Consider the following 56,234-nt stretch of genomic DNA (forward strand, 5'->3'; position numbering starts at 1 on the left):
CGATGCCGGGGATAAATAATTGGCATATGACAATCAAGTGCACACTATTGAGTTCTCAAAGACCAGACACCACCCGTACCAGCCAAAGCCTTCCGAACAGCAACCTGTCTATGCTAGCACATGTTCTGCGCTTGCTGCGCATTATTTTGAACCGAACCGCTCTGCGGCCCGGCTCCGTTGCGCTGACAAGGGAATACATTACGCAGATCCTGGCCACCCCGCAATAACGGCCCGTATCCCGGGCGTGTCTCCGCATGATTCCGCGGATTCACCTCTGCGACACCTCCGCGCCACCCTGGCCCGATATGGGCCCCACAGGGCCCATATTCGCCTATTCGGCTCGATAGGGCACGTATCCCGGGCGCGCCGCTTCCCTGGGGTCGCCGCAATGCCCTCCACCCCCTCCCCTACTCCCCCTGCTTAGATGGAGGGCGTGACTGAGCAGAGCGCAACGACTACCCCTCCCTCCCCCTCCGATTTCGGTTTCGCCGTCGAGCATCGACTCGAAGAGGGCGGTGCCCTCGGCAGCGACGGCCGCCCCCTCGGGCGGGCGGGCACGATCCGCACTCCACACGGTGAGATTCAGACCCCCGCCTTCATTCCCGTGGGCACCAAGGCAACCGTGAAGGCGCTGCTGCCAGAGACCGTCGGAGAGCTAGGCGGCCAGGCAGTGCTCGCCAACGCCTACCACCTTTTCTTGCAGCCGGGCAGCGACATCGTCGACGAGGCCGGCGGCTTCGGCAAGTTCATGAACTGGCACGGCCCCACCTTCACCGACTCAGGGGGGTTCCAGGTGATGTCGCTCGGCGTCGGCTTCAAGAAGGTCATCTCGATGACCGAGGGGCTGCACCAGAACGACGACGTCATCGCGAAGAACAAGGAGCGTCTCGCGCACGTCGATGAAGACGGCGTCACCTTCAAATCGTTCCTCAACGGCGACCGCCATCGCTTCACCCCCGAGGTGTCAATGCAGATCCAGCACCAGCTGGGCGCCGACATCATCTTCGCCTTCGACGAGTGCACCACGCTGTTCAACACCCGCGCCTACCAAGAAGACTCCGTCGACCGCACCGCACGCTGGGCCGTGCGCTGCCTCGACGAGCATGCCCGCCAGACGGCAGAGCGCTCTCACCGCCCCTACCAGGCTCTCTTCGGAGTGGTGCAGGGCGCCCAGTATGAAGACCTGCGTCGCAAAGCGGCCCGCGGCCTTGCCGAGATGCGCGGCGCAGAAGCCGAGGAGCAGGAGTTCGACGGCTTCGGTATCGGCGGCGCCCTCGAGAAGGCCGAGCTCGGCACCATCTGCGGCTGGGTGAGCGATGAACTGCCCGAGCACAAGCCCCGCCACCTGCTCGGCATCTCAGAACCCGATGACCTCTTCGCCGGTATTGCCGCCGGAGCTGACACTTTCGACTGTGTCGCCCCGTCACGGCAGGCCCGCGGCGGCACCATGTATTCCAGCAGGGGGCGGATCAACGCAAAGGCTGCCACCCAGCGTCGTCGTTTCGAAGCACTCGACCCCGAGTGCGACTGCTACACCTGTGAGAACTACACCGCCGCCTACCTGCACCACCTCTTCAAGGCGAAGGAAATGCTGTCGTCGACACTGGCCACCATCCACAACGAACGCTTCATAGTGCGGCTTGTGGATCAGATCCGCGCCTCGATTATCGACGGCACCTTCGTCGAGTTCCGTGAGGAGGTGCTCGGCCGCCAGTACGGGGCTGAGTTCGCTCGCGAGGCCGCAGCCCGCTACGGTTCCTGATCGCGGATCAGGAAGCAACCGATCCCGACGCGGTGCGCTCCTCAGCGGCGCGCACCGCGCGGATCACGCGCGTCGTCATCGGCAACAGCACCACCTCGGCGAGCACCTTCACCACGTAGCCGAGCACCACGTACATCACGAAGTCGACGCCCGTGATGATGCCCGCGAACGCAATCGTGCAGAAGAGCAGCGTGTCGACAAGCTGCCCTGCGACAGTCGAGGCGATGAGGCGCGTACGCAAAAAACGACCAGAGGTGCGGCGCCGCATCCGATCCAGCACCCAGGCGTTCAGCAACTGGCCGGCAAGAAACGCGACGAGGCTCGCCGCCACAATGCGCGGCACAAACCCGAGCACCGCCGCAAAGGCCTCCTGGTTCTCCCAACCCGCCGCAGGCGGTGACACCTGCACCGCCAGGATCGTGAGCGACGCCACGAGCGCCAGACCGAACGCTGTGAGAATCGCACGCCGCGAAGCCTTCAAGCCATACACCTCAGCGAGCACATCACCCAGAATGTACGCCAGCGGGAACAAGAACACCCCGCCGTCGAAAACCAGCGGCAGCGAAAACTCGCCGAACGGGATCGCACCGAACGCGATCGGCTTCACCGCGACCACATTCGAGATCAGCAAAATGCCGACAAACATTGCCGAGATCGTTGCGTACCGCCCACCCGACGAAGCCGCACGGGCCCCCGGAGTGAGGTACTTCGAGGCATCGTCGGATTCCTCCACGCTGTTCATGCGCCGCGTCTCACTCATCGATCAAGCCCACTCCGAGCATTCCCCGGATCATGTCCATATTCAGCTTCGCCGCAACCCGCGCACCGTTGCCCGCCGCAATAATCAGCTGCTGTGGCCCCGGCGGCACGATGTCGCCCACCGCATACACGCCGCGCACCGAAGTCTCGCCGCGGTCGTCAACCACCACGAGCCCCCAGTCGTCACGCGCCACATCGAGCTCGCCCATGAACTCGACAGGGGCATGCCAGCGCGGGCGCACGAAACCACCGACGCGCGGAATCACCTCTCCATCAGCCAGGCGCACCCCCGTCATCTCGGCCTTCTCGCCCACAATGTCATCGATCGCGCGCCGCTCAACCCGCACCCCGATCGAGGCGAGCTGCGCCTCCTGCTCAGGCCGCACTGTGTCAGCACCGTTCGTGAACACGATCAAGTCAGAGCTGAAACGGCTGATCAGGAGCGCTCGGGCAAACAGATCGCTCGTCTCACCGATCAGCACCAGCGGCTTATCGGTCTTCTCGAAACCATCGCACTCGACACAACTGTGCAGCGCCGTGCCGTAGTAGGCGCGGATCATGGGCAGCGCGGGCAACTCTTCAGTGAGACCCGCAGCGATCAGCACGCGGCGCGCCACATAGTCGACATCGGCCGCACCCCTGATACCGGTGCCCCGCACCCGGAACCCGATGCCATCGGGGAAGCCCGCAGCGATCGCCTCCTCAGCGGAAAGCGGGATCACCTCCCGCGTCATCACCTGCGAGAAGATCGCGGTGGGATACGCCTCGAACTCCTCACGGCCGAGCCGTCGCAGTTCAAGCGGCGACGAACCATCGCGCGTCAGAAAACCATGCGACTGAAGTGTGGCCGAATGCCGCGGACGGTTGGAGTCGAGGATCGCAATGCGCCGATTCGCGCGCACCAGCTGCAACCCCGCCGAAAGCCCGGCAGGCCCGCCCCCGATAATCGCGACGCCAACCTTTGTCGGCTCGCCACCGGCGGGGCTCCCCTGATCCATCCGAAGCGCGGCCGACACAGCTACGCCCGTTCCGCGAGCAGGGCGTCGAGCCGACGCAGGCGGGCCAGCGACTCATCGCGGCCCAGCAGCTCGAACGATTCGAAAAGCGGTGGCGACACGCGACGGCCCGAGGCGGCGACGCGCAATGGCCCGAACGCAAGGCGCGGCTTCAAGCCGAGGCCATCAATGAGGGCAGCCTGCAGCGCCGCCTGGATGGGCTCCGTCTGCCAGTCGGCCTCGGGCACGGCATCGAGCGCGGCAATGCTCGCGGCAAGCACCTGGCGGGCATCTTCCTTCAGCGACTTCAGCGCGTCGTCTTCGTAGACCAGCGCGTCAGCCGAGGTGAACAGGAACGCCATGAGCCCCACCACGTCGGAGAGCACCGTGATGCGGCTCTGCACGAGCGGCACCGCGCGACGCACCACCTCGAGCTGCTGCTCATTCGGCTCAACGGGCAGCGCGCCCCCGGCAATCAGGTACGGCAGAATGCGCGACTCGAAATCGCTCTCCGAGAGCAAGCGGATGTGATCAGCGTTGATCGAGTCGGCCTTCTTCTGATCGAATCGGGCCGGATTCGGGTTAACGTCGACGACGTCGAACGCGGCCACCATCTCTTCGCGTGAGAACACGTCGCGATCCGGAGCCAATGACCAGCCCAACAGCGACAGATAGTTGAGCAACCCCTCGGGAATGAAGCCGCGCGAGCGGTGGTGCAGCAGATTCGACTCGGGATCACGCTTCGACAGCTTCTTGTTGCCCTCGCCCATCACATACGGCAGGTGGCCGAAACGCGGGATCGCCGGCTCCAGGCCGAGCTCGACCAGCGCGCTGTGCAGGGCGATCTGGCGGGGTGTCGACGACAGCAGATCTTCGCCGCGCAGCACGTGAGTGATGCCCATGAGCGCATCGTCGACAGGGTTGACGAGGGTGTACAGCGGGGCACCGTTGGGACGCACCACCACGAAATCGATCGTGGAGCCTGCGGGGAACGAAATGTCGCCACGCACCAGGTCGGTGAACGAAAGATCGGTGTCGGGCACGCGGAAACGCAGCGCGGGCTGACGGCCCTCAGCGCGGAACGCGGCGCGCTGCTCTGCGGTGAGGTCGCGGTCGAAGTTGTCGTAGCCGAGCTGCTTCGGGCGGCCCGCAGCCTCGTTACGGGCGTCGATCTCCTCGGCCGTGGAATAGCTCTCGTAGAGGTACCCAGCCTCGGTGAGACGCGCGATCACGTCCTGGTAGATGTCACCGCGCTGCGACTGACGGTAGGGGCCGTGCTCGCCGCCGGCGTCGATACCCTCGTCCCAGTCGAGCCCGAGCCAGCGCAGCGAGTCAAGGATCTGCGCGTAGCTCTCCTCGCTGTCGCGCGCCGCATCGGTGTCTTCAATACGGAAGACGAAGGTGCCGCCCGTGTGCCGGGCGTACGCCCAGTTGAAAAGGGCGGTACGCACCATGCCGACGTGCGGCGTGCCCGTCGGGGACGGGCAGAAGCGCACGCGCACGTCGCTGCCGGTTGCGGTGGAGAACTGGGAAACGCTGCTCGTAGACATCGTCACCTATTCTAGCGCCCGAGCGCCCGGATTCTCGTTCGGCACAACCCCCGAAACATGGGATGTGCCGGAGATACTGGATCTGCCTGAGATATGGCGATCCGCGCCACAAACTCCATATCTTCGGCAGATCCCATATTTGCGGTAGGCGGAAGCGATGCGGCAGGCAGAAACGCAGGCAGAAGCCGAGACGACTCAGCGACGCACCCACAGCATGGCGAGTGCCCCGAGCGCCAGCAGGCCGCCGGCTACGAGCGCCAGGAAGGAGAAGTCGCCGATCGCGAAAATGGGGCCGGACAGCGCCCCGGCCACCGCTCCGGCCGCGCTCATGATCGTGTCGGATCGACCCTGCCAGCGCGGCCGCACGGCCGACGGCGTGACTTCAGTGAGCAGCGCAGCCCCGGCGACGGTCACGGCACCCCACCCGAGGCCGAGCAGCACCAGCGCGATCTGCACGAGCGCGTGCGACGCCCCGGCGAAGTAGGCGAGGGTGACGGCGCCGAGCAGCAGCAGCCACCCGATCCCGATCACCTGCACGCGACCGATGCGCCCCGCGAGCAGCCCGAACACGGGCGACAGCGCATACATGCCGGCGATGTGCAGGCTGAGGGTGACGCCCACGAGCTGTGGGGTGCCCTCGTGATGCATCAGGTGCAGTGGCGTCATCGCCATGAGCGCCACCATGATGGCCTGCGCCATCGCGATCATGAAGACCGTGAGCACTCGCGGGCGGATCGACGCCGTGTCGGTGAGAGGTGCGGATCCGGATCCACCTGGCGACCCGTCGATCACGCCGGGCCCAACTGGCACGCTCGCCGTTTCGGGCGGCAACTGCCGAGCAGTGAGCAGCGGATCGGGGCGCAAGCCGAACCAGTTGACGAGCACCGCGAGAGCCTGCGCTACGAAGGGGAACACGAACACGCCTGCAAGCGGTGTCACTCCGAGGGCTTCACCGATGACCGCGCCTGGCCCCATCAGATTGGGGCCGACGACCGCGCCAACGGTGATCGCCCAGGCGACGAGCGACAGGTCGCGGGCACGGTTGCTCGGCAGTGCGAGATCAGTTGCCGCGAAGCGAGACATCAGCTGCACTGCACTGGCGACGCCGAGCATGGCGATGCCGATCGCGAGCAGCCACCACTGCTGCGCCACGGCTCCGAGGATCGCGACGACAGCGCCCAGCATCGCGACCGCGCTGCCGGCGACGAGCGCGCGGCGGCGGCCGTGCCGTGCGGCCACCCGCGCAAGCGGGATGCCTGCCGCGGCGGCTCCCGCGTTGAACATGGCGGATCCGAGGCCGGAGATCGCATCGTTGCCACTGACCTCGGCGAGCAGCAGCGCACCCACGGAAAGCGCCGCGCCCACGCCGAGGCCGCCGAGGATTGTTGCGGTGGCGAGCACGGCCACGGTGCGGCGTTGCAGCCGGCCGCCCCGGCGCAGCTCACCCGACTCGAGCACGGCGGTCGCGCCGCTCACGCGACGGGCTCCAGCCCCCAGCTCGAACCGTCGACGCTTGCGAGCAGACGCTTCGCGAGGCGCACCTGCGGGCTTTCGTTGGCGGTCGCCATCGAAACGATGCCGATGGTGCGGTAGCGGGGCGGATCGAGCCGCAGCGCGTGCGCATCATCTGGCAGGGTGCGCGCCGCAGCGAGTGCGAGCCCCGGCACGAGCGCGACGGCTCCGCCGGCGGCGGCCATCGCGAGCATGGCGGGCACATTGTCGGTCTCCTGGATGATGTCGGGCTCGAAGCCGGCCTCGCCTGCCGCGCTCAGCAGGTGGCCGCGGCACTTCTCGCAGCCGGCGATCCAGTGGTCCGAGGCGAACTCGCCGAGTTTCACGTCGGTGTCGCCGGGGGCGCGCTCGTCGGAGGCCACGAGCCGCACTTCTTCGCGCCACAGCGGCAGGAATGCGCTGCCCGCCGGGAGTTCTGCTGCGCCCTCGTAGTCGAAGATGAGCGCGCAGTCGACCTCGCCGTCACGCAGCATCGCGGTGGCGGCGGGCGGCTCAGCCTCGCGATACTGCAGAGCTACGTCGGGAGCTTCAACCGCGAGTTCGCGCATGAGCGCGGGCACGAGGGTAGCGCTCGCGCTCGGGAAGCCGACGAGGCGCAGGGTGCCCGCCCGCTCGCCCCGGAGATCGTCGATCGCGGCGAGGGCGGCGTCGATCTCGGCGACGACGGTGCGGCCATGGTCGGCGAGGATGCGCCCAGCTGTGGTGAGGCGGATCCCCCGCCCGCTGCGCTCGATCAGTGGCACGGCGAGCCGAGTTTCGACGCGTTTGATGCGCTGGCTGACAGCGGGCTGGCTGAGGCCGAGGCTCGCGGCGGCGGCGGTGAGCGAGCCTGTCGTAGCGAGGGCGTGCAGGATGCGCAGCTCGGTCGAGTCGATCGACCCGAGCGGATCGGCATTGCGGAGCGTGGTCATGCATCGATACTACGACAAACATAACCCCGCATGAAGCAAAATATAAGAATGATTCTGTTTGATTATGCTTTACGCTCGCCTAGCCTTGCGGCATGAGCCTCGATCCCGCGACAGCCGCCGCAGCGCTGCCGCAGCACCCCGCCCAGCTCGGCTTCGCCACCGGCACCGGCTACCTCTCAGCCTGCACCGCAGGACTACCGACAGCCGCAACCACCACGGCCATGCGCGCCTTCATCGACGACTGGGCCGCGGGCCGAGCCGACGCGCGCGCCCTCGGAGAGCAAGCCGAGCGTTGCCGGGCACTCTTCGCGACCATCGCGGGCGTCACCGCCGACCGTGTGGCGATCGGCTCGCAGGTGTCACAACTCGTCTCGGTGGTAGCCAGCTCAGTGCCCGACGGCGCCGAGGTGCTCTGCGCCGCCGGCGACTTCTCCTCCCTCACCCACCCCTTCGAACAGCTCGCACACCGCGGCGTGCGCGTGCGCTACGCCCCCGTCTCGCAGCTCGCCCACGAGATCAGCGCCGACACCGCCCTCGTCGTGTTCTCACTGGTGCAGTCGGCAACGGGCGAAGTGGCCGACGCCGAGCCGATCCGCCTCGCCGCTGCACGCACCGGGGCTCGCACTCTCGTTGACCTCACCCAGTCACTCGGCTGGCTGCCCACCGGAGCGAGCGCCTTCGACTTCACCGTCTGCCACGCCTACAAATGGCTCTGCGCGCCGCGCGGCACCGCCTTCCTCACCGTGCGCGCCGGGCTCGAAGACGAACTCGTGCCCGTCGCCGCCGGCTGGTACTCCGCCGATGACGTGTGGGGTTCCTGCTACGCCGGGCACACGCCGCTCGCCGCGGGCGCCGGACGCTTCGATGTCTCCCCCGCCTGGCCCGTGCTCGGCGGCACCGAAGCCGCCCTCGCAGGCATCGCGTCACTCGAACCCGGCACCGTGCACGCCCACAACCTCGCACTCGCAAACGCTGCGCGCAACACACTCGGGCTGCCGCCAGGCAACTCCGCCATCGTCGCCTGGGCCGATCCGCAAGGCAACGACCTCGCCGCGCTCACCGCAGGCGGCATCACCGCCTCAGGCCGAGCCGGCAACGCCCGCATCGCATTCCACCTCTGGAACACCGCCGCCGACGTCGAGCTGCTCGCCCGCGCCCTCCGCCGGTAAGGTCTGGCCCAACAAGGGAGCGCTGCACCGAGCGCGACGCGTTCAGCGAGGCCGACTGTTCCAGCACCTCGGAATGAGTTCATCTGGCTGAATCAGTCAGGTTGGACGGGGGTGAGATGACGGGGCGGGCGGGGCCAGACCCGCCCGCCCTCAGCTTTCGGCGAAAGCGGCCGCCTCAGCCATGTCTTGCTCGGTCGCCACGAGCTGCCCGCAGGCACCGTCGATCTCCTTGCCGCGGGTGTCACGCAGCGTCGTCGGCACGCCGGCAGCATTGAGGCGGTCGACGAACTCGCGGGTAACCTCGCGAGTCGATGAGGTCCAGATCGACCCTGGCGTGGGGTTGAGCGGGATGGGGTTCACGTGCACCCAGCCTCGCCCACGAGCATTGAGCTTGTCGGCGAGCAGGTCGGCGCGCCACGCATGATCGTTCATGTCTTTGATGAGCGCGTATTCGATCGAGACGCGGCGGCCCGTCTTCTCGTAGTAGTGGTAGGCCGCGTCGAGCACCTCTTCGACCTTCCACCGACTGTTCACCGGGATCAGGTCATCTCGCAGTTCGTCGTCTGGCGCGTGCAGCGACAGCGCGAAAGTGATCGGAATGTCCTCGTCGGCCAGCTTGCGGATCGCCGGCGCAAGCCCCACCGTCGACACGGTGATGCCACGCGCCGACATGCCGAGACCCTCGGGCGACGGTGCGATCATGCGGTGCACGGCGTTCATCACGCGCTTGTAGTTGGCGAGCGGCTCACCCATACCCATGAACACGATGTTGTTGACGCGCTCGGGTTCGGCACCGTTGCCCTCGCGACGCGCCCGGCCGAGCCCACCCTCGGCGATCACCCGGTTGGCCTGCACCACCTGATCGAGAATCTCAGCGGTCGACATGTTGCGGGTGAGGCCCGCCTGCCCGGTCGCACAGAACGGGCAGTTCATGCCGCAGCCGCACTGACTCGACACGCACAGCGTAATGCGGCCCGGATAGCGCATCAGCACCGACTCCACGAGCGCGCCGTCGAACAGCCGCCACAAGAACTTGATCGTGGCCCCATCATCGGTGACGAGCCGCTTCACCTCGGTGAGCAGCGGCGGGAAGAACGCCTCCGCCAGCTCGCCACGAAGATGCTTCGGCAGATCGGTCATCTGCTCGGGGTCGGTAGTGCGATGCTCGAAGTAGTGCTTCGAGAGCTGCTTGGCCCGAAATTTAGGCACGCCCATCTCGACAACCTTCGCCTCGCGCTCGGCGAGCGTGAGGTCGGCAAGGTGGGTGGCGGGCTGCTTCACGCGCGGCGACGCGAACTGCAGCGTGGGGCGGCCGTCAGGCGTGGTGAGCTGCTGCCAACCCTCGGCTTTCGGCTTGACCTGCGGGCGGGCAGCACCGGCTGCGCGCGGCCGCGTCTTGACAAGTTTGCCCTCGGCAGGCGGCGCATCATGGTTGAGCTTATTGGGATCCATCGCCCCTATTCTCTCATCCGCGAGCTGGGTGCGGCGGGCCGCTGGGAATCGCCGGCTCAGAATTCTTCGTAGAGAGCGGGATCCTGCCCGGCAAGACGACCGTCGACGCGGCCGAGCGCCGTGATCGCGTCGACCTCAGCAACGCTCAACTCGATTTCGGCCGCGGCGAGATTTTCACGCTGGCGAGCCGGATCCTGCGACTTCGGCAGCGGCACCGCGCCACGAGCCACATGCCAGGCCAGGATCGCCTGCGTGGGCGTGATGCCACGAGCCGCAGCGATCTCGGCCACGACCCCCTCGAACATCAGCGGATCGCGGCCGCGCCCCACCGGGCTCCACGCCTCCGTGATGATGCCGCGTTCACGGTGATAGTCGAGCGCGTCGGCCTGCGGAAAGAACGGGTGCAGCTCGATCTGGTTCACCACAGGCAGCACCCCGGTTTCGCGGTCAAGACGCTCGATGTGCTCCGGCAAGAAGTTGGAGACGCCGATCTGACGCACCCAGCCGCGCTCTCGCGCGGTGATGAGCGCACGCCACGCCTCGACGAACAGCCCCGTCACTGGATTGGGCCAGTGAATCAGGTACAGGTCGATCGCGTCGAGGCCCGTACGGTAGACGCTCTCCTCGATCGTGCGCAGCGCGGCGTCGTACTCGTGATCCCGCCCCGGCAACTTGCTCGTGACAATCAGAGAGGCGCGATCCGCCCCAGAATCACGCGCGGCACGGCCAACCGCACCCTCATTCTCGTAGCGAAACGCAGAATCGATCAGGCGGTAGCCGCCACGCACGGCCTCGGCCACGGCAGCCGCACCGGCCGCACCATTCAAGCGGTACGTGCCAAAGCCGATCGCGGGAAGCGTGAATCCGTTGTGGGCGCGCTGCTCGGTCATGCCTCCACCCTACGGGGGTGGAGCGCTACGCGGCACCCTCGGATGAGGCCCGGTACAGCTCCAGCAGGCCGCTGATGCCGCCCGCCGCCCAAGCCCGCCGCTGCGCCTCGGCGGCACCACCGTCGGCGCGGCGCCGCTCCACAAAACGGTGCGCATGCTCGACATCGCCCGCAGCCTCCAGTATCGGCGCGACATGCGCGAGCAGCGCGTCAACAACCTCGAAGGCCGGTGCCGGGGCACCCGTCTCAGGGTGCACCAGCTCGCTCGCCAAGCCATTGCGGGCGGCAACCCAGTGAGCTCCGCGCAACACATCGCGCTGCGGCTCAGCCATCGGAGCCCCCGTCGCACGATCATGCAGCGCACCAGCCACAAGCGCCCTGAAGATCAGTGCGAAGGCGACAGCGTCACGGCTCTCAAGCTGCGCATCGGCCGTGCGCAACTCGATCGTGGGAAACCGCTCGGAGAGACGGATCGACCAATTCACCAGGGCCGTGTCGAGCAGTGCCCCCGACCGCACCAGCTCCTGCACAACGCCGTCGTAAGCCGCCGAGTCGGCAAAGTGCGGCGGGTAGCCCGAGCTCGGCCACTGCTGCAACTGCAGGTATCGCCAGCTCGCGTAACCGGAATCACCACCCAGCCACAGCGGCGAATTGCTGGTGAGCGCGACAAGCACGGGCGACCACCTGGCAATGCGCGCGAAGACCTCGACCCCCGCATCGCGCGAAGGCACCTCAATGTGCACGTGAGTGCCCGTCGAATAGTAGCGGTGCACCATGCCGCGCATCGTGCGCTCGATATCACGGTAGCGCTCATTATCGGTGACACGGCCAGGCACGTCGCCTCCCAGAGGCGGCAGCCCCGTGCCCGCAAGCACCAGCCCCTGCCCGCCCGCCGCCCGCGACGCGGCCACCCGAAACTCAGCCAACGAATCGAACGCCTCCGCCGCGGTCACACACGGCGGGGTGGCCGTCTCGAGCTGACTGTGGAAGTACTCATGCTCGGCCCGCAACCCAGGCAACGCCGCGATCATGCCCTCCACACCATCGCGGGGCAGACCGGTCTGCGCGTCGAGCAGCAGGTACTCCTCTTCCACGCCGAAGCGCGGCGGAGCGGGGGTGTCGATTGGCATCTCAGCACCGTCCGTTCGGGGTGGGGTTGCGGCGGGGCTGGATCGCCGTCACCGGTCGCGTCATGCTACACCGCGCGGGTCGCGCACGTCACATGGGGCTGCGGTGCGGGCCGCGGCCGGGCACGCAGCTGAATCCTGCACCGGATCCGCCGCCGCACTCCGCAGCACCCCCGCCCGCGCATCGACAGCGCCGCCCTGGGGGCTTGGACGCCTGATGGGATGGGCGATCCGATGCTCGATCCGCCCCTTGAATGCGTGCCGCGCCGCGCCCACCAGCATCACCCGCCAGGCCCGAACAGGCCCTGCCCGTACTTCTGCAACAGAGCGTAAGCTTCGGAGAAGGTGCGGGGCGGGTTCACACGCTCGCTTTCCTCGCCATAGCGGGAGATCAGCAGCCCCAGCAAGCCCTTCGCTGGAGGGCTCAGCGGCCTGTCCGGCTCAGCTTCGGCGGGGTGCGGGCCGCCCTCGGGATTCGGCGGCACGAACGCCGGCGAGGGCTGCGGCCAATCTGCCACATGCCTGGGCACCTGACGATTGAACGACGGAGCGATCGAGGGTGCACCGTGATCGCGATCGGTGAGCGGCTCAAGCCCGAAACGATCGCTGAGCGTCGCCGCGAGAGAGCCGTGATGCATCGTGCCGGTGAACACGCTGCCCCGCTCAACATAGGCCGACACGAGCACCGCGGGCACCCGGCAGCCGAGCCGGTCAAAGGTGAACCCCATCTCGCCCGCGCCAGGCTCCGGCGGTTTCGCCGCGGGCGGCACGACGTGATCGTACGTGCCACCGTGCTCATCAAAAGTGAGCAGCATCGCCGTGTTGAGATAGTTCGATCCCGTCGCGGACATCGCAGTGCGGATCGCGGTGTACACCCGGTGCACCAGGGCGTCACCGGCGCGCACATCGGAGAGCGCACCGTTGTAGACATCTTCGCCGTCAATCACGGCCTCGCGCACCGCACCGACAGGCGGGTGGAAATCATTGTGATTGAAAATCATGCGCGGCTCAACGAAGGCGTACTCCGGCAGATCACCGTTCTTCGCGTCGGCCTCGAACTGCTCCATAGTGGCGAAGCGGTCGGTTTTCCAGAAACGTTGCAGCACCGGAGCATGGATCATGCCGGTGAACGAGATCAGCTGCAGCTTGTCGAAGTAGATGCGCCAACTCAGCCCGGCCTCTTCCAGCCGATTGAACACCGTCGGCGTAGGTGCCGCATTCAGCCACTTGTCGTAGCCACCGTTGAGCGCGTTCGTGACGAAGCCGTGCGAGGTTGAAGCGTGGAAGAAGCTGCGGTTGCAGAAGGTCTGGCTCGGCACCGCGCAAAACCAGTGGTCGTAGACGCCGAACTCGCGGGCGAGGGTGGAGGTGACCGGCAGCATCTCGGGGCTGAACGACCCCATGATCTGGTCGCGCTCAGCGGGCGACGGTTTGCGACCGGTGCGGCCCTCGAAATCGGTTTCGTAGTCGAGCACGAAGCCAGCCATCGTGGCCCGCGCGCCGTGCCGCGGCGCATTGTAGGGCGCGCTCATGTCGGCGACGTCTTTGCCCCGGTTGTGATCGTCGAGGGAGCCGAAAAGCTGGGTGTTGACGTGCGGATACTCTTCGCCGGGATCGGGATCGGGTTGACGCATGATGCGATCGGTCGGGCCGACGTAGATGTGCGCCGGCACCACCGTGCCGTCAGAGGCTTGATTGGAGTAGTCGCCGAAAGCCAGCCCCTCGAAAGAGGAACCCGCGGGCAGCGTGTCGGGGGTGTACAGGTGCCCGAGCAGGTTGTCGAAGGAGCGATTCTCGCCCATCAGCACCACCAGGTGGTCGAAGCCCGGGGCGGTGCGGGGCTTCGGAGCGGCGAATTCTTCGGGAATGTATGGCTGGCCGGCCTGGTTCTGGCCGTCGAGACCGCGCATGAGCGCTGCCCCGCCGAACCCGGCTGCCGCACCGGCGGCGAGGAGGCCGCCGCCGCGCAGAATCGATCTGCGGCTCGTGCCGCGAGGAGAGGGTTCCTGCTGTTCGTCGTTGCTCATGCGGGGCTCCCTACGGTGCTGTGCTGCGGGCTACACGACGGTGTTGCGCAGGATCCCGATGCCGTCGATCTCAACTTCGACGGTGTCTCCGGCTTCGAGGCGGCCAACGCCTGCCGGGGTGCCGGTGAGGATCACATCACCCGGAAGCAGCGTGAAGGCTTCGGAGGCGTGCGCAACGATGCGGGCGAGAGAGAAGATGAGCTGCGAGGTGCGGCCCTCCTGGCGCACTTCCCCGTTCACGCGGGTGACCACGCGGGCATCGTCAAGCTCGGGGTCGGTTTCGATGACGGGGCCGAGCGGGCAAAAGGTGTCAAAGCCTTTGCCGCGTGTCCACTGCCCATCAGCGATCTGCAGATCGCGGGCGGTCACGTCGTTGGCGCAGGTGAAACCGAACACGTAGCTGAGGGCGTCGGCCTCTGGCACGTTCTTCGCGACGGCACCGATCACCATCGCGAGTTCGCCCTCGTGCTCGACGCGGTCGGAGATCTCCGGGCGCACGATGCGGTCGCCCGGACCGATCACAGAGGTGTTGGGCTTCAAGAACAGCAGCGGCTCATCGGGGGTGCCGCCGCCAGTCTCCGAACGCATCTCCTCGACATGATCGGCGTAATTCTTCCCGACGCACACCACCTTTGAACGCGGAATCACCGGGGCGAGCAGACGCACCTCATCGAGGCGCAGCCTGCGCCCAGTGGTGTCGAACCCCGAGACCAGCGGATCTGCCGCGAGCTCGACAACCTCGATGCCGTCGCCGTTTTCGGCTTCATCAAGAATTCCGTAGGAAATCTCTCCCGCTGCTTCGAAGCGTACGACCTTCATATGCTCTTCCCTGTCGTTCGTGCTCGTCGGTGGTGTGCGGCGTCGGGTGCGGGGCGTGCGGCCTCGCTCACTCCCCCGCTGCGATGATGCGGTCGACCCAGCCGAAACGGTCTTCGACAGTGCCGAACTGGATGCCGGTGAGCTCTTCGCGCAGCGACATGGTGACCTCGCCCGGGGCGCCGTCGCCGAAGTCGACCAGGGTGCCGTCTTCGCTCTTCAGCTGGCCGATCGGGGTGATCACGGCTGCGGTGCCGCAGGCGAACGCCTCGGTGATGGAGCCGTCCGCGGCGCCGTCGCGCCACTCGCTCACCGTGACCTTGCGTTCTTCGACGGTGAGGCCACGATCTTGGGCGAGGCGGATCAGGCTCTTCCGGGTGATGCCGTCGAGGATGTTGCCGTTGAGCTCGGGGGTGATGAGCTTGCCATCGCGGTGCACCAGGAACAGGTTCATGCCGCCGAGCTCGTCGATGGTGTCTTCGGTGGCAGAGTCAGTGAAGAGCACCTGGGCGCAGCCGTGCTGCGCGGCAATGCGGGTGGGCAGCAGTGAGGAGGCATAGTTGCCGCCGCACTTCGCCGCACCGGTGCCGCCACGTCCAGCCCGGGCGAGGTCGCCGGAAAGCCAGATGGAGACAGGGCGCACGCCGCCAGTGAAGTAGGCGCCGGCGGGGCTCGCGATCACGAGGAAGCGGGCGCGCTCAGCTGCGCGCACACCGAGGAAGCTCTCGTCGGCAATCATGAAGGGGCGCAGGTAGAGGCTCTGATCGTGACCGCTGGGCACCCAGTCGGCGTCGACGGTGATGAGCTCGTGCACCGCCTGCACAAACAACTCGACAGGCAGCTCGGGCAGCGCAAGACGCTTGGCGCTCTCATTGAGGCGTCGAGCGTTCTCCTCCGGGCGGAAGGCGACGATGTCACCGTTGGGGTGGCGGTACGCCTTCAGCCCCTCGAAGATCTCCTGACCGTAGTGCAGCACCGAAGAGGCGGGATCCATGGGGATCGGGCCGTAGGGCAGCACCTCGGCATCATGCCAGCCGCGCTCTCGATCCCACACGATCGAGATCATGTGGTCGGTGAAGCGATTGCCGAAGCCGGGATCGACGAGTGCTGCTTCGCGCTCGGCGTCGGAGAGCCTGGTTGCCGGGGTGCGGGTGAAGGTGAGCTCGGTCATGGACTTGCTTTCTGTCGCCTCAAGGGGCGGCCGTGTGAGGAGTTCGAAGAGGGGCCCGGGCCGTGTCAGCGAGCGGAGATCAGTTCGACGATCGCGCTTCCCACCTCGGTGGTGGATCGCGCCGATGCCCCGCGGGTAGCGAGGTCGGCGCGCACGGCGTCGCGCACGCGGTCGCCCTCGGCGGTGAGGCCCAGGTGGTCGAGCATGAGAGCCGCTGACAGGATCGCCGCGGTCGGATCCGCCTTCTGCTGCCCCGCGATGTCGGGCGCAGAACCGTGGACGGGTTCGAACATGCTCGGGAACGTGCCGTCGGGATTGATGTTGCCGCTGGCTGCGAGCCCGATGCCGCCGCCAATGGCGCCGGCCAGGTCTGTGAGGATGTCACCGAACAGATTATCAGTGACGATCACGTCGAAGCGTGCCGGATCTTGCACCATGAAGATGGTGGCGGCGTCGACGTGCATGTAGTCGACGGTGATTTCGGGGTGCTCTGCGGCGACGGTCTGCACAATGCGCTGCCAGGTGGCACCCGCGTGCACGAGCACGTTGGTCTTGTGCACCCAGGTGAGCTTCTTGCGGGGGCGCTGGCTGGCGACCTCGAAGGCGTAGCGCACCACGCGCTCGATGCCGAAGGCGGTGTTGACGGATACTTCGGTGGCGACCTCTGCGGGGGTGCCCGCGCGCAAGCGCCCGCCGTTGCCCGCATAGGGGCCCTCGGTGCCCTCGCGCACCACGACAAAGTCGACGTTGCCGGGATTGGCGAGGGTGGACTCAACGCCGGGGAAGAGCGTGCAGGGTCGCACATTGGCGTAGTGATCGAAGTCGAAGCGCAGCTTGAGCAGCAGGCCGCGCTCGATGTTGGCGTCTTTCAGTCGGGGGTCGCCTGGCACGCCGCCGACAGCACCGAACAAGATCGCGTCGTGCTGCGCAATTTCGGCCTGCTCGGCCTCGGGCAGGGTCTCACCAGTTGCGAGAAAGCGCTCGGCACCCAGTTTGAACTCGGTGCGGTCGAGCACCACATCGCCGTCGGCGAGCACGGCGTCGAGCACGCGGTTCGCCTGCTCGATCACTTCCGGTCCGATGCCGTCGCCCGGAAGGACGGCGAGCTTGATGGTGCGGGTCACTGAGCGCTCCTCTTCGTGCCTGAACAGAACATCATCAGCTTACTGGGCGCCTCCGACATTCACGCTCACCGCCGGTGCCCGACGCCTCTCCTCTATCTGCCCGCCGCTCCCCTACCGCACCGATCGACGTTCAAGCACCTCAATTCCACAGCGGGAGTTGCTTGAACGGCGCTCGGTGCACAAACGACGGGACGGTGAAACGTCCTGCGCCGCTGAACTTGGGGGTGCGCCTGGGATGCGGGGCCAGACCGGGGAGATGGGGGGCCGAGATCGGGGCGTGCAGGGCAGCCGGGGCGGGCGGAAACGCAGAAAGCCTCACCCGAAGGTGAGGCTTTCTGTTCCGGTGACCCCAGCGGGATTCGAACCCGCGTTACCGCCGTGAGAGGGCGGCGTACTAGGCCGCTATACGATGGGGCCGGACGCTGTCACCGCTCTTCGGGGCTTCCCCCGCCGCGCTGGCAACTCATATATAGTGGCACAGCTTCACCTCTCGGGCAAATCGAGGGCCGAATCCCGGGTGTGTCTCGCGAAATTCCGCCGATGTCCGAGGGCGAACCCAAGCGACACCGCCCGGCAGCAGCTGCCCGCCGACCGTTACCCCTGGGTGCGGCGCAGCATCTTCGTGGCCGCGCGGCGCTTCAGCCACTTGTCGATAAAGAAGGCCATGAAGATCCAGCCCCCAAGGGCCGTGATGACCCACACGATAATGGGCGCGAGCACCCAGGTCTCCACGCCGCGCAGCACGATACCGCCTTGGAAGAGCGACGCCACCCAAAGCGCGAGCAGCGTTGCCACAAGCCCCACGCCGCCCGCGAGCGGTGCCGCGTAGCGCTGCGCAATGTTCAGCACGAACGGCCCGAGGATCGCGTGCGCGAGCGTGAACACACCGAGGGCCACCAGGAAGCCGCCAAGGTGCAGCTCGAACCCGGGCAGGGCGAAGTGGCACACGATCATCGCGATCGCTGCCAGCACCAGCTGGGAGACAATCTGAAACAGCAGCCGCATGGTGCGCTCCTTCCGCTCGGCGGAGCGACGCTCCGCACCTTGGCCTCAGCCTAGCGCGATGCCCGAGCCCGTCGAGCCCTGGCGGCGGCCCCCACGACCGCGACCCCGCCGAGCACGAGCAGGCCGAGCCCCGCAACGCCCGGCACGAGCGGGTCGAACCCGCCAGTGCGCGCGAGCGACGCAGCGGGCGTCGTCGGCGATCCACCGCCCGGCGCCGCGTCGGCCGACACCTCGACGGCCACGGCGGGGCTGCGCGAATCGAGGAAGCCTGCCTGCGGCACGAAGCGGGCAAACACCTCGTGCTCTCCGAACGAGAGCTGCGCGGAGTCGACGCTGAACCGCGCCTCCCCGTCACCCGTCTCGGGATCGATATCATCGGCGGCGGGGACCGTGAACACCACTGCCCCGTCGACCAGCAGCTCGATGCCGCCACGAGGGTCGGTGGGCACCGTGCGGTCAGTGTTACTCACCACGACATCGAAGCCGACACTGTCGCCCACGCGCGCTTTGGTGGGTGACACAGTGAGCGCCGTCGTGGTCGCATGCGGAACGACCGTCAGCGGCGCCGCGGCCGAGTTCGACGGCGCGAAGTTGCCCGCAGCGTCGCCGAGAAAGGCCACGGTAAGACCGGCCGTCGCCGCGGGTGCGGCGACGGCGGAGAACTGCACCGCACCATTCGACTGCAGTTCGGCGGTGGCGAGTTCGACGCCGTCTGCGAGCAACGCCGCCCGACCGTTCACTCCGGCCGCCGGAGAGGTCACATGCGCTGTAACGTCAATCGGTTCGAAGGCCCGCGCCCAGGTGGGCGCACCCGTGATCGCGGTGCTGCTCTCGGCCGGTGCGATCGTGATGGGGAGCACCGGGCTCTCTGAGGGCAGAACGCGATCGGGGAAGATCGCATCGCCTTCCTTGCCCACGAAGCGCGCAACCAGATCATGATCGCCGGCGGCGAGGTTCATAACGGGAACGATCGCCGCGAAGCCACCGCTCCCGTTGTAGCCGAGAACCCCGCGTCCTGCGACTACACCATCGGCCTCGATCATCACCACCTCACCGCTGAGGTTGGCGGCGCTCGGGAGCGACACCGTAACGAAGTAGATGGGCGAGTTGCCGTATGTAGTCGGCGGCACGAACGTCGTGATGCTGGTCGAGGTCGTCACCTCAGCCGTTAGCTCGGCCCGAGCGGCCGTCGGCTGCGCCAGCCCCGCAGCGCCGAGCACCGCAGCGGAAGCGAGGAACACGCCCGCCCAGCGGAGGAATCCCGATCGAGACCGTGTACGAATTTGAACCATGTCCAAATATTAGCATTGAGCGCACCACCGCTCCCCCGCGCCGACTCCGCGCACCGCACTCGAGGCCCTACGATCCGCCGAGATCAGACCTCGCCGGGCTTGCGTCGGAACGGCTTCGCGGGAAGATCAGGTCCATCCCACACCTGGATGATGCCCCACACCACCGCGGCGATCGGCACCGCGAGCACCGCACCCAGCACCCCGCTCAGCACGGTGCCGATGGTCAAGGCGAGCAGGATGACGAGCGAGTGCAGTTTCAACGCCCGCCCCATGAGCACCGGCTGCAGGAAGTTGCCCTCGAGCTGGTTGACGAGCACCACCACACCGACCACGAGCACCGCGCTCAGCGGCCCGTTCGCGACGAGCGCCACGAGCGCTGCCAGAATACCGGCGAGCGTCGCGCCCACGATCGGGATGAAGGCGAGCACGAACACGAGCACGGCGAGCGGCAGCGCCAGCGGCACCTGCAGGATCAGCAGGCCGACGCCGATGCCGATCGCATCGACCGCAGCGACCGACGCCGTGCCACGTACGTAGTGCCCGAGCGTCTGCACGGTCTTGTCGCCCGCCCGCTCGGCGCGCGCCAGCGCCTCGCCCTCGAAGGGGCGCAGCAGGAAACGCCAGATCTGCGGGCCGTCTTTGAGGAAGAAGAAGAGCACTACCCCCATGAGGATCAGCCCGGTCACGAAGTTTGTGACGATGCCGACCCCTGCCAGCGCACCCGAGCCGAACTGCGAACTGGTGAGGAAGCCGGACAGGAAATCAGTGATGTTCTGCTGCCATTCGACGAGCTGGTCGTGGTCGGGTGCGAACGGCAGTGTTTTCACCCAGTCAATGACCTGCTGGAGGCCGGTCTCGGCCTGCGATGAAAGCTCATCCCACTGGTCGCGCACCGCCCACACGATGAGCCAGCCCACGCCGGCAAGCAACAGCACAATGGTGAGCAGCACCAGCACTGTCGCGAGAGCCGACGGCACCCGGTGCCCGCGCAGCCAGGACATGACGGGCGTGAAGGTGCTCGCGAAGATGAGCGCGAGGAGGATCGGGATCACCACGGTGCTGAGTGTGCTCATGCCGATGACCACACCAGTAGTGAGGATCAGCACGATGATGATCTGCAACGAGCGCGTGGCGAGCAGCCCGAAGCTGTCACCCCACGCACCGCCGGCCCGCTTCAGATGCCGTGACTGCGTGAGCGCGCCCTGCGGCGTATCTCCCCCGCGTTCGAGCCGTTCGACTCGGTGCTCCAGTGCTCGCCTTGCTCGCTCACCGAACATGTCAGCCTCCCTGTCTTGCTGGGTTCCACCCTACGGGGTGCTACCGACAGTGTTCGAGAGCGCCGGCCCCCTTGCCCGGGCCGCGTCGATGCGATATCGAGGTCACCCGTGTGGTCGTTATCGGTCGCAGCAAACGGCCACACGGATGACCTTGATGAGTTCGCGGGGTGCGGATCGCGAGGTGCGGATCGCGGGCACGTACCGGCGCAGGCTCAGCACGGGCGGCCGCGGCCCGTGCGCCCGAGGGCGTCAGCGGGAAACGGCGCGTTCAGCGACGAAGGCACGCAGAGCGGCTTCGTCGTCGTCCATCTCGGTAACGTGCTGCGGCAGCTCGAGCAGCCCTGCGAGGTGCTCGGGCAGGCCGATGCGGGTGCCTGTCGCCTCGAACACGATCTCGGGGAACTTCTCGGGCTTCGCGGTTTCGAGCACGAGCATCGGCACGCCGGGCTCCAGGTGCTCGCGGGCCACCTTCACACCGTCGGCGGTGTGCGGATCGATCACCGTGCCGCTCGCGTCGAACACCGACTTGATCGTCGCCACGCGATCCGCGTGCGTGCTCGTGCCGCTCTCGAAACCGAACTCCTCGAGGAAGCGGGGCTGCTCGGCGGTGAGGTCGATGCGTCCCGTCTCGGCAAGCTCGCGCCACGCTGCCGCAAGGCGTTCGGGGTCGCGGCCCAGCACCTCGAACACGAAGCGCTCCAGGTTGGAAGCCTTCGAGATGTCCATCGACGGGCTCGAGGTCGCGTGCGTGTCGGCTGCGCCGCGCGGCGCATACACGCCCGTGCGGAAGAACTCGTCGAGCACATTGTTCTCGTTGGCTGCGAGCACGAGGCGGCGGATCGGCACGCCCATCTTCTTCGCGAGGTAGCCGGAGAAGATGTTGCCGAAGTTGCCCGACGGCACCGTCACCGAGATCTCGAAGGAGGCGCGCTCTGCGGCTGGCACGGCGTCGCTCGCGCGCAGCCAGGCCCAGAAGTAGTAGACGGCCTGGGCGCTGACGCGGCCCAGGTTGACCGAATTGACGGCGCCGAGGTCGTGGGCGCGCTTGAACTCGAGGTCTTCGAACAGCGCCTTCATGAGGTTCTGGCAGTCATCGAAGACGCCCTGCACGGCGATGTTGTGGATGTTCTCGTCGGTGAGCGAGTACATCTGCGCCCGCTGGAACGCACTCATGCGGCCCTGCGGCGAAAGCATGAACACGGCGATGCCGTCTTTGCCGCGCAGCGCGTACTCTGCGGCCGAACCGGTGTCGCCCGAGGTGGCCCCCACGATATTGAGCGCGCGGTCGGTCTTCGCGAGCACGTATTCAAGGGACTGGCCGAGAAACTGCATCGCCATGTCTTTGAAGGCGAGCGTCGGGCCCTCTGAGAGGCCGACGAGCGAGATTCCGTCTTCGAGCGGCGTGACGGGCACCACCTCTGCGGCGACGAAGTTCTGGCTGCTGTATGCGTCGCGGCACATGCGGGCGAGATCGTCGCGCGGGATGTCGGTGGCGAAGAGCCCCAGCACCTCGGTGGCGAGCTCCGCATAGGAGAGAGAGCGCCACGATTCGAGCTGCTCAGCGGTGAGCTGCGGCACCGATTCTGGCATCACGAGCCCGCCATCGGTCGCGAGCCCCTCCAGCAGGATCTCGCTGTAGGGTGCCGGCGCCATGCCGCCTCGGGTCGAGATGTACTTCACCGCTGCTCCTCGTGTGCTTGTCGGGTTCGCCGTCGGGCTGTGCGCGCCGACCCCACCATCCTATTCGGCGCGGCTGCGCGGCTCGTACGTGCGGCAGATCTGCCCCTCACCAGGAGACCGGCAGCGCCTTGCCCTCTTCGTAGCCCGCCGCCGACTGCAGGCCCACGCGGGCGCGCACATGGAACTCGCGCAGCGAGTCGGCACCGGCATAGGTGAACGAGGAACGCACCCCCGAGGTGATCATGTCGATGAGGTCTTCGACGCCGGGCCGCAGCGGGTCGAGGTAGATCTTCGAGGAGGAGATGCCCTCGGCGAAAAGCTCTTTGCGGGCGCGCTCGTAGGCGTCAAGGCCGCCGAAGCGCCCCTGCACCGCCTTCGTCGATGCCATGCCCCACGATTCCTTGTACTGGCGGCCATCGGGGTCGGTACGCAGCTCGCCCGGCGATTCGGCTGTGCCGGCAAACCAGGAACCGATCATCACCGAAGCCGCTCCAGCCGCAAGAGCGAGCGCGACATCGCGCGGGTAGCGCACGCCGCCGTCGGCCCAGACGTGCGCGCCGAGTTCGCGAGCTGCCTGAGCGGTTTCGAGCACCGCAGAGAACTGGGGGCGCCCCACGGCTGTCATCATGCGGGTAGTGCACATCGCGCCGGGTCCGACGCCCACCTTCAGAATCGTGGCCCCAGCAGAAACGAGGTCGTTCACGCCGTCTACGGTGACAATGTTGCCGGCCACGATCGGAAGCCCGAGGCCGAGATCTGCAACGGCTTGGATAGCGCGGATCATGCCCGCCTGATGCCCGTGAGCGGTATCGATCACGAGCACGTCGGCCCCCGCCGCGGCAAGCTCGCGGGCCTTCGCCGCGACGTCGCCGTTGATGCCCACCGCCGCTGCCACCGCGAGCCGCCCGTCCCTGTCGAGAGCGGGGCGGTAGATCGAGCGGCGCAGCGCCGAGCGCCGCGACAGGGTGCCGATGAGGGCTCCCCCGCTGACCACGCACACAGCTTCGGCGGAATGCTGATCGACGCCGGGCTGATCCGCCCGCTCATCATCGGCGCGTGTCGCCGCAGTGACCGCATCGAATGCGGTGCGCGGATCCGCAAGCTCATCCGCTGAGAGCAGCGGCGCGCGACCAATCACCAGATCACCCAGCTGCGCATCGGAGGGCACCGAAGCGAGCCTCGCCGCGGAGAGAATGCCGCGGATCCCAGCGGCGGGCACCGGCGCATGCTCGTCGGGGCGATCCGCCACCACCACGGCCTGCCCCTCAGCCCGCGGGATGAGCCGCAAGGCATCGGCGGCCGTCGCATGCGGGGGCAGCACCAGGGGGGTGTCGGTGGTGACGGGCTGGCTTTTCACCCAGCGGATCGCGCGTGCGGTGTCGGCGAGCGCAAGGTCTTGGGGCAGCACCGCGAGACCGCCGCGCCGCGCCAGCACTGCAGCGAGGCGCGGGCCGGTCACCGAGTTCATGTTCGCGGCCACGAGCGGCAAGGTTGCCGGAGTACCGTCGGTGGGGGTGAGATCGACCCCGAGCCGGCTGCCGACGCCCGAGTGCCGCGGCACTAGGAAGACATCGGAGTAGGTGAGGTCGACCGTGGGCATCGCGCCGATAAACTCCATACCCCCACGCTACTCCCCTCGCGCGCTGCGACTGCTGCCGCGATCTGAAGAACATCTGTCGCATGGACGACGTAGGATGAGGATGGTGGGGGTCATCGACGGCTCGCGCACAACAGAGCACAAGCGGATCCACGGGCCGCGCGCCTCCCGGTGACCGGCCCGGGGCTCCGCAGATGATGAAGGAGCAGCAGGGGCAATGTCTGACACAAACGATCCTGGAAATCCCACAACACCTGAGACACCGGTTCCGCCGGTTTCTGCAACGCCGCCGGCAGCGCCAGAGCAGCCCGCAGCGGCAGCACCCGAGCAGCCCGCGCCGACAGCGGCCGAGCAGCCCGCAGATCAGCAGCCGACCACGGCGCTGCCCGAGCCCGCAGCAGAGGCACCGGCCGCCCCTGCACCAGCTGCACCAGCTGCACCAGCTGCACCAGCCGCACCGGCACCGCAGGTCGCCGCCGCACCGACAGCACCCGCAACCCCGCCAGCAGCGCCGGTGCCTCCGCAGCAGGCGTTTGCAGGCGCCGGCGCACCCGGCGCACCGACCGGCCCCGCCGCGCCCGGCGCGGGCTACCCCGCCTACGCCCCCGCGCCCAGCGCGCCGAAGGGTCTCGCGATCACCGCACTGATCCTCGGCATCGTGGCAGTGGTCGGCGCGATGATCTTCGGCTGGATTCCCTTCGTTGGCGGCGTCATCACCGTCGTGGTCGGCATCGCCGCGCTCATCCTCGGCATTCTGGCGATGCAGAAGCGTCAGCCCAAGGGCCTGGCACTCACCGGCCTCATCCTCGGCGGCGCAGGCGTACTCATCGGTGCCGGCATCATCATCGCCTGGAGCGTGCTGTTCGCAAACCTCGGTTCCGAGCTCGACCGTTACAGCACCGAGCTTGACGAGCTGCAGTCGGAGATCGAGTCGACCATCCCCGGCACCAGCGAGCTCGACGAGCCCGGTGCTTCGTCAGACGCCGCTTCGGGCGACCGCTCCCCCGAGTTCTGCAAGGCACTCGATACCGCACTGGGAACCCCCACCGACTCCAGCAGCGACACCTGGTCCGAGGCCGAGCTTGCCCCCTACGTGGCGCTCTCGGCGATCGACAGCCCGAACCGCGAGGCATACTCACGCTTCGTCGCCATCGCCGGTGACCCGAACGCGATCACCAACCCCGACTACGGCCAGGTGCTCAGCGATTTCGCCACCGCCATGTTCGAGGATGCGATGGCCTGCTCCTAAGCGCAGGTCTGTCACAGCACAACACACCACCAGAACGGGGGAATCGTAGGTGTTCAAGGGTTTCAAGGAGTTTCTGCTGCGCGGGAACGTGATCGATCTCGCCGTCGCCGTGGTCATCGGCGCAGCGTTCAACTCGGTTGTGGGGCGCGTGGTCGACTCGCTCATCAACCCGGTGATCGGCGTGGTGTTCAAAGCAGACTCGCTCGACAATGCCATGCAGGTGGCACTGCCAGGCGGTGGCACAATCGCGTTCGGTGCCCTTATCGGCGCGCTCATCAACTTCGTCATCGTCGCGGCAGTGGTCTACTTCGTATTCGTGCTGCCGATGAACAAGCTCAAGAGCCTGCAGCAGACCGATCAGCAGGAGCCCGAGGCGCCGGCGGGGCCCAGCGAGCAGGAACTGCTCACCGAGATCCGAGATCTGCTGCGCGCCGAGGCTGCGGCGTCGGGCCGCATCCCCGACATGAACCGTGCAGGAAACGAGTCGCAGGCCACTCAGCACCGGCACTGAAACGCGCAGCCACGCACAGCAGGACGCCCCTTCCGACTGAGCTGAGTCGGAAGGGGCGTCGGCGTTGGTGCAGATACCGCGACGGGCGATTCAGCTGGTGCGAGCGTCGAGCCGCGCGAGGAACAGCGCCTCCGTGAGCAGCGACTTGCGGAACGACTCGATGTGCAGCGACTCGTTCGGGCTGTGCGCTCGCCCGTCGGGATCCTCCACACCGGTGACGAGAATCTGCGCCGTCGGGAACTCCTCAACAAGCTCAGCAATGAACGGAATCGACCCGCCCACGCCGATATCGACGGGCTCGCGGTCCCAGGCATCGGCCATCGCACCGCGCACCTCCGCAACAGCCCAGCCACTCGTATCGACAAGGAACGCCTGACCGAGATCGCCGCCCTCGAACTCGACCCGCGCACCGAATGGAGCGCGATCCGCCAAATGCTTCGTGATGGCCGCATACGCCGCCTCAGGATCCTGCCCTGGCGCGATGCGCGCGCTCACCCGCACGCGCACGCTCGGGATAAGCGTGTTGGAGGCGTTCGCCACATCGGGAGCGTCGATGCCCGTGATCGTGATCGCGGGCTGCGCCCAGACACGGCTGAGGATCGAACCGTGGCCAATCGGGCTCACCTCGTCGAGCAGGCCGGACTCCTCACGCAGCCGCGCCTCGTCATACTCGGGAGCATCGATGTCGGCGCTGATCAGCCCCTCGACAGCCACCGAACCGTCGGCATTCCAGAGCGTGTCGAGCAAACGCACCGTGGCGAGCATCGCGTCGGGCACCGCGCCGCCGTGCATGCCTGAGTGCAGGGCGTGGTCGAGGGTGCGCACACTCATGTTGAAGGCGACCGCACCGCGCAGGGCGACGGTGAGAGCCGGGGTTTCGGTATCCCAGTTGCTCGAGTCGGCGACAATGATCGCGTCGGCGGCGAGCAGATCCCGGTTTTCGCGCAGGAAGTTACCGAACGACTGCGACGCCCACTCCTCCTCACCCTCGATGAAGAGTGCGATGCCGAGATCGAGCTCGCGCCCCTCCGCCTCGGCCGCAGCGGCGAGCGCGCGGATCGCGCCGATGTGGGCCATCACGCCGGCCTTGTCGTCGGCGGCGCCGCGGCCGAAGAGGCGACCGTCGCGCTCGGTCGGCTCGAACGGCGGCGTGTTCCAGTCCTCGTCGCGCCCGGGAGGCTGCACGTCGTGGTGGGCGTACAGCAGCACTGTGGGGCGACCGTTACGCGCTTCGCGCCTGGCGACGACGGCGGGCTGGCCGAGTTCGGGTGCGGAACCGTCGGCTCCCTCGCCGCCCTCGACGGGGGCACGGCGGATGTCGACGACATCGAACACGCCGGTGTCGCGCAGCAGTGCGGCGATGGCCTCGGCACTGGCGGCGACGTGGGCCGGGTCGAAGGCCGGCCACGACACCGAGGGGATGCGCACGAGGCGCTGCAGGTCGTCCATCGTGTGGCCGAACTGCGCCGCCACTGTGGCGCGCAGCGCTGCCTCGAATGCTGTCTGTTCGGGCTCCTGGCCCGCCTGCTCAGTCATGTGTGATTCCTCCCGCGTGTTGCGTGGTTGTGGCGTGCGACGGTGCGCACGCCCTATGCGCGAAGCCGCTCAGGCTCCGCTTCCGCGCTCAGCCTATCGCCGCCCGCCCCGCCGCAAGCGCTGGAACGGCGGCCGCAGGCACGAGCCCAACCTCCGCCGCGATCCGGTCCCCTTCCCGCGTCACAGGCGACCAGGGCGCACCTCAGCGAGACGGCGGTGAGGCAGGCGCGGCATCGCTATCGTGATCGCGATCAGCGGCGGGGTGCGGATCACGCGTTGCGCCGGGCACCGCAGGCTGATCCGCCCGCCCCGACTGCGCCTCCCGTTCCTCACGCTCCGCCTCCCGCGCCTCCCGCAGCTCGCGGGTCGCCACCTGCAGCGCGTCCTCCGCACGCTGTCGGCGGCGCTGCGCGAGCGTGCTCGCACCGTACTTCACCCGCACCCGGTCGTGCGACTCGTGGGTCGCGGTGATGATGTAGCTGCTCGCGATGAGGATCACCTGCGCCGACAGGTTGAACCAGAGCAGCAGCGCGATGAGCACCGCGAAGGAGGCGAGCAGCGGATTCGACGCGGCCCCGCGCACGAAGAGGCCCGAGAGCTCCTGCAGCACCGTGAGACCGACCCCGCCGAAGAGACCCCCCACCCAGAGCGCACGCGCGGGTGCGCGCACCCCCGAAAGCAGCCGAAACACCACCACCACCGCAACGGTATCGATTGCGAGCACCACCACAACGCCGAGCACCCGCGTCAGCCACGCAGACACCTCGCTATCAGCCACCCCCAGCCAGGAAGTGACCGCGTCAACCCCCACCGTGGCGGCGACGCTCAGCACCGCCGCCACGACCAGCAGACCGCCGAACACGATGCCCACCAGCAGGTTGCGCAGCACCACCCACAGGAAGAACCCGTCCTCGTGCACCTCGTCGGCGAGCACCCGCAGCGCGGTGCGCAGACTGGTGATCGCACCGATCGCCGCGCCGATGAGACCGAGCAGCGAGACGATGCCCACGATCGTGAACCCGGCGGGGGCTTCGATCTTCGAGGGGTCGACGACCTCCGTGAGCCCGGGCAGGAAGCTCTCGAGCGCGTCGACGAGCGCGCGCATCGCGTCGGGGTTACCACCGAGCCAGAGCGCCGCGAGCGAGAAGCCGAGCAGCACTGCGGCGAACACGCTGAACAGCGCGCGGTAGGTGATGCTGTCGGCGAGCATCGCACCCCGGTGCTCCGCGTAGAGCAGGTAGGCGCGCACGAGCCTGAGCCGTAGCGCCCACGCGATCACGCGTTTCGCGAGGCCCGCGATACCTCCCGCGCGCCGCTGCTCCGCGCCGTTCTCCTGGTCCTGCGCTGCGTGCGGTGCGCGTTCTGCGTGTGCTGCGTTCTCTGCCCGATCCGCCATGCATGCAGCCTATCCAGCGAAGCAGCGCACACCAGACCCTTCCCTTGCACCGGCCGTGTGCGCTATACGGCGGGTCGGCTCGCTGCCTCGGCTGCCGCGGCAGCCACTGCGCCGAGGGCGCACCCAGCGGGGGTGCGGATCGCGGGGTGCCGTCAGCGGGAGCGGTCGACGGCCTCGATGATCGTGGTGAGCTCGTCGCGGAGCGCGAGCAAACGATCGACGGGCACCCCGAGTCGTTCGACCACGGCGGGAGGCACCGCGAGCGCACGCTCGCGCAGCGCCCGCCCCGCTTCGGTGGGGACGATCTCGAAGGTGCGCTCGTCGCCCTCGACGGGCACGCGCTCGATGAGCCCGGAGTGCTCGAGTCGCTTCACGATGGGCGACAGGGTGGCGGGGTCGAGCCGCAGCATTTCGGCGATCGCGCCGAACCGCAGCGGGGCGTCGCCCCAGAGTGCCAGCATCACAAGATATTGCGGGTGGGTGAGGCCGAGCGGTTCCAGGATCGGCCGGTACACGCCGATCACACTGCGGCTCGCGACCGCGAGCGCGAAGCAGACTTGGCGGTCGAGTTCGAGCGCGTCCTCGGGAAGATGCTGCATCTCCCCAGTCTAGCTCGTTAGGGCACGAACGAATCTGATACTCTTTCGTTTGTGGGCGAACAAAAGCGCAGGAAGCGACACCTCTGGCACCCGACCCCCTACGACGGCGTGCCCGGCGTCTATGCGGCAATCCAACGCTTCATCTACCAGTTCGAGGGCCCCGCGCAGCTCGGCGATCCCAACGAACCGCCCTACGTGGCCCCGGCCGATCCGAAGTGCCCCATCTGCACCCGATCCATGCACGCGCACCGCATCAACCGCGGCGGCCCGGGCAAGCCCACCCACCTCAGCTGCCCCCCGCCAGAATCAAGCGACGCCACCGCCTGAGCACGAGCACCGCAACGCTCGGTCGCTGCTCGCGCAGGCTAGGGTGTGTCTCGCAAATCGTTGCCGTTGCGAGCAGCGCCTAGGCGGGGTGCCTCGCAAGGCGGAGGAGGACGGTTTGCTGGTTGTAAATCCGACGACGACAACGCAGCGAGGTGCCCCGAACAGGCGCGCGCAGTAGGCGAGGATTTGCGAGACACGCCCTAGTGCACCTCTGGCCACGGCAGGCGCATCATCCAAAAGGATGAGATGCGATTCCTCCCTCTTCGCGATGCTCGGCGAAGCGCCGACTGGTGAGCTTGGAGCATGGCAGTTTCTCGCGCTCATCGGCACTTCGCCGACAGTCTCACCTCCCGCCGCGGCGCATGGATCTCACTCGGTCTCGCCGTCGCCATCATGTTCGCGCTCTTCGGCGCCTTCGGCTCGGCCACCGCACCGGCGCGCAACGACCAGGCACCGGCAGGCTCAGAATCGAGCCGCGCAAGCGAGCTGATGGCAGCATTCCCGAACGCGGATCGCCAATCGGTGCTCGTCGTGGCTTCCCGTGACGACGGCGCGAAACTCAGCACCTCCCAAATCGACGAGCTCTCGGAACTGCTGCCGGTGCTGGACACCCACGCCGCCGTCGACGCGACAGGCCCGCTCGTCAGCGAAGACGGCAAGGCCGCCCTGCTCGTGACCCCGATCACCGTGGGCGAGACGAACAGCGACACCGCCGCTACTGTCGAGACGCTGCGCGACGCCGTCGCCGACGCCGCACCGGAAGGCCTCACGCTTCAGGTCACCGGGGGCCCGGCGTTCGGCGCAGATATCGCAGCATCATTCGCCGGCGCAGACTTCACGCTGCTGCTCGTCACGATTCTGATCGTGGCGATCCTGCTCATCATCACCTACCGCTCCCCCGTGCTGTGGCTGGTGCCGCTCGTCGCGGTCGCCCTCGCCGACGGCCTCGCCGGCCGCCTCACAGCCGCGGCCGGCGCGGCCTGGAACCTGCAGTTCGACGCCGGGATCATCAGCGTGCTCGTGTTCGGCGCAGGCACCAACTACGCTCTGCTGCTCATCTCCCGTTATCGGGAGGAGCTGCTGCACACTGCGGATCACCGCCAGGCGCTCAGCACCGCCTGGCAAAAAACCGCGCCCGCCATCGTGGCGTCGAACGTCACCGTCGTGCTCGCGCTGCTCACCCTCGTGCTCGCCGTTATCCCTGGCACGCATGGACTTGGCATCTCGTCAGCCATCGGGCTGCTCATCGCCCTCGCCGCGGTGCTGTTGCTGCTGCCGCCGCTGCTCGCGGTGTGCGGGCGTCGCGTGTTCTGGCCTTTCGTGCCCCGCCCAGGCGCAGCGCCCCGCCAAGGCCGCGGCTGGCGCAAGCTCGCCTCTGGTGTGGTGCGCCGCCCCGTCGCAAGCCTGCTCGCCGGCCTCGCGTTGCTCGCCGTGATGGCGTCGGGCCTCATCGGCACCTCGGTCGGCCTCGATCAGGTGGAGAAGTTCAGGGTGCCGTCGGAGTCGGCCGCAGGGCTCGAAGTGCTCTCCGAGCACTTCCCGCCGGGCGAGGCCGCGCCGATCTTCATCGTCGCGAACAGCGCCGCGGCCGATCAGGTCGTCGCTGCCGCAGCCGAGGTGGAGGGCGTGGTGCGCGCCCACCCCGTCGGCACGAACGCGGACCAGGGCCTCACGAAGATCATGGTGACCAGCGACTACGCTCCGAGCACCGACCGCAGCCTCACCCAGATCACCGAAGTGCGCGACGCCGTGCACGACGTGCCAGGAGCCGACGCCGTCGTGGGCGGTGCCGTCGCAACCGACCTCGACGCCCGCAGCGGCAACACGCACGATCTGTGGCTTATCGCCCCGCTCGTGCTCGCCGTCAGCTTGGTGGTGCTCATGCTGCTGCTCCGCTCATTGGTCGCCCCAGTGGTGCTGCTGCTCGTGAACCTTACCAGCGCTGTTGCCGCCATCGGGGCGGGGGCCTGGCTGAGTCGGGTGCTCTTCGAACAGCAGGCACTCGACCTGCAGGTGCCGCTGCTCGCGTTCCTCTTCCTCGTCGCCCTCGGCATCGACTACACGATCTTCCTCGTGCATCGTGCACGCACCGAAGCCGCCCGCCTCGGCACGAAGAACGGCATCGTCGAAGCGGTGGCCAGCACCGGCGGTGTCATCACCAGCGCCGGCATCGTGCTCGCAGGCGTGTTCGCCGCGCTGGGGGTGCTGCCGCTCGTCACGCTCGGCCAGCTCGGGCTCATCGTGGGCGTGGGCGTGATCGTCGACACTCTGGTAGTGCGCACCGTCATCGTGCCGGCGCTCTTCGCTCTGCTTGGAGATCGCATCTGGTGGCCGGGACATCTTGCAACTGGGAGAGGAGAATTGGCGCATGAACCTCGTGAACGCGCCGCTGACGCGCACTGACGCCGCCGCCACCACCGCCGCGCCCCGCCCGGTGGTGCGCGCAATGGAGGTCGGCCAGCACCTCATCGCAGCAGTGCTCACCCTCATCGGCGTGATCCGCGCCATCGGCGACGGCACCGACGCCGCGGCCGCGATCATCTCAGGGCTCGCGATCCTCGCCTGGCACACCGCAGGCACGCTGCTGCCATCACGCGGCCGCGTGATCGTGGCGTGGTGGCTGCTCGGGCTCGCCCTGATCTGGGTCGCCGCCACGGCGGTCTCTGCCGAGTTCGTGTGGATCGCATTCCTCCTGTGGCTGCTCGCCGGGCACCTGTTGCCTCTGCCATGGGGGCTGCTCTTCTCGGCGCTCGTGCTGGCTGTGGTGATCGTCGCGCCGATTCTGCATCACGGCACCACTAGCTACGCCAACATCTTCGGCCCGCTCATCGGCGGAGTGTTCGCCTTCGGCATCTCTCGCGGCTACCTCCAACTGCTGCACGATGCTGAAGAACGCGAACGCCTCGTGCACTCCCTCACCCTGGCGCAGCGCGAAACCGCAGATCTACAAGACGAACTCGCCCTCGCCCAACGCCAGTCAGGTGCCGTCGCCGAACGCACCCGCCTCTCCCGCGACATCCACGACACTATTGCTCAGGCGCTCTCCTCGATCCGCCTGCTCGCCCACGCCGGCGCAGACCGCAGCCACGACAGCGATGCGATCCGCACCCTCGCACAGATCGAAGCCCTCGCCGGCGACAGCCTCGCCGATGTGCGCCGCATCATCGCCGCGCTCGTTCCTACCGAACTCGAAAACGGCGCCCTCGCCACCGCACTGCAGCGCATGCTCGACCGCCTGCACGACGAAACCGGCCTGACCGTGGAACTGCGCGTCGACGCCACCCTTCCCACACTCCCCACCGAGGTCGAAGTGGCGCTGCTGCGCACCGCACAATCGGCCCTCGCCAACGTGCGCCTGCACGCCGAAGCGAGTCGGGTCGTGATGAGCCTCATCGACGACGGCTACAGCGTGCGACTCGACCTCATCGACGACGGGCGTGGATTCGACGCCGCAGCGTGGGAGCAGGAGACTGATCCCGGACCCGCTGCCACCAGCTACGGACTCCGCTTCATGCGCGGGCGGCTGCGCGAACTCGGCGGCGGCCTCGACATCGAGAGCAGCCCGGGGGACGGCGCCGCGATTTCGGTGCACCTCCCGATCCGCCCCGCCCTGCAACAGCCGCAGCATACAGACCAAACAGACTCGACAGACCCGACCGCCCCGACCGCAACGGAGACCCCATGACCACCACCGTGCTCCTCGTCGACGACCACCCCGTCGTGCGCAGCGGGCTGCGCGCCGTGCTCGACACCAGTGAGGTGCAGGTTGTCGGCGAAGCCGCCACCGGGGAGGAAGCCATCGCACTCGCCAGCCACCTGCGCCCCGATGTGGTGCTCTGCGACCTTCGCCTGGGTGAGGGCATCGATGGCATCCACACCACCGCGGCGCTGCGCGCCCTCGACCCCGCACCGGCAGTGCTGATCCTCACCACCTTTGACCGCGACGCCGAAATCCTCGGTGCCATCGAAGCCGGCGCAGCAGGGTACCTCCTCAAAGATGTCGCCCCTGACGAGATCATCGAGGGCATCAAGCGGGCCGCCCGAGACGATGTGGTGCTCGCCCCAGAACTCGCAGCCCGCGTGCTCAAGGGCATGCGCAGCCCGCTCCCCAAGCTCACCGAACGCGAGATCGAAGTGCTGCAGCTCATGTCGACGGGCGCCGCCAACAAAGAAATTGCCCGCACCCTCTTCGTCACCGAAGCCACGGTGAAAAGCCACATCGGGCACATCCTCACCAAGCTCGATGTCGACAGCCGCTCCCGCGCGATTCACGTCGCCAGGGAAACCGGCCTCATCTGATCCACCCTCTGAAAGGAAACCCCGTGAAGAAACTCCTCAACGCCGCGTTCATCTACATGCTCGTAGGCGTCGCCTCCGGCCTGTTCTACCGCGAGTTCACCAAGCTCAACGACTTCCCCGAAGGCAAGTTCACCCAGCTCGGCCTCGCGCACACGCACCTGCTCACCCTCGGCTTCATCGTGCTGCTGATCGTGCTCGTGATCGAAAAGGTCTTCGTGATTTCGCGCAGCCCGAAGCTGTTCGCCTGGTTCTTCTGGCTGTACAACGCCGGCGTGATCCTCACCTCCGCAATGCTGATCTGGCACGGCAGCCTCACTGTGCTCGGGCAGGAATCCAGCGCAATGATCGCGGGCATCGCGGGGCTCGGCCACATCTTCATCACCGCCGGCATGATCGTGTTCTTCGTGGCACTGCGACGCGCTGTAATCGGGCGCGGATCGGCAGCAGCCGCAGAGGTGACCGCCTAATCACCTCGCTCGCTCGCCGGCGCCTTTGCGGTGCCGGCGAGCGGCACGCACACCCAGAGCACCACACTCATGAGCAGCGCCGCTCCCAGAGCCACTGCACCGGCAGTCCGATTCCAGGCGAAATCGAAGATGAGGCCCGTCACCCCGGCGATGAGCACCGCAACAACCATGAGGTTCGCCATTAGCAGCCTGCTGCCGAGCCGCACAATGCGAGCCTTCTGGTGCTTGCCGAAGAAGCGGCGGTGCACCATCACGAGCGACAGCCCCAGCAACGTCGACGCCCCGGCAAGCGACACCAGCACCAAATAGAGCCCGCGCTGCACCCCGTCGAGCTCGGTGAACCGGGGCTGGAATGCCACCGCGAGCAGGAAGCCGCCGAGAATCTGCGTGCAGGTCTGCGTGACGCGCACCTCCTGCAGAATTTCGCTCCAGTTGCGGTCGGCACGCTCATTCGCGGTCTCGCCGCGGCCATCGTCGGCTGCCATACCCTCAGCCTAAACGCGCCGGCTGCTCGTGTCAGCAGTGTGACGCACAAGTGCTGGCCGGTCGCAGCTCAGCTGAGCGTCGCGAGTGCGAGATCGGCCCGATCGGTGACCACACCGTCGACGCCGCGATCCGCAAGACTCACCATGCGCTGCGGATCGTTGACGGTCCACACGTGCACCTCCATACCCTCGCGATGCGCAGCATCGAGCAGACGCGCACTCAGCACTCTGAGCGGGCCCTGCCGCTCAGGGATCTGCAGCGCGTCGAGGCCTGCAAGCGCGCGGGCCTCAAGCCTGCGCGAGCGCGACACGACCGCCGCGAGCAGCATGGCGATCCCCCGCTGACCGGGCGATGTGGCAGGCAGCCCGCCAGCAGCCTCAGCCGAACGCAGCGCGCGCAGGCGGTAGTCGTCGGAGAAGCTCGTGAGCAGCACCCGATGCGCGTGAGGCGCCACGATGCGACCGGCAGGATCCGCCGCCTTGGCGCTCTTCACATCGATATTGAAGCGAGCCTGGGGAAACTCATCGAGCGCCTCACCCAGCGTCAGCAAGCCACCCCGGCCCGCCATGATGTTAGAGAGTTCGCGCAGCGAGAGCTCAGCGACCCGCCGCGGATCACCGGTTACCCGGCGCAGCTCGGCGTCGTGAAAGAGCACCACCTCACCGTCGGCCGTCACCCGACAGTCAGACTCGAGGTACAGAGCGCCCGCCGCCTCAGCAGCGGCGAACGCTGCGCGCGTATTCTCCGCGACTCCGGCAGACGCCGCGTCGGCTGCAACAAGCCCGCGGTGGGCGAGCACCCGCGGCGGACGCGACGCCTCGCTCCCCGCCGTCGCAGCCAGATAGGGGTGCGGATCGCTACGCGGCGACATGCGCGCTCCCGCGGCGGGCAGCGGCGGATCGGGTATCGGACACGGTGACAGTATGCCACCGCCGGGGCGCTGTCTCAGTGCCTGCGGATCGTGTCGATGAGCTCAGCCTTGCGCAGCTTCGAGTAGCCGGTGATGCCCAGCTCCTTCGCTCGCTGCTTCAGCTCACTCACCGTGCGATCTTCGTAGTCCTCTGCTTGACCGCCGCGCCGCCCTACCTGCGAGCGGCCATCCCTCGCGGCGGCGTTCGAGATCCGCGCCGCCTTCTCCTCGGAATTTCCCTCTTTGCGCAGGCGATCGTAGAGTTCGGGATCTTTCAACTGCGGGGTCTTCGATTTCGGCATTGCACTCACATCCTCTCCATCGGCGAACGCACGCGTTCCTTCGACGATCATCGCTTCGCCTCGACGCTATGCTGCCGTGAACACGCTCACCACCCCTCGACAGTCGCGCGGTCAACAGCTACGCTGAGGCACGGCGAACGTTCGCACACCCGGAGAGCGCTTCGCAAGGGTCTACCGGCACCCATCGATGCGGTTCTACGATCACCAGCATGAAGACCATGTTCTGGGTATGGATGGGGTTGGTGCTACTCGGGCTGCTCGCGATGTTCGCGGTTGTGATGGCGGGGCGCTGACATGCGCATCAGAGACCATGCTCTCTCGCTCTGCTTCGCGACAGCGTTCATTGTCACGCTTGCCGCCCAGTCGTTCGCAGGGCTTTCCGTCTACAACGAAGAGCAGCTATCGCATGGCGGGCAACCGAGCAGCTGGCTCGCCTTCGTGACCTCCTCCGACTTCGTGGTCGACGTTGCCGAGAACTGGCAGTCGGAGTTTCTGCAGTTCTTGCTGTTCATCATGGCGACCGTGTGGCTTGTGCAGCGTGGCTCCCCCGAGTCGAAGAAAGTGAGCGATGAGGGCCTCGGCAGCGACAAGGACCAGCTCGTCGGCGAGCACGCCAGGCCCGACTCACCGAAGTGGGCGCGCGTGCACGGCTGGCGGCGGTGGATCTACAGCAACTCGCTCGCGCTCACCATGGGTGCGATTTTCCTTGCGTCATGGACGCTGCAGGGTCTGGCAGGGGCGGTGGTGTACAGCTCCGAACAGCAGCAGCACGGATTACCCCCGGTGTCGTTCGGCGAGTACCTGCTGAGTGCCGACTTCTGGAACCGCACGCTCCAGAACTGGCAGTCCGAGCTGCTGGCGGTGGGGTGCATGGTGGCGTTCTCCATCTTCCTCCGCCAGCGCGGCTCCTCCGAGTCGAAGCCAGTGGGCGCTCCGCACGGCGTATCCGCGGTCGAGTCCGAGTAGCGAAGTGGGGCTGCTCAGAGTTCGGGCTGCGCGTCGTCCAGGCGGTCGAGATCCCGCACCGCGGGCCCCTCGAGCAGTCGTCCATCGGCACTGAACCGAGACCCGTGCAGCGGGCAGTCCCACGACCGCTCCGCGACGTTCCAATTCAGTACGCCGCCAAGGTGGGTGCACACCCCCGACACGCTGCAGATCTCACCATCGATCTTCGCCATCCCCACAGGAGAGGCACCGTCGCGTGCAACCACGCCCTCGCCTTCCGCAGGAGGGCCGACGTCGTCAATCGACCGCAGCTCGGCCGCGGTCCAACCCGAGACGAGGCGACCCGCGACCGCCGCATTGACACCGATCGCGTCCTGCACTTCGGGCAGTCGCAGAGCGTTCCGTCGCAGCTCCAACGCCCACTCCAGATGCCCGCCGAGCACATCGGCGGCAATCGTGAGCGCCGCGGCGACCGCGTTCGTCATGCCCCATTTGTTGTAGCCGGTTGCTGCGAAGATGCGCCCGCCACCCCGGGGCAGCGGGCCGGCGAACGGAACCCGGGAGTGGCGGCGGTAATCCTGCGCCCCCCACCAACACTCACGGCCCCGGCTGCCGAAACGCTGCGCCGTCCATGCATCGATCGCTCGCACCTCATCATCGGTGCGCATGGCACGACCGGTGACATGCGCACCGCCTCCGACCAACAGCAGGTCTTTGCCGTCCCGTCCGGCGGCGGTGCGCAGCGAGCGATCCGGGGAGCCCACCGAGACGTACATTCCGCGCGGCAGCGGCACGCTCGCATCGGGACGGTAGGCCCCGACGAACGACCGCGACGGCTCCAGCTTTGCGAAGAACAGCCCGCGATCGAGGATCGGCACCCCGCTCGCAATCACGCAGGCGTCCGCCTCGACCTCGCCGAGCGAGCAGCTCACCCGCACGCCGAGACCGTGCCGCTCCACGTCGGTCACGCGGCACCGCTCCACCAATCGCCCTCCGCGCTCGCGAAGTTCTGCGGCGAGTTCAGCCAGCACGACCATCGGGTGCAGTTGAGCCTGGTCATCGAGCACGAGCGCACCCGCAGTTTCGAAGGGCAGTCCGATTTCGCTGGTTCTGATCGCGGGAACTCCAGCAGCGTTAGCGGCGTCCAGCTCGCGCTCCAGCACATCGAGCTGGGACGGCTCATCGGCATAGGTGTACGCGGAGCGCCGCTCCGGTTCAATGCCCCAGCTCGCGAGCTGCCTCAGCAACCATGCCTGGCCCTCGCGGTTCGCCTCAGCGTATGCCTGCAGTGCCGAGTCTCCGGCGTGCGAGCGCAGTTCCGAGAACACGGTGCCCTGTAGGAGACTGAGCTTGCCGGTGGTGCCACCGGTGGTCACCGCCCCGGTGCGGCGCGCCTCAAGCACGGTCACACGCTGTCCCGCCCGCGCCAGCAAGACTGCCGTCGCCAAACCAGTGAGGCCGGCTCCGACAACCACGGCATCGCAAGAATCGGAAGAGAATGCGTCTGACTCGATACGGGGACCGGTGAGCCGCCACAGCGAGGTCGTGTGCCAACGGTCAGTCATATCGGCGACTGTAGGCGAACTTCCCCAGCCCCGGGAGGCCATTGACAAGTGCGCTCAGAGCTGCGCACGGACCGCCAGTTGGCACACCCCGCAGCTCAGGGATGAGGCTCCGAGTCATCGAGACGGTCAGCGAAATCGGGAATCGGGTCGGACGGCACCACAACCACATCCTGGATCTTCCAGTCGAGCTCCGCCACGCCCTCGCTGATCTCCGCGAGCTGATCCAGGCTCACCGTTCGCGCGACGGGGCGCACAAAGACCTCGACATGGAAGACCTGCCCCTGATCCCGCAGCCGGATTCCAGATTCGGCAACCCAATGCTGCCGCCGCAGATAGGCGAGGATCATGTCGCCGAATGGGTGCGGACGAGTGCCATCGTAGCTGCGGGCACGCCGATCCATCAGATCCTGCACCGCAGCCGAGCAGTTGCTCACGCCGTCGCGTACGATACCGACCGCGATAAAGATTGCCGCCGCACCGTCGAGCCACCAGATCCCCGCCCCGATACCGAGCACACCCACGATGGAGGCCACCGTGGTCTGCCAATCCGCCTTCGCCATATCAGCGTCAGCGAACAGAAGCTTGCTGTGGAGCACCGGGGCGATCCGCGCCTTCGCCGGCCCATACAACCAGATCGGGCCGATCACGATCACCGCCATGACGCCGACCATGATCCACCCCTGCCAGATCATGTGACCGAACACTTCGACATCACCGATCTCGACACGGTCCCCGTCACTACCCCCGCAATGAGGTCGCCCGCCGCGTCGAGTGCGAGATTCAGGCCGACACCCAGCAACGCCGCGCCCGCGAGCAAATGTCCGACCCCCATCGCACGGTGCCAGCCATAGGGGTGTTCGCGGCTGGGACACCGACGCACGAACGGCAGCGCGGCCAGGAACGAGAGTTGCGGCAGCAGTGACAGCATGTCCTCGATCCATGCCGTCTGCATGGCCCGCGAATCACCCATCACGAACGCAATGATGGTAATCGTGCACGCGGTGTACACAATCGTGAAGATCTGCCAGCGAACCGCACTCCGCAGCGCCGTGCGCTGCTCCTCGGGCAACTACTCGTGACTGCCCTGCCAGTAGCCGGCAGCCGTCACCCAGCGCGCCCGAGCGCGGCCGGGTCATCCTCGGCGGGGTCCGACATCACCGGCAGGCGAAGGGACATTTCGGCACCGGTCGCGTCCTCCCTCGCCAGCATGGGATCGCCGGCCAGCTCCACGAGTTCCGCAAGCGGCAGCACGGAAAGCAATCGCAGGGTCTCAGTTTGCACGGTCCAACCTCCTCAGGCAGGTGCAGGGTCTGATGCGCCGCCTGCGCAGCGCTCAGCACTCCCAGTCATATGGTGGCCGCCGGAAGCGAACTCACACAGGCCTTGACAGGGCAAACAGCAATGGGTATACGCGCGCTAGCCGATCCGCAGTGGGATCGCAAGCCCTCGAAGGTCTCACCGCATCACGGCTACGGTCGATGCATGACCGCGACCGTGTCTACCCGAGGCCCGGGCCCAGCGGCCGAGAGGAGCCGAGCATGACCATCAACGCATCCGAGCCGTCGAAGGAACTCACGGGCCCAGTGCCCACCGTGCCCGCAGCCGTCGAGCCCGATGTCGACGCCGATGTGCTGAGCGACCCAGCGCTCGATGATCAGGTCGGATCCGATTGGGCCGACGAGGGCGGTGCTGTGCCCGCGGGCCCGGCCACGGCAGCGCCGGCACCTGAACACGGCCGTGCCAGCAGCTGAAACTGTTACCTCGGATGTGCCAGGAGAGCAGTCGATCAGCGCTGTGACCCCTGGCGCGTCGAAGATGCGGCGAGCAGCGCCAGCGCGCCCTGCTCGTCGTCGTCGAGAAAGGGGCGCGGCCGCATCCGCGCGCGCGAGCGACGCGCCCGCGCGATCGTCTCCGGGCGCTCGGCAGCGTCCATCACCCGTGGATCGACGTAAGAGGATCGAGTGACGGCGGGAGTGTTGCCGAGCCGTGCGGCGGCCTCCCGCACTCCTGCCCGCAGAGCAGCGGTGCGGGCCTTCTCCGAGGCGAGCTGCTCGTCTGTGAGGGCCAGCAGCGCCGCAGCGACGACCACCGTGCCACCCCAGGTGCGGAAGTCTTTGGCCGTGAACTCCTCCCCCATGTGGCGCTTCACATAGGCGTTGACGTGGCGGCTGCGCAGCCGCCGCACCACCCCATCCTCATCGAAGAAGCGAAACACCTCCGGCCCAGGCAATTCTTCGAGCCGGGCGACGAGTCGCGCCACGCGCGCGTCTCGCACCCGCCCGCGCTGCCGCTGCCCGCTCTTGCCGACGAAGTCGTACTCGACCCCGGTCGCAGACGCGCGCAGGTGCCTCGCGCGCAGCGTGGTGACGCCGTAGCTGCGGTGCTGCGCGGCGTAACGGGGGCTTCCCACCCTGAACAGCTGCTGATCGATGAGTCGCACCGCGCAGGCGGTCACCCGGTCACGGCTGAGGCGGCGACGGCGGAGATCGCGGTCGACGGCGGCGCGCAAGCCGGGCAGCGCTCGCCCGAAGCGTTCGAGCCGCGCGAATTTGCGCCGATCCTGCCGCCGTCTGAAGGCCGGGTGGTAGATGGTTTGCGTGCGCCCTGCAGCGTCGAGGCCCCGCGCCTGCACCTTTGCACGCGGAGAACGGGCGATCTCCACCTGCGTCCACGCCGGCGGTATGGCGAGCGCGTCGAGGCGTTCCAGCTCGACGCGCTTCGTGATCCGGCGCCCGTTCACACGGTAGACGACCTCGCCCTCGACGACCTCGCGCGTGATCGCCAGACGGCGCGATCCACCACCCGCCATGTCCTCCCCCTTTCCTCACCCCTCCACCCACGGCACCCTGATGTGCGCAGGCGGTGACACCGCCCGCGCACATCAGGGCCGGATCAGGCGAGTTCGCGCAGCCTGGTCAGCAGTTCCTCGCTGGTGTGCGTCTCCTGGTCGAGGTTCTCGGCAAGCAACTTCGCCGCGTCGGCTGCACCCTCGGCCTGCGTCGCCGTGATGAGCGACTGGTACACCGAGATCTCGTAGTGCTCGTTGCCGAGCGCGCAGGACAGGGTCACCCTGTCGAGGAGTGCGCTATCGGATCGGGCGATCAGGCTCTCCGCCTGACTCGAGATGCCCTTTGTCGCGGGCGAACCCGCCGTCGACTCAGGAAACTCGAGCAGACCGAACACCTTTCGCAAGTTCTCAATCTGCTCCCGCGTCTCGTCGGAGTGGTGGCGGAAGAGCTTCTTGATGTCCTTCGACTGGGCCGCCTCAGCCAACTCCCCCAGCGCCGCCAACGAGTCCTCCTCCATCGTCAGTGCAGTGCGCAGCTGGAAGCGCAGCAGATCGGTCGGGGTTTCGAGGCTTCGCTGAGACATCGGTTTCTCCTTCGCTAGTGGCTGCCGCCCCATCACGTCGCAGAGCGGCTTCCCGCCGATTGTAAAAACGCCCGTACGGTCCACCACAGGGGCTTGCGCCGACGCAAGCGCCGCGCTATCGCGCCCCCGAATAGAGAGCTGTATGCGGGTGCGGATCCGCCCCTGCTTCCGATCCCAGCCCCGATCCGCCAGGCACGACCGCGTTCCGCAGCGCGCACCGACCGTCCCTGTCAACCCCTCCCGCACAGCGCACGCATGGGCTTGCATGGGGCTATGTCCACCAAGATCCTCTCCATCGGCACCGCCGTCCCCACGGCCAGGCTCGACCAGTGGCGGGCGCGCGACTTCTTCGCGGCGCAGCCTGGCGTTGACCGCCTCACCGCCCGCCTCATCGGCGCAGCCTTCGACCAGTCGGCCATCGAGCATCGCTACTCGGTGATCGGTCAGATCGGCTCGGGCGGCACGCTCTTCTCCGCCGACGGCGAACTGCTGAGCGTTCCCAGCACGGGCGAGCGCAACGCCGTTTACCGCAGGGAAGCGCCGCCGCTGTCAGCCGCGGCCGCACGCGACGCGCTCGACAGGGCGGGGGTCGACGCCGCCGAGATCACCCACGTGGTCACCGCGTCGTGCACCGGCTTCTTCGCGCCCGGCCCCGACTACCTGCTTGTAAAGCAGCTCGGCATCCCCGTGACCGCCCAACGCACCCACATCGGCTTCATGGGCTGCGCCGCAGCGTTCCCAGCCCTGCGCACCGCGCAGGCCATCGCAGAGGCGAGCCCCGGTGCGATGGTGCTCGTGGTGTGCACGGAGCTCTGCTCGCTGCACATTCGCTCTTCGCGCGACCCGGAGCAGATCGTCGCCTCGGCCGTGTTCGGTGACGGTGCCGGTGCCGCTGTGGTGACGGCGGCGGATCCGCGGCCGGGCCGACCCTGGCTCGACGCTGGCGCGTTCTCGACGGCGATCACCGCCGAGGGCGAGCAGGACATGGACTGGACGATCGGCGACACCGGCTTCGAGATGCGGCTCACCTCGGAGGTGCCGCGCATCATCGGCCGCGAGATCGCCGGAGTGGTCGAGGCGATGCTCGGAGGCGGCGACCCGCTGCGCGAAGTGGATGTCTGGGCCGTGCACCCCGGCGGGCGCAGCGTGCTCGACCGCGTGCAGAGCGGCGTGGGGCTCCCCGAGGAGTCGCTGGCGCACTCCCGCGCGGTGCTGCGCGACTTCGGCAACATGTCGAGCGCCACGATCCTGTTCATTCTGCAGCGCATGCTCGCCGACGACTCCATTCCCGACGGAGCGCGCATCGCGGGCCTTTGCTTCGGGCCCGGTTTGACAGTGGAGACCGCGAAGCTGACGCTGCATACGGGCACGGCAGGAACCGCCTCTAGATCAGGGCCTGCTGAGCAGGGTAAGCAGGCTGTGCGCTCTGAGCAGGTGCCCCCAGCAGCGATATCCGAAGCGCAGCGGGAGCTTGTATGACCCTGCAGCATCGTGAGGAGCAGCTTGCCGAGCTGATGGACGACCCGGCTTGCGATCCCGCGACGCTGCGGCGCACACTCCGGCGGTTCTGGATCGTCAACCGCGCTGTCTCCCGCTGGGGCCTGGTCTACCGCACTCATCTGCGCCCCGCGCTCGCCGCGGCCCCGGGCCCCGCGCGCATACTCGACATCGGCTGCGGCGGCGGCGACGTGCTACGGCGTCTGCTGCGGCTCGCGCGACGCGACGGCTTCACCGTGGAGGGGTTCGGCATCGATCCTGATCCGCGCGCGGTCGACGTGGCGCAGGCCCGAGGCGCAGACAGCGAGGGCGTGCGCTTCCGCCAGAGCGACAGCCGCGCGCTCGCCGCAGCGGACGAACGCTTCGAGCTAGTCATATCGAACCACCTGCTGCATCACCTCGACAGCGCACAGCTCACCGGCGTACTCGCCGACTCGGAATCACTCGCAACGCGGCTGTGCGTGCACTCCGACATCGCCCGAGACCCGCGCGCCTACGCAGCATTTTCAGTGGCTTCGGCGGCGGTGGCTCCCGGCACCTTCCTGCGCGTCGACGGGCTGCGTAGCATCAGGCGCAGCTACACCCGCGACGAGCTTGCGGCGCGCCTGCCCGACGGCTGGCGTGCCGAGCAGCCCGCCGCGTTTCGCGTGCTCGCCACGCATCGGGCTGGGAGCCGAAGGTGAGCGCGCAGCAGCACGAGGTGGCGGTTGTCGGTGCCGGCCCCGCCGGGCTATGCGTCGCAGCCGAGCTGCGACGACTCGGCGTCGATGTGACCGTGTACGAGCGGCGTCAGGGGGCAGCACCCGGTAGCCGCGCCATCGGCGTGCACCCGCCCACGCTTGCGGCGCTCGAAGCCTCGGGTGCCACCGAGCGCATGCTCGCAGAGGCGGCACGCATTCTACGCGGCCTCGCCCGCACACGCGAGGGCCGCGTGCTCGGGGAGGTGCGCTTCGACTCGAAACGGCGACGCTTTCCGTTCGTGGCCGCCGTGCCGCAGGCGGTGACGGAAGCTGCGCTCGCCTTCGGAGCGCCGGCACCGATTCGGGATGCCGAGGTGCAGCAGCTCGCGCCCGACGGACCGGGCGCGATCCTCCTGGTGCGCGTCGGCGGTGCCGAGGTGGAGGTGCGCGCCCGGGCGGTGGTGCTGGCCGCGGGGGCCGGATCGCGCAGCCGGCTCCTCCCCGCAGCGCGGCCGCGCGGCCGTGCCTACAGCGACAGCTACCTCATGACCGATCTGCGCCATGCGCCGGGGCAGCCCGGGGACCTCGCGATCATCACCCTCGACGGGGCAGGTGTGGTCGAGTCCTTCCCCCTCTCCAACGGGGGCAGGCGCCTCGTCGCCTGGGATGGGCCGCTCAGCAGCCCGGGTTCAGGGTCGGGCTGGCAGAGCGGTTCCGGATCGCGCGACGCGACAGATCCCGAACGTGACGCCGCCGCCCGAGCCGAGCGGCTGCGCCTCGCAGTCGCCGAGCGCAGCGGCGAGCAGGACCTCGCCGCAGGCATCGAGACCGCAACGGGCTTCGCGATCCGCCGCGTCTTGCTGCCCCGGATGCGCAGCGGCGCGCTCTTCGTGATCGGTGACGCCGCCCACGAAGTGAGCCCGATCGGTGGACAGGGCATGAACCTCGGCCTACTCGACGCGGTGACGCTCGCCCCGGCGCTCGCCTCGTGGCTGCGGCGCGGTGCAGGCGAGAGTCAGAGCGAAGGCGCGCTCGACCGCTGGGAGCGGCGGCGACTCGTCTCTGCGCGCACAGCTGCACGGCTCGCGGAGCTCAACACCAGCATCGGGCGCGCACGGCACCCGCGCGGGCACCGAGCGCTCACAGCGACTATCGGCGCGACCGCCCGCGGTCCCATCGCACAGCTCGCGGCCCACGCCTACACGATGGGCTTCGACCGCGACGCCGCGTAGCTGCCGACCCGGCTCTACGGTGAACACTCGGTGAAGTTTCATGAATCCACTTGCCCATTCATATCGACGAACATCAATATAGAGATGTGGCAATAGACCAGCCGCGAGGCGAAGCCTGCACCAGACGCGAGAACGGAACGAAGCATGACCGAGCAGAAACCGTCAGTGCTGTTCGTCTGCGTGCACAACGCCGGCCGTTCTCAGATGGCCGCGGGCTGGCTCCGCCACCTCGCCGGCGACAGAGTCGAGGTGCGGTCGGCCGGATCAATGCCGGCCGAGCACATCAACCCCATCGCCAAAGAGGCCATGCGCGAAGTCGGTATCGACATCGCAGGCGAACAGCCGAAGGTACTCACCTCTGAAGCGGTGGAGGCGTCAGATGTGGTGATCACCATGGGTTGCGGGGATGCCTGTCCGTTCTTCCCGGGCAAGCGCTACGAGGACTGGAAGCTCGATGACCCCGCTGGGCAGGGCATCGCAGCGGTGCGCCTGATCCGCGACAGCATCAAGGCCCGGATCGAGGCGCTGCTCGCCGATCTCATCGATTGATGCGAAGCCTCCGGGCGAGGCGACCGAAACCGGCCCCCACGCCCTGCCGCACCAACTCAGTTGCAAGGGTCAGGAACGGCCCCGAGCATGAGAGGCTGCGGTGACGGTTCGCAGCATCCGCCGGTCGCAGCGTCAGCGCTATCGAACAGCCCGGAACCCCCGCACACCCCAGTTTCGGGCAGCACAAGCTCGATGCGGGCCGCGGCCTCGTGGTCGCCCGCGAGCGACGCGACGATCGAACGCAACTGCTCATAGCCGGTCATCGCGAGGAATGTCGGGGCTCGTCCATAGGATTTCGCTCCCACGATGAAAAAGCCCGGCTCAGGATGCGCCAGCTCCGCAGCACCCGTCGCCCGGACACTGCCGCAGGAATGAGCATTGGGATCCACCTCAGCGGCGAGCTTCGCGGGAGCCTGCAATCGCACATCCAGATCGAGGCGGATCTCAGACAGGAACGACAAGTCGGGCCGGAACCCGGTAAGCCCAAACAGCCGGTCAGCCGGCTCGAGCACCCGCCCATCCTCAGCTCGGACAACCGCGCGTCGATCGCTAGTGAGGGCGATGGCTTCGGTGCGGAATCCGGTAAGGAGGGCAACCAGACCCTGTTCGACAGCCTCCTTCGCTCGAGAGCCGAGCGCTCCACGCTCAGCAAGCTCATCAGCCTCACCGCCACCGAAGGTATTCCCCACCACACCTCGACGCAACAACCAGGAAATGCGAGTGCCGGGGTACTCGCGTGCAACGCTGGCGAGCTGCACGATCGCAGTCGCCGCCGAGTGACCGTTGCCGATCACCACCACATGCTGCCCCGCGAGCTCACGGGCCTCCCTCGCGTCAGGAATGCGGTGAGCAAGCACCCCGGCGTCGCTCGCCTCCTGCTCACCGAGCGCAGGCAACCCGCTCGCTCCCACTGGCGACGACGTTGTCCAGGTACCCGAGGCATCGATCACCGCCTGCGCTTCGATTCGCATCTCCACACCCGACGAATCTCGGGTGAGTACGACGAAGGGCTGCTCCGCACGGCCTGAATCGATCGTGAGATCTCGCCCCTTCCGCGCAACACCGACGACGCGAGTGTTCAAGCGCACCCGGCCCCCCAGAGCCACAGCGAGCGGTGCGAGGTACGCGCTGGTCCACTCTGCTCCAGTCGGGTAGCCCGACGCTGGGGCCACCCACGCTGACGAGGCGAGCAGCCGAGCAGCGGCCGGGTCGATGAGCTCTGACCAGGGCGAGAACAGGCGCACGTGCCCCCACTCGGCGACCGCCGCCGCCGGGGTGGCACCAGCCTCGAGCACCACAGGTTCAATGTCTCGTTCCAGCAAATGCGCGGCGGCCGCAAGCCCCTGCGGCCCGGCCCCGATCACCACGACGGGCAGCTCCATCCCAACCTCCACATATCGATAAATATCTATGCAACCCATGGTTCAGCATGCATCGACATGTGTCAATATGTGCGGCAGAATGGAATCATGGCCCACCCGTCTCCCACAGAAACCTCCAGCGCTGAGTGCTGCGCTCCCAACGAGACGCCACTCGACGATGACCAGGCAGCAGTTCTCGCACGAGTATTCAAAGCGCTGGGAGACCCCACCAGGGTCAAGCTGTTCTCTCTCATCGCAGCCTCCCCGTCCGGGGAGATGTGCGTGTGCGACCTCACGGCTCCCGTCAAGCTCTCCCAGCCGACGGTCTCGCACCATATGAAAATTCTCGTCGACGCAGGCCTCGTTACCCGCGAACAGCGCGGTCGATGGGCCTATTACGCAGCCACCCCGGGAGCATTGCTCACAGCAGTCGGGCACCTCGCGATCCCATGACAGACGTCACCATCCGAACCATGCGCAGAGGCGACTGGCCAGAGGTCAAGTCGATCTACGTAGACGGCATCCAGACCGGACACGCCACCAGTATCCGACTGCACGAAAGACACGGGTTCCGGGTGGTCGGAACCCGTGAACGCATCGCGCGCATGACTTACGGCCCGAAAGCCGGTCGATGGCGGGATACGGTCTTCTTGGAACGGCGCTCAGCTGAACATTGAGCTTCAACCAGATTCCTGAGGGGATGCCTGCCCACGCAGGGCAAACACCCCCTCGCCGCCCAGATGCTGCGGGTCTCGTCCCCCGAGATCCGCTCCCCCCAGGTCAGATCTTCACAGGCTGACGACGCGCGTAGCTTTCAGCTTCATCCTCCGACATAACGACCAGTCCCCGCGGCGTATGCGCCAGTGCTGTGAGGGCCTTCAGCCAGTCAGGGTTGAGCTGCGGCGGGCGGCTCCCCGAGAACCTGAACGCGATCGCGATCTGTGGCGACAACCACACCGACACCCGGCCACTGCCGGTCTCAGGTGACTTCGTCCAGCTCAGGAAAAAGCACTCCTGCTTGCGCAGCTTCTGCCCGATTACCGTTTTCAGGTGCGCCAGCACCCGATCCTCGAACTCATACGTGTTCCCCCCGTGAATCAAATACCCCATAGGCGTATTGTTCCAGCAGCAATCAAACAGCACCCCACCACCCCGCCGACACAGCCCAACGGCTGACACGCCGCGCAGCAATTGTTCGCATCCTGCAACCGCACTACCGGAGCGTTGCTGTACATGGCACACTCCTCCGGGCTAGGCTTCAGTGACGCGCGCATCGGTGCGCCGAAGCGTGAAAGGTCAACCCGATCCTCAGTGCGTGATAGCCCACAGATTCTCAAATTCAGGTCGACCGATGCCGCAGAGGTCGTCGAAACATGGAACACCTTTGCACCCTCCTCCGAACTCAAACAGGTTGACGAGACCCGCTGCGAATTCGACTGGGTTTCGGTGTCAACGCCCGCGCTCTCCGTCATCCGTTACGAACTTGCGGCCGGCGTACGCTCCTCGATCGAACCCGAAGACCAACTCTTCAGCTGCCGCGTCACCACCGGCGACGGCGGCTGCGAAAGCGACAGACGCGAACTGCGCCCAGACGAACCCTGGGCTTCCGCCGGGCAGCCAATCAGGGCACGTTGGGAAGACCGGGCAACCGTGCGCGCGCTCGCCTTTGAACGCACGCACGCGGAACAGCTCGCGCGCCAGATCTCAGGCGACGACACCCTCCGACTCGAAGTGAAAGATCCTGAAACCATCAGCACCGAATCCGGGCAGCAGTGGGATCTCGCGTTCCGCTACCTCGCCTCCGGCCTCATGGCGCTCGGCAGCGCAGGCCCCGGCTCAGGAGCCGAACTCGCCACTGCAGGACTCGAACGGCACGCACTCTGGACCGTGCTCACCACCTTCCCCAGCACCCTCTCGGACGCAATGCAGCGCACCGCCCAGACCGGGTCCGCACCGAAAACTGTGCGACTAGCGCTCTCTTACATCGACGCGCACGCCCACCTGCCGATCACCGTTGACGACGTCGCCATCGCTGCACGCATCTCCACGCGAGGCCTGCAATACGCATTCAAGCGCGCGCTCGGCTTCTCACCGCGCGACTACCTGCGGCGAGCGCGCCTCGCCGGAGCCCGCGGCGAACTGCTGCGCGCCGTACCGGGCGACACGCTCGCAGGAATCGCGCAGCGCTGGGGGTTCACGAACGTGTCGCGCTTCACCGTGGCCTACCGCACCGAATTCGACGAACACCCCGCCGAGATGCTGCTGCAGCGCACGCGCTGAGTGCGGGCGGGGCCGCCCCGTGCGCGAAAGCCCCGCGCCCGGACGATACGGCAAGCGGCCTGTGATTACCAGGCCCTTGTTGCACGCACCCGCGGCGGGAAGCATGGAAGGTGAGTCAGCGCCCACCAGCGACGGAAGGAGCGATCGTGCGAGCCCTCACCTGGCAAGGCACGCGAAACGTCACCGTAGAGACAGTGCCTGATCCATCACTGCAGTATCCCGATGACGCCATCATCGAGGTCACCTCCACTGCGATCCGCGGCTCCGACGACCTCGTCACGCATCGAGTGCCGCTCGCCGCCGCCCCCGAGGCCTATGCGATGCTCCAGCAGAAGACCGAGCGCTGCATCAAGGTGGTGCTCGATCCGCTGATCTGAGTGCACCTGCCCCCATCCACCCCGACCATCTGCATCGACCGAAGGAGGCACCTGTGTCCAATGACATGCACACCGACCAGCTCACGTTTCAGAACCCCGTCACCCGTTTCCCCCGGATCTCGCCGCCCGAGCAGGATCAGCCAGAACCCGGGCTCGACCAGGAGCTCGTGCCTCAGACCGATCGCGGCCAGCACAGTTACCGCGGCACCGGCCGCCTGCAGGGGCGCCGGGCCCTCATCACCGGCGCGGACTCCGGGATCGGCGCCGCGGTCGCCATCGCTTTCGCCCGCGAGGGCGCCGACGTCGCACTCTCCTATCTGCCCGCCGAAGAGCCCGACGCGCAAGAGATCAAGGCGGTCATCGAAGAAGCCGGGCAACGCGCGATCCTGATTCCTGGCGATATCTCGGATCGCGACTTCTGTGAGCAGCTCGTTGCCGAAGCCGTCTCACAGCTCGGCGGCCTCGACGCGCTCGTTAACAATGCCGGACGACAGATCGCGATCGAGGACTTCGCCGAGCTCAGCGACGAACAGTGGAGCAGCACCTACGAGACCAATATCCACGCGATGTATCGCATCAGCCGCGCCGCGGTGCCGCATATGCCGCCGGGCTCGACCATCGTCAACACCACGTCAATTCAGGCCTACAAGCCCTCTACCCACCTGCTCGACTACGCCTCGACGAAGGCGGCCATCAACAACTTCTCGAAAGGCCTGGGGCAGGCACTCGCGCCCAAGGGCATTCGAGTCAACGCCGTCGCCCCCGGGCCGATCTGGACGCCGCTACAGGTCTCCGGCGGCCAGCCGAAGGAGGCCTTGCCCGAGTTCGGCAAAGACACTCCGCTCGGCCGCGCCGGTCAGCCGACCGAGCTCGCGCCGGCCTACGTGTTCCTCACCTCGCCCGAGTCGAGCTATGTGATCGGCGAGACACTCAATGTCAACGGGGGCACCCCGTCTCCTTGAGCGGCGCCGTCGCCCCTTCCGTTCATCCCACTCCCAACCCGCCAGGAGGCCCTCATGCGAGTAGCAGTCGTTGGTGCGACCGGCAACACCGGAACCGCCGTACTCAAGGCCCTCGCGGACGCTCCCGAAGTGAGTTCCGTGATCGGCATCGCCCGCCGTATGCCCGACGCCGAAGCCGAACCCTATGCGGGCTGCGAGTGGGCCACAATCGACATCGCTGCCGGCAGCTCAGCCGGCGAAGCCTCCCGCGCACTCGAAGCAGCCTTCGCGGGCGCCGACGCGGTGATCCACCTGGCCTGGCTGATCCAGCCGAACTCCGAGCGCAATCTGCTGCGCCGCGTCAACGTCGACGGCACAGATCGCGTGGCCGGCGCCGCAGCCGCGGCCGGGGTGCGGCAACTGGTCGTCGCATCCTCAGTGGGCGCATACGCCCCGGACCCAGACCGGAATCTCACCCTCGAAAGGCGCGACGAGAGCTGGCCCGTCGCGGGCGTGCGCACCTCCCACTACAGCGTGGACAAGGCGGCGCAGGAACGCGTGCTCGATGACTTCGCCGCAGCGCACCCCGAGGTAACCGTTGCGCGGCTGCGCCCAGCGCTCGTGTTCCAAGAAGATGCTGCCTCAGCGATCCAGCGCTCGTTCCTGGGTGCTTGGATGCCTGTGCAACTGCTCGACAGTGCAAAACCGCCGGCCCTGCCCCTCCCACGCGGCCTGCACGGGGTGCAAGCGGTACACGCCGACGATCTGGCTCGCGCCTATGTCGCGGCAGTCGTGCAGGGCGCCAGCGGCGCGTTCAACATCTGCGCCGATGACGTGCTCAGCCCCCAAGATCTCGCCGACATCATCGACCACGGCCGCTACGTCGAGCTGCCGCCACGGCTCGTCCGGGCTTTGCTCTTCGGCGGTCACAAAACCGGCCTCATTGCCGCCGACCCGGGGTGGATCGACATGGCGATGGCCGTGCCCATAGTGGACAACACCCGCGCCAAAGCACAGCTCGACTGGCAGCCCCACTACAGCGCAGCGGACGCGCTGCGCATCCTACTGCGAGGCATCATCGAGGGGCAGGGAGGCGAATCCATCCCCCTGCGACCACTCAGCCCCAAGCACACCGATCTCGGCAACAGTGCCAAGGCCGGGCCGCAAGATCGGCCGGTCGACGCCGACCAGCCCAGCGCACAGATCTCCGACCGCATCTCGGAACAACTACTCGGGCTCTACCTGTCAGACCACCTGAGTGGCGCCACCGCAGGCGCCGACCGCGCCGAGCGCCTGGCAGCCTCTGCGATCGACACCCCGGTCTACGCTCGACTCTCAGAGACGGCCGAGGAGATACGCTTGGAGCGCGCCTTCCTGCAGCAGATCATCGACGACCTCGGTCTGCCCAGACGCGGCTATCGCCAAGCCGTTGCCTGGGCCGGCGAACACCTGGGCCGCCTCAAGGGCAACGGACGGGTGCTCGCTCGCTCGCCGCTCACCCTCTTGCTCGAAGCCGAGCTGATGCGCAGCGCTGTGATCGGCAAACTCGGCGTCTGGCAAACCCTCGGCGAACTCGCCGAGGAACTGGGACTCGACCCAGAAATCTTCGCCGAGCTCGGGGCGCGCGCGCAGCAGCAGGCTGCCGTGTTCGGGGAGGTGCACGAGTACGCGCGTGAACGGGCATTCCGTGAGGACCGCCGCACCTTCGGACCGGAGCACGGGGCGGATGGAGCCGCACATTCGGCGGCAGCCGCCCGTGACACCGACCCCGATCTCGACCCCGCGGCAACAGTTCCCACAACACAGCGATCAGACACGCAGCAACCACACACAACGCCAGACGACATTGCAGAACGGCCCGGCACCTCGCAAGCCACGCACCAAAGCCAGGAAGACCTCGTAGACGAGTGGGGCGAAGAATCGTTCCCCGCCAGTGATCCGCCAGCCCACTACTGACCGCGGATCCGCCCCTCACACACCATCGAGCGTGAACGTCGCCTCAGGATCCTCGATCAAACGCAGCGTGGCTCGCGCGTGGCGCGCCCGCTGCAACGCAGAGCCATCATCAGCGCCTCGCACGGGCGCAATCGCCGCCTCGCCAAGCTCTACGAGCGCGCGGCTGAGACTACGCATGACCTCGATATCACCCCGCCCAAGCTCAAGTACCAGCTCCCCCGCGAGGGCCGAGTGCGCCTCGTAAGGGGCGAGACCCGCAGCAGTGCGCCAAGCCGCCCGAGCCACCTCCGGGTCGGGATCATGCAGATGCTCGGCGGTGATCGCAGGCCAAGCCCGGGGATCGCCAAGCTTTGACAGCGTGTGCAGCGCCTGGCTGCGCGCTTGCGGCACCTCGGCCGACAGCTCTGCAAGGAGGCGATCGAACACCGCGTCGCGGGGCAAGCGAGTCAACGCCCAGGTCAGCATGTCGCGTACATAAAAGTCAGGTTCGACAGCGCAGCGCGCAACAAGCGGCTCAAGATAGCTCGCATCAGGGTGAGTGCCCGCGGTCAGCGCCGCCTGCAAACGATCAGAGGCTTCTTCGGCACGCAGTGCCTGTCTCAGGGCCGCAGCTCTCTCGGGTACAGGCACTGCGGGGGCTCCGTTCCATCGGTGGGGCGAGTGCCCCACCGATCAGCGTAACGCGATCCGCATCAGAACGGAGCTGGGTGCTTGGCCGCGTAACTCTCGGCTTCTTGTTCGCCCATGATGATCATGCCGCGGCCGCCGTGAGAGGTGCCGGACAGCACCGACAGCCAGGTCTTGTTGATCAGCGGGGCACGGCTGCCAGAAAAGCGGAACGTGAGTGGGCAGGCAGGGGACAGCCAGATCGAATTGCGCCCCGACCCCTCCTCGGGAGAGCAGCTCCAGCTCAGAAAGAAGCTCTCCTGTTTGCGCAGCCTCGACCCGACCGCGAATTTCACATGAGCAAGCAGGCGATCCTCGAACGTGTACTTGGTCCCGTCGTAAATGAGTTGACCCATAACCTCAGGTTCGCACCGATCCGGTCAGAAAGACAGGGCAAAGACTCCCCCGTACCCAGGTCGCATTCAGCTGCGCGGGCGGCCCCTCCCGCTCTGAGCTGATTGCTGTGGCGGCGGCCAGTCAGCCCCGACCGGTGAAGCGATCCATCGACGAATAGACGTGGAACACCCGATCCGCGATCACATCCCACACGCGCGTCGGCAGCACCCCACGCAGTGCCATGGCCAGCTTCACCGTCCACGGTTTCGACACAATCGGGCGGCGCGCCAGCATCCCTTCCCACGCAGCCCGCGCAGCCCGCGCCGGGGTCATGATCGGGGTGAGCAGCGGCCCGCGAGCCCCCGCAAACATGCCCGTCGAAATGTAGCTCGGGCAGAACGTGGTGACGGCGACGTGGTCATGGCCGTCACGCGCTAACTCCAACCGCAGCGACTCGCTCCAGCCGATCATCGCCCACTTCGATGCCGCGTAGACGCTCATACGCGGGTTCGCAAGCGTGCCTGCCGCAGAAGCGACATTGAGGATGCGCTTCGGGCGAGAGGTGTCGGCGAGCATCGCGGGCAGCAGCTCACGGGTGAGCCACATCGGAGCCAAGGAGTTCACGCGCATCGTGAGTTCGATGTCTCGCTCCGGATCATGCTCCCAGAACAGCGCGCCGCGCACGATACCGGCATTGTTGATCACCACATCAGGCGCCCCCAACTCATCAGCCGTGCGCTGTGCAGCCTCGCGAATCGCTTCCCTGTCCGATACATCCACCACATAGGCGCGCACGCGGCAGCGCGGGCCGTCGAGTTCTGCGGCAAGCTCCTCCGCGCGATCCCGATCCACATCCCACAGCGCAAGTGCCGCAGCACCCTCCTTCACGGCGCGGCGCGCGTAGAGCTCGCCCATGCCGCGGGCAGCACCCGTGATGAGCACCGTTGATCCAGTAACGAGAGTCTTCGACGTCGTTGTCATGCGATCACCCTACCTGGCGGGGCTCAGCCCTCTCCCACCACCGCCTCACCGCGGCGGTACCCTGAGGGAATGGCGATCCTCATCGACCCGCCCGCATGGCCGGCGCACGGCACGCTCTGGAGCCACCTGGTCTCCGACTCCGGCTACGACGAGCTGCACGCCTTCGCGCGCAAGCTGGGCGTGCCCAGGCGCGGCTTCGACCTCGACCACTACGACGTGCCCGCCTCCCTGTATGAGCGGGCGGTAGCGCTCGGCGCGCGGCCCGTCGCCGCGAGAGACGTCGTGCACGCCCTGCGTGGTGCGGGGCTGAGAGTGCGGCAGGCTGATCGGCAATCTGTGACACCCGTGCGCCGTCGGCAGTTTCTTGTTTCGGAGTGGGCGAGCCTTGGGGAGCGTGTCGGTGCGGGTGCCGCACGGGGTGCGCAGGACAGCTGGTGGCACCTCGGTGACACCCTCATTGCCCGCTGGAACGAGGCGCACCGCAGCTATCACGATGAGCGGCACCTTGAAGATGTTCTGCTCGCGCTCGATCACCTCGCGACGCGCGGCGAGCGGGTGGCGGCGGAGACGCTGCTGGCGGCCTGGTTTCACGATGCGGTGTACACGGGCACCGGCGACGACGAGCTCGCATCTGCCCAGCTCGCCACGAGCACGCTCGCACAGTTCTCCCTTGATGCCGCGCTGGTTGCGCGGGTGGGTGCGCACATTGTCGCAACCACCCCTGCTCGCGAGGTTCTGGATCCGGCTACCCCGCTCGCCCATCTACTCGACGCGGACCTCTCGATCTTCGCCGCCGCGCCCCACCGCTACCAGCAGTACGTACAAGCCGTGCGACTTGAATACGCGCACGTCTCCGAGCCCGACTTTGCATCGGGCCGATCCCGCATCCTGAGCAGCTACCTGCAGCAGCCCACGATCTACCGCACCGGCACCGCGCAGCAGCTCTGGGAGCAGCGCGCCCGCCGCAATGTGCTTTCCGAGATCGAGCAGCTGCGGGGCGCGCCGCAGCCTCACGAGTAGCGCGCCGATCCGGCGGCGTCTCATCTCATCCCCACCTACCGCAGGCCTCGCGTTGCTGTCAAAGGGCTGCGGGTGGCGTGATCCGCTGACCATCATGGAGGCATGGCCCGCAAGCAACAGAGCCCCCGGGTGGGTGGGAAGCGCACGCCGCTCATCAACCAGGCCGCCTGGTGGCTCGCCGACTACCTCTACGCTGGCTGGCGGCAACTGGCCGCGATCTGCTCTCGGGCGGATCCGCGCGCCTGCAACACGGGCAGCGGGACGCCGGTTCTGGTGATC

General features: G+C 67.5%; 55 protein-coding genes, 1 tRNA gene and 1 pseudogene (1 of these 57 running past the window's edge). 22 read left to right on the forward strand and 35 right to left on the reverse strand.

Features of this window, described 5'->3' with window-relative positions:
• The first annotated feature begins 424 nt into the window (after positions 1-424).
• Complete coding sequence (gene tgt, locus WFI54_RS04820; protein WP_336651661.1) at positions 425-1,762, forward strand: tRNA guanosine(34) transglycosylase Tgt; 1,338 nt, start codon at positions 425-427, stop codon at positions 1,760-1,762.
• A gap of 7 nt (positions 1,763-1,769) precedes the next feature.
• Here tgt and WFI54_RS04825 read toward each other — a convergent pair whose 3' ends face one another.
• From WFI54_RS04825 to WFI54_RS04845, 5 genes are all read right to left on the reverse strand, one after another.
• Positions 1,770-2,522 carry a queuosine precursor transporter gene (locus tag WFI54_RS04825; protein ID WP_336651662.1) on the reverse strand — a complete coding sequence of 251 codons (753 nt, stop codon included), beginning with the start codon at positions 2,520-2,522 and terminating at the stop codon, positions 1,770-1,772.
• Positions 2,515-3,519, reverse strand: coding sequence for an NAD(P)/FAD-dependent oxidoreductase (locus WFI54_RS04830; protein WP_336651663.1), 1,005 nt, complete (start codon positions 3,517-3,519; stop codon positions 2,515-2,517). The genes WFI54_RS04825 and WFI54_RS04830 overlap by 8 nt, the downstream gene beginning before the upstream one ends.
• 20 nt (positions 3,520-3,539) lie before the next feature.
• On the reverse strand, positions 3,540-5,066 hold the full coding sequence (gltX, locus tag WFI54_RS04835; RefSeq protein WP_336651664.1) for a glutamate--tRNA ligase: 1,527 nt from the start codon (positions 5,064-5,066) through the stop codon (positions 3,540-3,542).
• 195 nt (positions 5,067-5,261) lie between these two features.
• Positions 5,262-6,542 carry an MFS transporter gene (locus WFI54_RS04840; protein WP_336651665.1) on the reverse strand — a complete coding sequence of 427 codons (1,281 nt, stop codon included), beginning with the start codon at positions 6,540-6,542 and terminating at the stop codon, positions 5,262-5,264.
• Entirely contained in the window at positions 6,539-7,489 is a 951-nt protein-coding gene (locus WFI54_RS04845) for a LysR family transcriptional regulator (protein WP_336651666.1), read from the reverse strand. The genes WFI54_RS04840 and WFI54_RS04845 overlap by 4 nt, the downstream gene beginning before the upstream one ends.
• Positions 7,490-7,581: 92 nt before the next feature.
• Here WFI54_RS04845 and WFI54_RS04850 point away from each other — a divergent pair, with 92 nt between their 5' ends.
• Positions 7,582-8,658, forward strand: coding sequence for an aminotransferase class V-fold PLP-dependent enzyme (locus tag WFI54_RS04850; RefSeq protein ID WP_336651667.1), 1,077 nt, complete (start codon positions 7,582-7,584; stop codon positions 8,656-8,658).
• Positions 8,659-8,808: 150 nt separating this feature from the next.
• Here the strand turns inward: WFI54_RS04850 and rlmN are convergent, their stop codons facing one another.
• The 13 genes from rlmN to WFI54_RS04915 all read right to left on the reverse strand — a co-directional run bounded on the left by rlmN (position 8,809) and on the right by WFI54_RS04915 (position 24,136).
• Complete coding sequence (gene rlmN, locus WFI54_RS04855; protein ID WP_336651668.1) at positions 8,809-10,110, reverse strand: 23S rRNA (adenine(2503)-C(2))-methyltransferase RlmN; 1,302 nt, start codon at positions 10,108-10,110, stop codon at positions 8,809-8,811.
• A gap of 56 nt (positions 10,111-10,166) precedes the next feature.
• On the reverse strand, positions 10,167-11,000 hold the full coding sequence (locus tag WFI54_RS04860) for an aldo/keto reductase (RefSeq protein ID WP_336651669.1): 834 nt from the start codon (positions 10,998-11,000) through the stop codon (positions 10,167-10,169).
• 25 nt (positions 11,001-11,025) lie between these two features.
• Complete coding sequence (locus tag WFI54_RS04865; protein ID WP_336651670.1) at positions 11,026-12,129, reverse strand: carboxylate-amine ligase; 1,104 nt, start codon at positions 12,127-12,129, stop codon at positions 11,026-11,028.
• Between the two features lie 278 nt (positions 12,130-12,407).
• Positions 12,408-14,153, reverse strand: a complete 1,746-nt coding sequence (locus tag WFI54_RS04870; RefSeq protein WP_336651671.1) for an alkaline phosphatase family protein — start codon at positions 14,151-14,153, stop codon at positions 12,408-12,410.
• 30 nt (positions 14,154-14,183) lie between these two features.
• The gene (locus tag WFI54_RS04875; RefSeq protein WP_336651672.1) at positions 14,184-14,972 is read right to left on the reverse strand and encodes a fumarylacetoacetate hydrolase family protein; all 789 of its coding nucleotides are present in this window, start codon (positions 14,970-14,972) and stop codon (positions 14,184-14,186) included.
• Positions 14,973-15,039: 67 nt separating this feature from the next.
• Entirely contained in the window at positions 15,040-16,140 is a 1,101-nt protein-coding gene (locus WFI54_RS04880; protein WP_336651673.1) for a branched-chain amino acid aminotransferase, read from the reverse strand.
• Positions 16,141-16,205: 65 nt separating this feature from the next.
• On the reverse strand, positions 16,206-17,264 hold the full coding sequence (locus tag WFI54_RS04885) for a 3-isopropylmalate dehydrogenase (protein ID WP_336651674.1): 1,059 nt from the start codon (positions 17,262-17,264) through the stop codon (positions 16,206-16,208).
• 344 nt (positions 17,265-17,608) lie between these two features.
• Positions 17,609-17,681 (reverse strand) — tRNA-Glu (locus WFI54_RS04890).
• A gap of 177 nt (positions 17,682-17,858) precedes the next feature.
• Entirely contained in the window at positions 17,859-18,269 is a 411-nt protein-coding gene (locus tag WFI54_RS04895; RefSeq protein ID WP_336651675.1) for a hypothetical protein, read from the reverse strand.
• Positions 18,270-18,319: 50 nt separating this feature from the next.
• Positions 18,320-19,561, reverse strand: a complete 1,242-nt coding sequence (locus WFI54_RS04900) for a hypothetical protein (RefSeq protein ID WP_336651676.1) — start codon at positions 19,559-19,561, stop codon at positions 18,320-18,322.
• Between the two features lie 83 nt (positions 19,562-19,644).
• On the reverse strand, positions 19,645-20,838 hold the full coding sequence (locus WFI54_RS04905) for an AI-2E family transporter (RefSeq protein WP_336651677.1): 1,194 nt from the start codon (positions 20,836-20,838) through the stop codon (positions 19,645-19,647).
• Between the two features lie 249 nt (positions 20,839-21,087).
• Positions 21,088-22,518, reverse strand: coding sequence for a threonine synthase (thrC, locus tag WFI54_RS04910; RefSeq protein ID WP_336651678.1), 1,431 nt, complete (start codon positions 22,516-22,518; stop codon positions 21,088-21,090).
• A gap of 106 nt (positions 22,519-22,624) precedes the next feature.
• Positions 22,625-24,136: a GuaB1 family IMP dehydrogenase-related protein gene (locus tag WFI54_RS04915; protein WP_336651679.1), complete on the reverse strand. Its 1,512-nt coding sequence runs from the start codon at positions 24,134-24,136 to the stop codon at positions 22,625-22,627.
• Between the two features lie 196 nt (positions 24,137-24,332).
• Here WFI54_RS04915 and WFI54_RS04920 point away from each other — a divergent pair, with 196 nt between their 5' ends.
• Entirely contained in the window at positions 24,333-25,364 is a 1,032-nt protein-coding gene (locus WFI54_RS04920) for a DUF4190 domain-containing protein (protein WP_336651680.1), read from the forward strand.
• Between the two features lie 49 nt (positions 25,365-25,413).
• Positions 25,414-25,875 carry a large conductance mechanosensitive channel protein MscL gene (gene mscL, locus WFI54_RS04925; protein ID WP_336651681.1) on the forward strand — a complete coding sequence of 154 codons (462 nt, stop codon included), beginning with the start codon at positions 25,414-25,416 and terminating at the stop codon, positions 25,873-25,875.
• Positions 25,876-25,965: 90 nt separating this feature from the next.
• Here mscL and WFI54_RS04930 read toward each other — a convergent pair whose 3' ends face one another.
• From WFI54_RS04930 to WFI54_RS04940, 3 genes are all read right to left on the reverse strand, one after another.
• The gene (locus WFI54_RS04930) at positions 25,966-27,411 is read right to left on the reverse strand and encodes a dipeptidase (protein ID WP_336651682.1); all 1,446 of its coding nucleotides are present in this window, start codon (positions 27,409-27,411) and stop codon (positions 25,966-25,968) included.
• Between the two features lie 202 nt (positions 27,412-27,613).
• Positions 27,614-28,807, reverse strand: a complete 1,194-nt coding sequence (locus WFI54_RS04935; protein ID WP_336651683.1) for a YihY/virulence factor BrkB family protein — start codon at positions 28,805-28,807, stop codon at positions 27,614-27,616.
• Between the two features lie 152 nt (positions 28,808-28,959).
• Positions 28,960-29,406, reverse strand: a complete 447-nt coding sequence (locus tag WFI54_RS04940) for a MarR family winged helix-turn-helix transcriptional regulator (RefSeq protein ID WP_336651684.1) — start codon at positions 29,404-29,406, stop codon at positions 28,960-28,962.
• A gap of 51 nt (positions 29,407-29,457) precedes the next feature.
• Here WFI54_RS04940 and WFI54_RS04945 point away from each other — a divergent pair, with 51 nt between their 5' ends.
• The 5 genes from WFI54_RS04945 to WFI54_RS04965 all read left to right on the forward strand — a co-directional run bounded on the left by WFI54_RS04945 (position 29,458) and on the right by WFI54_RS04965 (position 34,499).
• Positions 29,458-29,733 carry a hypothetical protein gene (locus WFI54_RS04945; RefSeq protein ID WP_336651685.1) on the forward strand — a complete coding sequence of 92 codons (276 nt, stop codon included), beginning with the start codon at positions 29,458-29,460 and terminating at the stop codon, positions 29,731-29,733.
• 303 nt (positions 29,734-30,036) lie between these two features.
• Positions 30,037-32,136: an MMPL family transporter gene (locus tag WFI54_RS04950; RefSeq protein WP_336651686.1), complete on the forward strand. Its 2,100-nt coding sequence runs from the start codon at positions 30,037-30,039 to the stop codon at positions 32,134-32,136.
• Positions 32,102-33,418 (forward strand): sensor histidine kinase, encoded by a 1,317-nt coding sequence (locus tag WFI54_RS04955; RefSeq protein WP_336651687.1) that lies wholly within the window; start codon positions 32,102-32,104, stop codon positions 33,416-33,418. Before WFI54_RS04950 ends, WFI54_RS04955 begins: the two co-directional genes overlap by 35 nt.
• The gene (locus tag WFI54_RS04960) at positions 33,415-34,032 is read left to right on the forward strand and encodes a response regulator transcription factor (protein WP_336651688.1); all 618 of its coding nucleotides are present in this window, start codon (positions 33,415-33,417) and stop codon (positions 34,030-34,032) included. The genes WFI54_RS04955 and WFI54_RS04960 overlap by 4 nt, the downstream gene beginning before the upstream one ends.
• A gap of 23 nt (positions 34,033-34,055) precedes the next feature.
• Entirely contained in the window at positions 34,056-34,499 is a 444-nt protein-coding gene (locus tag WFI54_RS04965) for a DUF2871 domain-containing protein (RefSeq protein ID WP_336651689.1), read from the forward strand.
• Here WFI54_RS04965 and WFI54_RS04970 read toward each other — a convergent pair.
• The 3 genes from WFI54_RS04970 to WFI54_RS04980 form a co-directional block, all read right to left on the reverse strand.
• The gene (locus tag WFI54_RS04970; protein ID WP_336651690.1) at positions 34,496-34,984 is read right to left on the reverse strand and encodes a DUF6328 family protein; all 489 of its coding nucleotides are present in this window, start codon (positions 34,982-34,984) and stop codon (positions 34,496-34,498) included. The genes WFI54_RS04965 and WFI54_RS04970 overlap by 4 nt on opposite strands.
• A 68-nt stretch (positions 34,985-35,052) precedes the next feature.
• Positions 35,053-35,856: a glycerophosphodiester phosphodiesterase family protein gene (locus tag WFI54_RS04975; protein ID WP_336651691.1), complete on the reverse strand. Its 804-nt coding sequence runs from the start codon at positions 35,854-35,856 to the stop codon at positions 35,053-35,055.
• 74 nt (positions 35,857-35,930) lie between these two features.
• Complete coding sequence (locus tag WFI54_RS04980) at positions 35,931-36,197, reverse strand: DUF7218 family protein (protein ID WP_336651692.1); 267 nt, start codon at positions 36,195-36,197, stop codon at positions 35,931-35,933.
• Positions 36,198-36,491: 294 nt separating this feature from the next.
• On the opposite strand from WFI54_RS04980, the gene WFI54_RS04985 reads away from it, so the two are divergent.
• Complete coding sequence (locus tag WFI54_RS04985; RefSeq protein WP_336651693.1) at positions 36,492-37,163, forward strand: DUF6766 family protein; 672 nt, start codon at positions 36,492-36,494, stop codon at positions 37,161-37,163.
• Between the two features lie 14 nt (positions 37,164-37,177).
• Here WFI54_RS04985 and WFI54_RS04990 read toward each other — a convergent pair whose 3' ends face one another.
• From WFI54_RS04990 to WFI54_RS05005, 4 genes are all read right to left on the reverse strand, one after another.
• A complete protein-coding gene (locus WFI54_RS04990; protein WP_336651694.1) occupies positions 37,178-38,707 on the reverse strand; it encodes an FAD-dependent oxidoreductase in 1,530 nt (509 codons plus the stop codon).
• Positions 38,708-38,802: 95 nt separating this feature from the next.
• Positions 38,803-39,399, reverse strand: a complete 597-nt coding sequence (locus WFI54_RS04995) for a hypothetical protein (protein ID WP_336651695.1) — start codon at positions 39,397-39,399, stop codon at positions 38,803-38,805.
• The gene (locus WFI54_RS05000) at positions 39,396-39,776 is read right to left on the reverse strand and encodes a cation transporter (protein ID WP_336651696.1); all 381 of its coding nucleotides are present in this window, start codon (positions 39,774-39,776) and stop codon (positions 39,396-39,398) included. The genes WFI54_RS04995 and WFI54_RS05000 overlap by 4 nt, the downstream gene beginning before the upstream one ends.
• Before the next feature lie 35 nt (positions 39,777-39,811).
• Entirely contained in the window at positions 39,812-39,988 is a 177-nt protein-coding gene (locus WFI54_RS05005; RefSeq protein WP_336651697.1) for a hypothetical protein, read from the reverse strand.
• Between the two features lie 257 nt (positions 39,989-40,245).
• Here WFI54_RS05005 and WFI54_RS05010 point away from each other — a divergent pair, with 257 nt between their 5' ends.
• On the forward strand, positions 40,246-40,458 hold the full coding sequence (locus WFI54_RS05010) for a hypothetical protein (protein ID WP_336651698.1): 213 nt from the start codon (positions 40,246-40,248) through the stop codon (positions 40,456-40,458).
• Between the two features lie 35 nt (positions 40,459-40,493).
• On the opposite strand, the gene WFI54_RS05015 is transcribed toward WFI54_RS05010, so the two are convergent.
• On the reverse strand, positions 40,494-41,516 hold the full coding sequence (locus tag WFI54_RS05015) for a DNA topoisomerase IB (protein ID WP_336651699.1): 1,023 nt from the start codon (positions 41,514-41,516) through the stop codon (positions 40,494-40,496).
• Between the two features lie 83 nt (positions 41,517-41,599).
• Positions 41,600-42,079, reverse strand: a complete 480-nt coding sequence (locus WFI54_RS05020; RefSeq protein WP_336651700.1) for a YciE/YciF ferroxidase family protein — start codon at positions 42,077-42,079, stop codon at positions 41,600-41,602.
• Positions 42,080-42,352: 273 nt separating this feature from the next.
• Between WFI54_RS05020 and WFI54_RS05025 the strand changes: the two genes are divergently transcribed.
• The 4 genes from WFI54_RS05025 (at position 42,353) to WFI54_RS05040 (ending at position 46,037) form a co-directional block, all read left to right on the forward strand.
• Positions 42,353-43,558, forward strand: coding sequence for a type III polyketide synthase (locus tag WFI54_RS05025; protein ID WP_336651701.1), 1,206 nt, complete (start codon positions 42,353-42,355; stop codon positions 43,556-43,558).
• Positions 43,555-44,259, forward strand: a complete 705-nt coding sequence (locus WFI54_RS05030; protein ID WP_336651702.1) for a methyltransferase domain-containing protein — start codon at positions 43,555-43,557, stop codon at positions 44,257-44,259. Before WFI54_RS05025 ends, WFI54_RS05030 begins: the two co-directional genes overlap by 4 nt.
• Entirely contained in the window at positions 44,256-45,488 is a 1,233-nt protein-coding gene (locus WFI54_RS05035) for an FAD-dependent oxidoreductase (protein WP_336651703.1), read from the forward strand. Before WFI54_RS05030 ends, WFI54_RS05035 begins: the two co-directional genes overlap by 4 nt.
• 144 nt (positions 45,489-45,632) lie before the next feature.
• Positions 45,633-46,037 (forward strand): arsenate reductase ArsC, encoded by a 405-nt coding sequence (locus WFI54_RS05040; protein WP_336651704.1) that lies wholly within the window; start codon positions 45,633-45,635, stop codon positions 46,035-46,037.
• Between the two features lie 56 nt (positions 46,038-46,093).
• Here the strand turns inward: WFI54_RS05040 and WFI54_RS05045 are convergent, their stop codons facing one another.
• Complete coding sequence (locus WFI54_RS05045; protein ID WP_336651705.1) at positions 46,094-47,419, reverse strand: NAD(P)-binding domain-containing protein; 1,326 nt, start codon at positions 47,417-47,419, stop codon at positions 46,094-46,096.
• A gap of 87 nt (positions 47,420-47,506) precedes the next feature.
• On the opposite strand from WFI54_RS05045, the gene WFI54_RS05050 reads away from it, so the two are divergent.
• Complete coding sequence (locus WFI54_RS05050; protein ID WP_336651706.1) at positions 47,507-47,851, forward strand: ArsR/SmtB family transcription factor; 345 nt, start codon at positions 47,507-47,509, stop codon at positions 47,849-47,851.
• Positions 47,852-48,178: 327 nt separating this feature from the next.
• On the opposite strand, the gene WFI54_RS05060 is transcribed toward WFI54_RS05050, so the two are convergent.
• Positions 48,179-48,508, reverse strand: a complete 330-nt coding sequence (locus WFI54_RS05060) for a DUF7882 family protein (protein WP_336651707.1) — start codon at positions 48,506-48,508, stop codon at positions 48,179-48,181.
• A gap of 201 nt (positions 48,509-48,709) precedes the next feature.
• Here WFI54_RS05060 and WFI54_RS05065 point away from each other — a divergent pair, with 201 nt between their 5' ends.
• The 4 genes and pseudogenes from WFI54_RS05065 to WFI54_RS05080 all read left to right on the forward strand — a co-directional run bounded on the left by WFI54_RS05065 (position 48,710) and on the right by WFI54_RS05080 (position 52,952).
• Positions 48,710-49,678 carry a helix-turn-helix domain-containing protein gene (locus WFI54_RS05065; RefSeq protein WP_336651708.1) on the forward strand — a complete coding sequence of 323 codons (969 nt, stop codon included), beginning with the start codon at positions 48,710-48,712 and terminating at the stop codon, positions 49,676-49,678.
• Between the two features lie 146 nt (positions 49,679-49,824).
• A pseudogene (locus WFI54_RS05070) lies at positions 49,825-49,947 on the forward strand (glutathione-dependent formaldehyde dehydrogenase); the annotation flags it as partial.
• Positions 49,948-50,120: 173 nt separating this feature from the next.
• A complete protein-coding gene (locus tag WFI54_RS05075; protein ID WP_336652195.1) occupies positions 50,121-51,017 on the forward strand; it encodes an SDR family oxidoreductase in 897 nt (298 codons plus the stop codon).
• A 54-nt stretch (positions 51,018-51,071) separates the two neighbouring features.
• A complete protein-coding gene (locus tag WFI54_RS05080) occupies positions 51,072-52,952 on the forward strand; it encodes an NAD-dependent epimerase/dehydratase family protein (protein WP_336651709.1) in 1,881 nt (626 codons plus the stop codon).
• A gap of 15 nt (positions 52,953-52,967) precedes the next feature.
• Here the strand turns inward: WFI54_RS05080 and WFI54_RS05085 are convergent, their stop codons facing one another.
• The 3 genes from WFI54_RS05085 to WFI54_RS05095 all read right to left on the reverse strand — a co-directional run bounded on the left by WFI54_RS05085 (position 52,968) and on the right by WFI54_RS05095 (position 54,935).
• Entirely contained in the window at positions 52,968-53,582 is a 615-nt protein-coding gene (locus WFI54_RS05085) for a HEAT repeat domain-containing protein (RefSeq protein WP_336651710.1), read from the reverse strand.
• Positions 53,583-53,644: 62 nt separating this feature from the next.
• Positions 53,645-53,974 carry a DUF7882 family protein gene (locus WFI54_RS05090; protein WP_336651711.1) on the reverse strand — a complete coding sequence of 110 codons (330 nt, stop codon included), beginning with the start codon at positions 53,972-53,974 and terminating at the stop codon, positions 53,645-53,647.
• A 121-nt stretch (positions 53,975-54,095) separates the two neighbouring features.
• Complete coding sequence (locus tag WFI54_RS05095; RefSeq protein WP_336651712.1) at positions 54,096-54,935, reverse strand: SDR family NAD(P)-dependent oxidoreductase; 840 nt, start codon at positions 54,933-54,935, stop codon at positions 54,096-54,098.
• 69 nt (positions 54,936-55,004) lie between these two features.
• On the opposite strand from WFI54_RS05095, the gene WFI54_RS05100 reads away from it, so the two are divergent.
• Both WFI54_RS05100 and WFI54_RS05105 read left to right on the forward strand, forming a co-directional pair.
• On the forward strand, positions 55,005-55,955 hold the full coding sequence (locus tag WFI54_RS05100) for a DUF4031 domain-containing protein (RefSeq protein ID WP_336651713.1): 951 nt from the start codon (positions 55,005-55,007) through the stop codon (positions 55,953-55,955).
• Between the two features lie 102 nt (positions 55,956-56,057).
• Positions 56,058-56,234 carry the start of an esterase/lipase family protein gene (locus WFI54_RS05105; RefSeq protein ID WP_336651714.1) on the forward strand. The gene runs 603 nt beyond the window's last position, so 177 of the gene's 780 nt are visible here — the first part of the coding sequence; it begins with the start codon at positions 56,058-56,060; its stop codon lies beyond the right edge, outside the window.

Origin of the sequence: Leucobacter sp. MMO-125 (assembly GCF_037148395.1) — a bacterium.
Taxonomy (GTDB): Bacteria; Actinomycetota; Actinomycetes; order Actinomycetales; family Microbacteriaceae; genus Leucobacter.

Excerpts from the sequence above, each read along its gene's own strand:
- tgt (WP_336651661.1), top strand. The coding sequence starts at position 425 with ATGGAGGGCGTGACTGAGCAGAGCGCAACGACTACCCCTCCCTCCCCC.
- WFI54_RS04825 (WP_336651662.1), bottom strand. The coding sequence starts at position 2,522 with ATGAGTGAGACGCGGCGCATGAACAGCGTGGAGGAATCCGACGATGCC.
- WFI54_RS04830 (WP_336651663.1), bottom strand. The coding sequence starts at position 3,519 with ATGGATCAGGGGAGCCCCGCCGGTGGCGAGCCGACAAAGGTTGGCGTC.
- gltX (WP_336651664.1), bottom strand. The coding sequence starts at position 5,066 with ATGTCTACGAGCAGCGTTTCCCAGTTCTCCACCGCAACCGGCAGCGAC.
- WFI54_RS04845 (WP_336651666.1), bottom strand. The coding sequence starts at position 7,489 with ATGACCACGCTCCGCAATGCCGATCCGCTCGGGTCGATCGACTCGACC.
- WFI54_RS04850 (WP_336651667.1), top strand. The coding sequence starts at position 7,582 with ATGAGCCTCGATCCCGCGACAGCCGCCGCAGCGCTGCCGCAGCACCCC.
- rlmN (WP_336651668.1), bottom strand. The coding sequence starts at position 10,110 with ATGGATCCCAATAAGCTCAACCATGATGCGCCGCCTGCCGAGGGCAAA.
- WFI54_RS04860 (WP_336651669.1), bottom strand. The coding sequence starts at position 11,000 with ATGACCGAGCAGCGCGCCCACAACGGATTCACGCTTCCCGCGATCGGC.
- WFI54_RS04865 (WP_336651670.1), bottom strand. The coding sequence starts at position 12,129 with ATGCCAATCGACACCCCCGCTCCGCCGCGCTTCGGCGTGGAAGAGGAG.
- WFI54_RS04870 (WP_336651671.1), bottom strand. The coding sequence starts at position 14,153 with ATGAGCAACGACGAACAGCAGGAACCCTCTCCTCGCGGCACGAGCCGC.
- WFI54_RS04875 (WP_336651672.1), bottom strand. The coding sequence starts at position 14,972 with ATGAAGGTCGTACGCTTCGAAGCAGCGGGAGAGATTTCCTACGGAATT.
- WFI54_RS04880 (WP_336651673.1), bottom strand. The coding sequence starts at position 16,140 with ATGACCGAGCTCACCTTCACCCGCACCCCGGCAACCAGGCTCTCCGAC.
- WFI54_RS04895 (WP_336651675.1), bottom strand. The coding sequence starts at position 18,269 with ATGCGGCTGCTGTTTCAGATTGTCTCCCAGCTGGTGCTGGCAGCGATC.
- WFI54_RS04900 (WP_336651676.1), bottom strand. The coding sequence starts at position 19,561 with ATGGTTCAAATTCGTACACGGTCTCGATCGGGATTCCTCCGCTGGGCG.
- WFI54_RS04905 (WP_336651677.1), bottom strand. The coding sequence starts at position 20,838 with ATGTTCGGTGAGCGAGCAAGGCGAGCACTGGAGCACCGAGTCGAACGG.
- WFI54_RS04915 (WP_336651679.1), bottom strand. The coding sequence starts at position 24,136 with ATGGAGTTTATCGGCGCGATGCCCACGGTCGACCTCACCTACTCCGAT.
- WFI54_RS04920 (WP_336651680.1), top strand. The coding sequence starts at position 24,333 with ATGTCTGACACAAACGATCCTGGAAATCCCACAACACCTGAGACACCG.
- WFI54_RS04930 (WP_336651682.1), bottom strand. The coding sequence starts at position 27,411 with ATGACTGAGCAGGCGGGCCAGGAGCCCGAACAGACAGCATTCGAGGCA.
- WFI54_RS04935 (WP_336651683.1), bottom strand. The coding sequence starts at position 28,807 with ATGGCGGATCGGGCAGAGAACGCAGCACACGCAGAACGCGCACCGCAC.
- WFI54_RS04940 (WP_336651684.1), bottom strand. The coding sequence starts at position 29,406 with ATGCAGCATCTTCCCGAGGACGCGCTCGAACTCGACCGCCAAGTCTGC.
- WFI54_RS04950 (WP_336651686.1), top strand. The coding sequence starts at position 30,037 with ATGGCAGTTTCTCGCGCTCATCGGCACTTCGCCGACAGTCTCACCTCC.
- WFI54_RS04955 (WP_336651687.1), top strand. The coding sequence starts at position 32,102 with ATGAACCTCGTGAACGCGCCGCTGACGCGCACTGACGCCGCCGCCACC.
- WFI54_RS04960 (WP_336651688.1), top strand. The coding sequence starts at position 33,415 with ATGACCACCACCGTGCTCCTCGTCGACGACCACCCCGTCGTGCGCAGC.
- WFI54_RS04970 (WP_336651690.1), bottom strand. The coding sequence starts at position 34,984 with ATGGCAGCCGACGATGGCCGCGGCGAGACCGCGAATGAGCGTGCCGAC.
- WFI54_RS04975 (WP_336651691.1), bottom strand. The coding sequence starts at position 35,856 with ATGTCGCCGCGTAGCGATCCGCACCCCTATCTGGCTGCGACGGCGGGG.
- WFI54_RS04980 (WP_336651692.1), bottom strand. The coding sequence starts at position 36,197 with ATGCCGAAATCGAAGACCCCGCAGTTGAAAGATCCCGAACTCTACGAT.
- WFI54_RS04985 (WP_336651693.1), top strand. The coding sequence starts at position 36,492 with ATGCGCATCAGAGACCATGCTCTCTCGCTCTGCTTCGCGACAGCGTTC.
- WFI54_RS04990 (WP_336651694.1), bottom strand. The coding sequence starts at position 38,707 with ATGACTGACCGTTGGCACACGACCTCGCTGTGGCGGCTCACCGGTCCC.
- WFI54_RS04995 (WP_336651695.1), bottom strand. The coding sequence starts at position 39,399 with ATGATCTGGCAGGGGTGGATCATGGTCGGCGTCATGGCGGTGATCGTG.
- WFI54_RS05010 (WP_336651698.1), top strand. The coding sequence starts at position 40,246 with ATGACCATCAACGCATCCGAGCCGTCGAAGGAACTCACGGGCCCAGTG.
- WFI54_RS05015 (WP_336651699.1), bottom strand. The coding sequence starts at position 41,516 with ATGGCGGGTGGTGGATCGCGCCGTCTGGCGATCACGCGCGAGGTCGTC.
- WFI54_RS05020 (WP_336651700.1), bottom strand. The coding sequence starts at position 42,079 with ATGTCTCAGCGAAGCCTCGAAACCCCGACCGATCTGCTGCGCTTCCAG.
- WFI54_RS05025 (WP_336651701.1), top strand. The coding sequence starts at position 42,353 with ATGTCCACCAAGATCCTCTCCATCGGCACCGCCGTCCCCACGGCCAGG.
- WFI54_RS05030 (WP_336651702.1), top strand. The coding sequence starts at position 43,555 with ATGACCCTGCAGCATCGTGAGGAGCAGCTTGCCGAGCTGATGGACGAC.
- WFI54_RS05040 (WP_336651704.1), top strand. The coding sequence starts at position 45,633 with ATGACCGAGCAGAAACCGTCAGTGCTGTTCGTCTGCGTGCACAACGCC.
- WFI54_RS05045 (WP_336651705.1), bottom strand. The coding sequence starts at position 47,419 with ATGGAGCTGCCCGTCGTGGTGATCGGGGCCGGGCCGCAGGGGCTTGCG.
- WFI54_RS05050 (WP_336651706.1), top strand. The coding sequence starts at position 47,507 with ATGGCCCACCCGTCTCCCACAGAAACCTCCAGCGCTGAGTGCTGCGCT.
- WFI54_RS05060 (WP_336651707.1), bottom strand. The coding sequence starts at position 48,508 with ATGGGGTATTTGATTCACGGGGGGAACACGTATGAGTTCGAGGATCGG.
- WFI54_RS05075 (WP_336652195.1), top strand. The coding sequence starts at position 50,121 with ATGCACACCGACCAGCTCACGTTTCAGAACCCCGTCACCCGTTTCCCC.
- WFI54_RS05080 (WP_336651709.1), top strand. The coding sequence starts at position 51,072 with ATGCGAGTAGCAGTCGTTGGTGCGACCGGCAACACCGGAACCGCCGTA.
- WFI54_RS05090 (WP_336651711.1), bottom strand. The coding sequence starts at position 53,974 with ATGGGTCAACTCATTTACGACGGGACCAAGTACACGTTCGAGGATCGC.
- WFI54_RS05095 (WP_336651712.1), bottom strand. The coding sequence starts at position 54,935 with ATGACAACGACGTCGAAGACTCTCGTTACTGGATCAACGGTGCTCATC.
- WFI54_RS05100 (WP_336651713.1), top strand. The coding sequence starts at position 55,005 with ATGGCGATCCTCATCGACCCGCCCGCATGGCCGGCGCACGGCACGCTC.